The sequence below is a fragment of the Anaerocolumna sp. AGMB13020 genome (assembly GCF_033100115.1).
GTDB lineage: Bacteria > Bacillota > Clostridia > Lachnospirales > Lachnospiraceae > Anaerocolumna.
The window spans coordinates 2655343-2713013 of the sequence record NZ_CP136910.1; the positions used below are offsets into that span (position 1 = coordinate 2655343).

At 39.4% G+C, this 57671-nt stretch carries 54 protein-coding genes, 1 pseudogene and 1 riboswitch (2 of these 56 only partly in view); of the genes and pseudogenes, 6 read left to right on the forward strand and 49 right to left on the reverse strand.

Annotated elements, in window-relative coordinates; all coding sequences use genetic code 11:
* The 11 genes and pseudogenes from R2R35_RS10655 to dtd all read right to left on the reverse strand — a co-directional run.
* On the reverse strand, window positions 1-117 hold the start of the coding sequence (locus R2R35_RS10655) for a hypothetical protein (RefSeq protein ID WP_317734498.1). The gene continues 216 nt to the left of window position 1, outside the view; only the first 117 of its 333 coding nucleotides appear in the window; its start codon is at window positions 115-117; its stop codon lies beyond the left edge, outside the window.
* Between the two features lie 165 nt (window positions 118-282).
* On the reverse strand, window positions 283-801 hold the full coding sequence (locus R2R35_RS10660) for a DUF3990 domain-containing protein (RefSeq protein ID WP_317734499.1): 519 nt from the start codon (window positions 799-801) through the stop codon (window positions 283-285).
* Window positions 791-1012, reverse strand: a complete 222-nt coding sequence (locus R2R35_RS10665; RefSeq protein WP_317734500.1) for a DUF3791 domain-containing protein — start codon at window positions 1010-1012, stop codon at window positions 791-793. The genes R2R35_RS10660 and R2R35_RS10665 overlap by 11 nt, the downstream gene beginning before the upstream one ends.
* A gap of 35 nt (window positions 1013-1047) precedes the next feature.
* Window positions 1048-1173 (reverse strand): annotated as a pseudogene (locus R2R35_RS10670) (sporulation transcriptional regulator SpoIIID); the annotation flags it as partial.
* Window positions 1174-1322: 149 nt separating this feature from the next.
* A complete protein-coding gene (locus R2R35_RS10675; protein WP_317734501.1) occupies window positions 1323-1808 on the reverse strand; it encodes a ferritin-like domain-containing protein in 486 nt (161 codons plus the stop codon).
* Between the two features lie 28 nt (window positions 1809-1836).
* Entirely contained in the window at window positions 1837-2220 is a 384-nt protein-coding gene (locus R2R35_RS10680; protein WP_317734502.1) for a NusG domain II-containing protein, read from the reverse strand.
* A gap of 111 nt (window positions 2221-2331) precedes the next feature.
* Entirely contained in the window at window positions 2332-2598 is a 267-nt protein-coding gene (spoIIID, locus tag R2R35_RS10685; protein WP_317734503.1) for a sporulation transcriptional regulator SpoIIID, read from the reverse strand.
* A 70-nt stretch (window positions 2599-2668) separates the two neighbouring features.
* Window positions 2669-3142, reverse strand: coding sequence for an acyl-CoA thioesterase (locus tag R2R35_RS10690; RefSeq protein WP_317734504.1), 474 nt, complete (start codon window positions 3140-3142; stop codon window positions 2669-2671).
* Between the two features lie 171 nt (window positions 3143-3313).
* Window positions 3314-4246, reverse strand: a complete 933-nt coding sequence (gene cysK, locus R2R35_RS10695) for a cysteine synthase A (protein ID WP_317734505.1) — start codon at window positions 4244-4246, stop codon at window positions 3314-3316.
* A gap of 292 nt (window positions 4247-4538) precedes the next feature.
* A complete protein-coding gene (locus R2R35_RS10700; protein WP_317734507.1) occupies window positions 4539-5264 on the reverse strand; it encodes a hypothetical protein in 726 nt (241 codons plus the stop codon).
* A gap of 184 nt (window positions 5265-5448) precedes the next feature.
* The gene (dtd, locus tag R2R35_RS10705) at window positions 5449-5901 is read right to left on the reverse strand and encodes a D-aminoacyl-tRNA deacylase (protein WP_317734508.1); all 453 of its coding nucleotides are present in this window, start codon (window positions 5899-5901) and stop codon (window positions 5449-5451) included.
* 291 nt (window positions 5902-6192) lie between these two features.
* Between dtd and R2R35_RS10710 the strand changes: the two genes are divergently transcribed.
* Window positions 6193-6864 (forward strand): phosphatase PAP2 family protein, encoded by a 672-nt coding sequence (locus R2R35_RS10710; RefSeq protein WP_317734509.1) that lies wholly within the window; start codon window positions 6193-6195, stop codon window positions 6862-6864.
* A gap of 66 nt (window positions 6865-6930) precedes the next feature.
* Here R2R35_RS10710 and R2R35_RS10715 read toward each other — a convergent pair whose 3' ends face one another.
* From R2R35_RS10715 to R2R35_RS10730, 4 genes are all read right to left on the reverse strand, one after another.
* Window positions 6931-7947 carry a glycosyltransferase family 2 protein gene (locus tag R2R35_RS10715; protein ID WP_317734510.1) on the reverse strand — a complete coding sequence of 339 codons (1017 nt, stop codon included), beginning with the start codon at window positions 7945-7947 and terminating at the stop codon, window positions 6931-6933.
* A 141-nt stretch (window positions 7948-8088) separates the two neighbouring features.
* Window positions 8089-10617 carry a hypothetical protein gene (locus R2R35_RS10720; protein WP_317734511.1) on the reverse strand — a complete coding sequence of 843 codons (2529 nt, stop codon included), beginning with the start codon at window positions 10615-10617 and terminating at the stop codon, window positions 8089-8091.
* A complete protein-coding gene (locus tag R2R35_RS10725; RefSeq protein ID WP_317734512.1) occupies window positions 10611-11825 on the reverse strand; it encodes a class I SAM-dependent methyltransferase in 1215 nt (404 codons plus the stop codon). The genes R2R35_RS10720 and R2R35_RS10725 overlap by 7 nt, the downstream gene beginning before the upstream one ends.
* A gap of 703 nt (window positions 11826-12528) precedes the next feature.
* Complete coding sequence (locus tag R2R35_RS10730) at window positions 12529-13131, reverse strand: hypothetical protein (protein ID WP_317734513.1); 603 nt, start codon at window positions 13129-13131, stop codon at window positions 12529-12531.
* 19 nt (window positions 13132-13150) lie between these two features.
* Here R2R35_RS10730 and R2R35_RS10735 point away from each other — a divergent pair, with 19 nt between their 5' ends.
* Window positions 13151-13654: a hypothetical protein gene (locus R2R35_RS10735; protein WP_317734515.1), complete on the forward strand. Its 504-nt coding sequence runs from the start codon at window positions 13151-13153 to the stop codon at window positions 13652-13654.
* A gap of 68 nt (window positions 13655-13722) precedes the next feature.
* Here R2R35_RS10735 and R2R35_RS10740 read toward each other — a convergent pair whose 3' ends face one another.
* The 8 genes from R2R35_RS10740 to R2R35_RS10775 form a co-directional block, all read right to left on the reverse strand.
* On the reverse strand, window positions 13723-14532 hold the full coding sequence (locus R2R35_RS10740) for a YwmB family TATA-box binding protein (protein WP_317734517.1): 810 nt from the start codon (window positions 14530-14532) through the stop codon (window positions 13723-13725).
* Between the two features lie 91 nt (window positions 14533-14623).
* On the reverse strand, window positions 14624-15052 hold the full coding sequence (gene rpiB / locus R2R35_RS10745; protein WP_317734518.1) for a ribose 5-phosphate isomerase B: 429 nt from the start codon (window positions 15050-15052) through the stop codon (window positions 14624-14626).
* Complete coding sequence (locus R2R35_RS10750; RefSeq protein ID WP_033164447.1) at window positions 15049-15507, reverse strand: low molecular weight protein arginine phosphatase; 459 nt, start codon at window positions 15505-15507, stop codon at window positions 15049-15051. The genes rpiB and R2R35_RS10750 overlap by 4 nt, the downstream gene beginning before the upstream one ends.
* Window positions 15508-15554: 47 nt before the next feature.
* Window positions 15555-16610 carry an L-threonylcarbamoyladenylate synthase gene (locus tag R2R35_RS10755; RefSeq protein ID WP_317734519.1) on the reverse strand — a complete coding sequence of 352 codons (1056 nt, stop codon included), beginning with the start codon at window positions 16608-16610 and terminating at the stop codon, window positions 15555-15557.
* 224 nt (window positions 16611-16834) lie between these two features.
* Window positions 16835-17554 (reverse strand): N-acetylmuramoyl-L-alanine amidase, encoded by a 720-nt coding sequence (locus tag R2R35_RS10760; RefSeq protein ID WP_317734520.1) that lies wholly within the window; start codon window positions 17552-17554, stop codon window positions 16835-16837.
* A gap of 83 nt (window positions 17555-17637) precedes the next feature.
* Window positions 17638-19356, reverse strand: a complete 1719-nt coding sequence (locus R2R35_RS10765) for a glycosyl hydrolase family 18 protein (RefSeq protein ID WP_317734521.1) — start codon at window positions 19354-19356, stop codon at window positions 17638-17640.
* A 376-nt stretch (window positions 19357-19732) separates the two neighbouring features.
* Window positions 19733-20368 (reverse strand): hypothetical protein, encoded by a 636-nt coding sequence (locus R2R35_RS10770; protein ID WP_317734523.1) that lies wholly within the window; start codon window positions 20366-20368, stop codon window positions 19733-19735.
* Window positions 20369-20473: 105 nt separating this feature from the next.
* Window positions 20474-21823: a serine/threonine protein kinase gene (locus R2R35_RS10775; RefSeq protein WP_317734525.1), complete on the reverse strand. Its 1350-nt coding sequence runs from the start codon at window positions 21821-21823 to the stop codon at window positions 20474-20476.
* Between the two features lie 681 nt (window positions 21824-22504).
* Here R2R35_RS10775 and R2R35_RS10780 point away from each other — a divergent pair.
* The gene (locus R2R35_RS10780) at window positions 22505-23296 is read left to right on the forward strand and encodes an adaptor protein MecA (protein WP_033164442.1); all 792 of its coding nucleotides are present in this window, start codon (window positions 22505-22507) and stop codon (window positions 23294-23296) included.
* A gap of 88 nt (window positions 23297-23384) precedes the next feature.
* Here R2R35_RS10780 and R2R35_RS10785 read toward each other — a convergent pair whose 3' ends face one another.
* Entirely contained in the window at window positions 23385-23588 is a 204-nt protein-coding gene (locus tag R2R35_RS10785) for a DUF1858 domain-containing protein (protein ID WP_033164441.1), read from the reverse strand.
* Between the two features lie 364 nt (window positions 23589-23952).
* Here R2R35_RS10785 and R2R35_RS10790 point away from each other — a divergent pair, with 364 nt between their 5' ends.
* The gene (locus R2R35_RS10790) at window positions 23953-24120 is read left to right on the forward strand and encodes a DUF362 domain-containing protein (protein WP_317734526.1); all 168 of its coding nucleotides are present in this window, start codon (window positions 23953-23955) and stop codon (window positions 24118-24120) included.
* A gap of 181 nt (window positions 24121-24301) precedes the next feature.
* Here R2R35_RS10790 and R2R35_RS10795 read toward each other — a convergent pair whose 3' ends face one another.
* The 9 genes from R2R35_RS10795 to R2R35_RS10835 all read right to left on the reverse strand — a co-directional run bounded on the left by R2R35_RS10795 (window position 24302) and on the right by R2R35_RS10835 (window position 36452).
* A complete protein-coding gene (locus tag R2R35_RS10795) occupies window positions 24302-24976 on the reverse strand; it encodes a helix-turn-helix domain-containing protein (protein ID WP_317734527.1) in 675 nt (224 codons plus the stop codon).
* Window positions 24977-25207: 231 nt separating this feature from the next.
* Window positions 25208-26539: a replicative DNA helicase gene (gene dnaB / locus R2R35_RS10800; protein WP_033164438.1), complete on the reverse strand. Its 1332-nt coding sequence runs from the start codon at window positions 26537-26539 to the stop codon at window positions 25208-25210.
* 131 nt (window positions 26540-26670) lie between these two features.
* A complete protein-coding gene (rplI, locus tag R2R35_RS10805; protein ID WP_317734528.1) occupies window positions 26671-27117 on the reverse strand; it encodes a 50S ribosomal protein L9 in 447 nt (148 codons plus the stop codon).
* Window positions 27118-27153: 36 nt separating this feature from the next.
* Window positions 27154-29211, reverse strand: coding sequence for a DHH family phosphoesterase (locus R2R35_RS10810; RefSeq protein WP_317734529.1), 2058 nt, complete (start codon window positions 29209-29211; stop codon window positions 27154-27156).
* Window positions 29212-30565: 1354 nt separating this feature from the next.
* Window positions 30566-31510 carry an IS3 family transposase gene (locus R2R35_RS10815; protein WP_317734782.1) on the reverse strand — a complete coding sequence of 315 codons (945 nt, stop codon included), beginning with the start codon at window positions 31508-31510 and terminating at the stop codon, window positions 30566-30568.
* Complete coding sequence (locus R2R35_RS10820; protein WP_317734531.1) at window positions 31465-31785, reverse strand: helix-turn-helix domain-containing protein; 321 nt, start codon at window positions 31783-31785, stop codon at window positions 31465-31467. Before R2R35_RS10820 ends, R2R35_RS10815 begins: the two co-directional genes overlap by 46 nt.
* Window positions 31786-31922: 137 nt before the next feature.
* The gene (locus R2R35_RS10825) at window positions 31923-32144 is read right to left on the reverse strand and encodes a helix-turn-helix domain-containing protein (RefSeq protein WP_317734532.1); all 222 of its coding nucleotides are present in this window, start codon (window positions 32142-32144) and stop codon (window positions 31923-31925) included.
* Window positions 32145-32378: 234 nt separating this feature from the next.
* Entirely contained in the window at window positions 32379-34733 is a 2355-nt protein-coding gene (locus R2R35_RS10830; protein ID WP_317734533.1) for an alpha-L-arabinofuranosidase C-terminal domain-containing protein, read from the reverse strand.
* Window positions 34734-34967: 234 nt separating this feature from the next.
* The gene (locus tag R2R35_RS10835) at window positions 34968-36452 is read right to left on the reverse strand and encodes an alpha-N-arabinofuranosidase (protein ID WP_317734534.1); all 1485 of its coding nucleotides are present in this window, start codon (window positions 36450-36452) and stop codon (window positions 34968-34970) included.
* Window positions 36453-36820: 368 nt separating this feature from the next.
* Here R2R35_RS10835 and R2R35_RS10840 point away from each other — a divergent pair, with 368 nt between their 5' ends.
* Together R2R35_RS10840 and R2R35_RS10845 are read left to right on the forward strand one after the other, a co-directional pair.
* The gene (locus tag R2R35_RS10840) at window positions 36821-37246 is read left to right on the forward strand and encodes a MarR family winged helix-turn-helix transcriptional regulator (protein ID WP_317734535.1); all 426 of its coding nucleotides are present in this window, start codon (window positions 36821-36823) and stop codon (window positions 37244-37246) included.
* 12 nt (window positions 37247-37258) lie between these two features.
* On the forward strand, window positions 37259-38698 hold the full coding sequence (locus R2R35_RS10845; RefSeq protein ID WP_317734536.1) for an MFS transporter: 1440 nt from the start codon (window positions 37259-37261) through the stop codon (window positions 38696-38698).
* Between the two features lie 431 nt (window positions 38699-39129).
* Here the strand turns inward: R2R35_RS10845 and R2R35_RS10850 are convergent, their stop codons facing one another.
* The 16 genes from R2R35_RS10850 to R2R35_RS10925 all read right to left on the reverse strand — a co-directional run.
* Window positions 39130-39918: a YdcF family protein gene (locus tag R2R35_RS10850; protein WP_317734537.1), complete on the reverse strand. Its 789-nt coding sequence runs from the start codon at window positions 39916-39918 to the stop codon at window positions 39130-39132.
* 327 nt (window positions 39919-40245) lie between these two features.
* Window positions 40246-41772 (reverse strand): alkyl hydroperoxide reductase subunit F, encoded by a 1527-nt coding sequence (gene ahpF, locus R2R35_RS10855; protein ID WP_331670276.1) that lies wholly within the window; start codon window positions 41770-41772, stop codon window positions 40246-40248.
* Window positions 41773-41936: 164 nt separating this feature from the next.
* Window positions 41937-42500: an alkyl hydroperoxide reductase subunit C gene (ahpC, locus tag R2R35_RS10860; protein ID WP_317734538.1), complete on the reverse strand. Its 564-nt coding sequence runs from the start codon at window positions 42498-42500 to the stop codon at window positions 41937-41939.
* Between the two features lie 487 nt (window positions 42501-42987).
* On the reverse strand, window positions 42988-43371 hold the full coding sequence (locus R2R35_RS10865) for a hypothetical protein (RefSeq protein ID WP_317734539.1): 384 nt from the start codon (window positions 43369-43371) through the stop codon (window positions 42988-42990).
* 82 nt (window positions 43372-43453) lie between these two features.
* Complete coding sequence (locus R2R35_RS10870) at window positions 43454-44713, reverse strand: methyl-accepting chemotaxis protein (RefSeq protein ID WP_317734540.1); 1260 nt, start codon at window positions 44711-44713, stop codon at window positions 43454-43456.
* A gap of 87 nt (window positions 44714-44800) precedes the next feature.
* A riboswitch (cyclic di-GMP riboswitch) is annotated at window positions 44801-44883 on the reverse strand.
* A 178-nt stretch (window positions 44884-45061) separates the two neighbouring features.
* Window positions 45062-45799 carry an SDR family NAD(P)-dependent oxidoreductase gene (locus tag R2R35_RS10875; protein ID WP_033164430.1) on the reverse strand — a complete coding sequence of 246 codons (738 nt, stop codon included), beginning with the start codon at window positions 45797-45799 and terminating at the stop codon, window positions 45062-45064.
* A 35-nt stretch (window positions 45800-45834) separates the two neighbouring features.
* The gene (locus tag R2R35_RS10880; RefSeq protein WP_317734541.1) at window positions 45835-47463 is read right to left on the reverse strand and encodes a thiamine pyrophosphate-binding protein; all 1629 of its coding nucleotides are present in this window, start codon (window positions 47461-47463) and stop codon (window positions 45835-45837) included.
* A gap of 18 nt (window positions 47464-47481) precedes the next feature.
* Window positions 47482-47916: a GAF domain-containing protein gene (locus R2R35_RS10885; RefSeq protein ID WP_317734542.1), complete on the reverse strand. Its 435-nt coding sequence runs from the start codon at window positions 47914-47916 to the stop codon at window positions 47482-47484.
* Window positions 47917-48296: 380 nt separating this feature from the next.
* Entirely contained in the window at window positions 48297-48689 is a 393-nt protein-coding gene (locus R2R35_RS10890) for a VOC family protein (RefSeq protein ID WP_317734543.1), read from the reverse strand.
* Window positions 48690-49319: 630 nt separating this feature from the next.
* On the reverse strand, window positions 49320-49505 hold the full coding sequence (locus R2R35_RS10895) for a hypothetical protein (protein ID WP_317734544.1): 186 nt from the start codon (window positions 49503-49505) through the stop codon (window positions 49320-49322).
* A 165-nt stretch (window positions 49506-49670) separates the two neighbouring features.
* Window positions 49671-49952: a CD3324 family protein gene (locus tag R2R35_RS10900; protein ID WP_317734545.1), complete on the reverse strand. Its 282-nt coding sequence runs from the start codon at window positions 49950-49952 to the stop codon at window positions 49671-49673.
* Between the two features lie 463 nt (window positions 49953-50415).
* Entirely contained in the window at window positions 50416-52116 is a 1701-nt protein-coding gene (locus R2R35_RS10905; RefSeq protein ID WP_317734546.1) for a methyl-accepting chemotaxis protein, read from the reverse strand.
* Between the two features lie 359 nt (window positions 52117-52475).
* A complete protein-coding gene (locus tag R2R35_RS10910) occupies window positions 52476-52763 on the reverse strand; it encodes a hypothetical protein (RefSeq protein WP_317734547.1) in 288 nt (95 codons plus the stop codon).
* Between the two features lie 176 nt (window positions 52764-52939).
* The gene (locus tag R2R35_RS10915) at window positions 52940-54760 is read right to left on the reverse strand and encodes an ABC transporter ATP-binding protein (RefSeq protein WP_317734548.1); all 1821 of its coding nucleotides are present in this window, start codon (window positions 54758-54760) and stop codon (window positions 52940-52942) included.
* Window positions 54735-56564, reverse strand: coding sequence for an ABC transporter ATP-binding protein (locus tag R2R35_RS10920; protein ID WP_317734550.1), 1830 nt, complete (start codon window positions 56562-56564; stop codon window positions 54735-54737). Before R2R35_RS10920 ends, R2R35_RS10915 begins: the two co-directional genes overlap by 26 nt.
* Before the next feature lie 215 nt (window positions 56565-56779).
* A protein-coding gene (locus R2R35_RS10925; RefSeq protein WP_317734551.1) for a sensor histidine kinase crosses the window boundary here: on the reverse strand, window positions 56780-57671 show its 3' portion. The gene runs 137 nt beyond the window's last position; 892 of the gene's 1029 nt are visible here — the last part of the coding sequence; its start codon lies beyond the right edge, outside the window — the gene reads right to left on this strand; the stop codon is at window positions 56780-56782.

Sequence of the window (57671 nt, forward strand, 5' to 3'; positions counted from 1 at the left end):
ATAACGGTTCTGCATAATTATTCCACTGCATATCCCAGGGCAGCCTGGAATACTGCCACTTATAAAGCAGGTTGAAAAAAGCGTGGCATGACATCCTTTCGATATTTTTATTTTCAACCTGATACCCCCTTGCATACCGCATCTGCTTAAAGATGTGGCACTGCCACAAATCAAGGCGTAAATAATTATAAATATTCACACTGACACCGTTAGCTACCGCAGGCCCTTTTGAGTTACTGCCATAATAGGAAGTGTGAATATGCCTGCTAATGGTGCTGTCTTTTATACTGCTTCCAACTCCGAGATTCTTAAAGGCGGTAGTTCTTTCCTTCCTGTATATTTTAGATATTCAAGTGCTTTGGCGGTATGCAGTGAGACCTGGTCATGGGCTTTATAAGGTCTCAGTCTGTCAAGAGCTGTTTCCTCAGAATATATTCCAGCTACATAAAGAGCTATTATTCTCATTATATTATCATCAGCTACCGGTCCGATTACTATATCATATGTATGCTGAATTCCGCCGTACAATCTGTTGCTCTTAATCATCTCAAGCCATTCTCTGGTAAGCCCCGGATACAGCTTAACAGAAAGCTCCTCTGTCACAGCCAGTTGAAACTCCATGACATACTTGCCTTCTCCTCCATACCGGATATACATATTTTCAGCCCAGCCTTCTGCCTGTTCCTTAAACGTCGTAGTGTAGAATCCTCTTCCAAAGTCCCTCTTATCCTTAGAATAGCTTAAATCCACCTTATCAAACACTGCGTTGGTACCATGGTATAAAATAAAATCATTTTTCATTCTGCCTTCTCCTTAAAATGTCCTCCACAAAGTATATGCTTTCTTCCAGACTTTGTGTATGCAGAAGCTTGTACTGCGTACGCAAAAGCTCCAATATGCCATTGTGCCGGAAGAGCAGAAAGACTTCCCAGGGTTTCATATTGTGATTCCAGGCATATCCTTCTATCGCCTCAACCACCATAAGGTTCTTATCATTTTCCGAATCCTCCAATGAATTCCCTCCTTTCATGTTACTTCGTTCACTTTTGTAACGGCTTTATGTACAGTTGATTTTGAAATGCCAAACTGTTTCGCTGTCTGCCTCACGGTCGCATTGTTGTCGATTATGTAGTTGGCTATTTCTACTGCACGTTCTTCTATATAGCCTTTCAAAAGGATATCCCCCTATTGTACTTGTTTCTATATTGTATGCAGGGTAATTACAAATTATATCATTATCCTTCTATGCAAATAAGGCAAATAAAGAAAACCCCGGAACTCTTCACTGCAATAGCAAGCATAAGTCCCAGGGCTATCATTATTTAGTAATCTTCTCGTACTCCAAACTCAGCGGATTCTACCCACTCCTCCGGTCTTGTAGTAAGCTTAACAAGTTCCTCTAAGAGGATACAATGGATATCTTCCTGCTTTATCAGGTATTCGTAAGTAGTCTTTTCTTCTTTCGATTCCGCTTTATCCCTTAAGGAAGTATAGAACTTAAGGCTTTTATGCTCCATCTCCAGGGCCATACGATATGAATCCAATTGACTCGGTAATTCCGTAAAATCACTTTCAAAATCTTTCAGGTGGCGGAACAGCTTTTCTGCTTCCTTTAGAATATTGCTTTCACTGACGGGAAGGGTTAACAAATCCGCCTTACTCATTAATATCTCTGCATGTTTATCTTCTTCCATGGCAAGCATGTTAAATACAACCTGTAAACTGTTATTCGCATTCTTTTTTGCCTGCTCCCTGTAGTATTTTCCCAGATCTAATTCCAGGGATAAGGCAAGTTCTAAAGTATCCATATTCAGCACTCCTTTTCATCCTATGTTTTTAGTTTGTAGAACCATCTACCTCCGAAGCGGTATTTCCTTCTATCTTAACTACTACCTTATGGGGAAGGCAGATGATACTTTCGCCTGTTTTACTGATTTTTCTTGAATCCACACATATTTTATCCGGGCAGTCAGCATCCGTCATATCTGCAAAACCGTCTTTAATAACCAGATGGTTCGTACCGCCATTGATACCGGGTATATCTACTTCTATGTCTTTGTTCAGCGGGTATTCATGATAGATAACTCCGTCTATGGTGACTACAACGGTATCCCCATTTTTTTGCGTCAAATAGAAAACCAGAAAACCCGCAATTGCCACCACCAGTACAATGGCAATTAGGATAATATCTTTTTTCTTCAACTGTATGCTTTTCTCCAAAATGTAACTCCTTAAGCTTTAATCATTTGCAGCTTATATCCTTTGCTTATATGGCTGTCTGTTATTATTATACCCTCTAAGGGCTGATGATGCAAGAAAGGAAAATGTAGCTTATACTCCAACACTGCTTAAAGTCTTTCTATACTTCTTTCTTGTAGCCAGTCCACCTCTTATGTGCCGTTCTGCTTTGTTAAACATCAGAATTTCATTGACCGCATTATAAAGCTGTCCGTTAATTCCCGGCAGTCTGTCCTGCAGATCCTTATGTACAGTTGATTTGCTAATGCCGTAACGGTTGGCAGTCTCTCTTACAGTTGCTTTGTTTTCAATAGTATAATTGGCTAGCTCAATAATTCTCTCTTCCATATACGGATGCATATCAGGGCCCCCAAGCTTGTTTTTTCTAATATATGCCTGTTTGTCCCCTTATATGCCAGTATATAATCCGCTAAAAACCTTCTATCCTGCGTTGCTTGCGAAGCTCATTCCTTTTCAGCGCGCCTTCCCATTCAGCTTTTTGTGCCTCTGTCTCAACCTTAAGCTTTGGTACTTTAACCGGCCTTCCTTCGCTGTCTATGGCAACATAAACCAGATATGCTCTGTTAATTGGTTTTCTTAATCCGGATAGTTCCTCTACGTAGGTATCTACCCTAACTTCCATAGAGGTATTTCCTGCATAAGTTATTCTTCCCAAAAGTACGATTGTGTTATTTATATAAGCTCCCGCCTTAAATTGCAGATTATCGATAGCTGCCGTTGTAATATGGGATTCTGCATGTCTTTTGGCAGTAACGCCGCCAACAATATCAATCCACTCCAAAAGCTGTCCGCCAAAGAGCCTTCCACTGCCATTAATATGACCTGGCATCAACAGATGAACCTGCTCCGTAATTGATTCCGCCACTGTTTTTTCATCTTTCATGTATAATTCCTTCCTACTCACTGATCTTACTTATTCCTATTCTTATTTTGCGCTACACCCTTCCCTCTTGTCAAGGGGCGGCAACATTTGCCGCAGTCTAAGCTGCGGCAGGACAAAAAACCGGACCTTATGAAAAGGTCCGGCGGTTAGGGAAGATTATATAAAATGAAATTATTCAGCAAATAATGGAGTGGACAGATATCTTTCACCTGTATCAGGAAGCAATACCACGATAGTCTTGCCTTCATTCTCAGGACGTTTAGCAACCTGTGTTGCAGCCCAAGCTGCAGCGCCGGAAGAAATACCTACTAAGAGACCTTCTGTTTTAGCAATGAGCTTACCGGTAGCAAATGCTGCCTCGTTATCTACAGTGATGATCTCATCATAAATTTCAGTATTTAAGATTTTAGGTACGAAACCTGCTCCGATACCCTGAATCTTATGAGGTCCGGGGGTACCCTTTGATAAGACAGGAGATGCACTGGGCTCAACTGCAATGATCTTAACATCGGGATTCTTGCTCTTTAAATATTCACCAACGCCTGTAATCGTTCCGCCGGTACCGATACCTGCAACGAAAATATCAACCTTTCCATCTGTGTCTTCCCAGATCTCAGGTCCTGTAGTATTTCTGTGAACCTCAGGATTAGCACTGTTAACGAACTGTCCGGGGATAAAGGAATCAGGAGTCTCTTTGGCAAGCTCTTCTGCTTTGGCGATTGCTCCATTCATACCCTTAGCACCTTCTGTTAATACGAGTTCAGCACCATATGCTTTTAAAAGGTTTCTTCTTTCAACGGACATTGTTTCGGGCATTGTAAGAACAATCTTATAACCTCTGGCTGCCGCTACGGAAGCTAAACCAATTCCAGTATTACCACTGGTAGGCTCTATGATTGTTGCACCAGGCTTTAATAGTCCCTTCGCTTCTGCATCATCTATCATAGCTTTTGCGATTCTGTCCTTCACACTGCCGGCGGGATTAAAGTATTCGAGCTTTCCGATCAATTTCGCCTTAACTTCATTGGTCTCACTAAACTTAGTCAGTTCCAGAAGAGGAGTTTTTCCGATTAAATCTGTAAGGTTCTTTGCTATCTTTGCCATAACTTATTCTCCTTTTTATATTTATATATTAAATTATATTTTGCATTTGCTAACTATCTATAATCTACCACAGGTATTTCTATTTGTCAATAATTAATTTATAATTTCATATATGATTACTATGAATTATTTGTGACTGTTATTTTGAAAATAACACGAATTATTTAAGCCCATAAAAAAAACTGCTATCAGCAGCCCTTATTATCTGTTATTCATTTGTATATTACTTTACTTCCTAGGTTATTCCTATATTTTATCTACCCTCAAGTTAGTATATCAGGTTTCGTTATTTCTAGTCGGTGCATAGGTTAATACGGGTTATGAGTGTGAGTCTTAATTTTATGCAAGAGGTATCCTTATTCCTCTTTTCTCCCTTTAACACCAGGGGAATATCCATCTCATAGTTTGCTTTAAGTTCAAGGGTACTTATACCATTATCAGATTCCACCAATTTTCTTAATTCTTCCGGCAGGCTGCTTCTGTTAATTTGAGAGGAATAAAAGTCAGTGTCTCTCGCTGTATCATTTTTTAGACTCATTTGCACCTGCAAACTGTTATTCCATTGTCTGATCGTATAGAAGTCTGCCTTTATGCCCTGCAGAATAGTTGGAAGTAGCTCTCTCAGCTTTTCGGGCTGCGACAGTTCCGTGTTGCCTATGCCATAGACTTTTCCGCCTGTATCCAACCTCCAGTATACAGGGTCTCCAGAAAGTGTAAATTCCGCCTGATACCCTTTGATCGTTTGGGATTGTTTTTCATTACCAGTTTGCGTGTCCACTAACCTGAAATCTACCGTTAGAAATTGGCCGTCAAGTTCATTGAACTCTAATTCATCCGTTCCTTCAATGGTAAGAACGTTGCCTTCCTGCCGTACAAAGGCTGAAACCTGCCTGTCCACTGTTCGAATAACCGCTTCTTCCTGGTCCTGTGCAAAGGTATAAGACAATACATTAACTGTATTCGTCTTGCCTAAGGCTGAGCCACTTAAGGTAAAAGCGTTAAAAGACAGGATTAGCAAAGAAAGGAAGACAATCTTTCTGTTATGCTTTCTTAAAATAATTACCGCTCCTCCTTCTGTTTAATTGTTATGAATACCAGTATTTTCCATCATTTAACAATTAAATTATAGCGGAGAGGGAGAGGCATTACAAGTTAAATACAGAAAATCGTTCGACTGCTCTTCTTATATAAAACGAAAAGTGCTAATATCCCAACATTTCTTTCTCTAATACTACAGTAAACGGCCCATCCCCCAGCAATTCAACTTTCATATCTGCTCCAAAGATACCGGCTTCCACCTTTCCGTATTTCTCCTTGCAGGCTGTCAGAAAGTATTGGTACAGTTCCTCTGCTTCCTTTGGCGCCGCCGCCTGCAGAAAATTAGGCCGGTTTCCTTTCTTACAGTCAGCATACAAGGTAAATTGTGATATTGCAAGAATCTCTCCCTCTATATCACTTACGGAAAGATTTGTTTTACCTTGTTCATCTTCGAATATGCGCAGTTTTAATATTTTGTCCAGATATTTGTCTACTGTTTCCCTGGTATCTTCTCCGCCTATTCCTATAAGCAGAACCAGACCTTTCTGAATGCTACCTGTAATCCTGCCTTCTACAGTAACAGATGCCTGTTTTACTCTTTGAATTACAATTTTCATTTGTTTAAACTCCTCTAATGTACTCATACTATATAAGGTTAAATTTTAGTCTTATTATCTTCTGAGTTTATTTAGTAATAGATAGATTAATTTTGTATTGCAGGAAAGACTTTACTTTATTTTAGCTATCAAAGCAGCGATCCATGTCCCTGCTATCGGATAATTTATAAGTACAGCTTTCTTACGTTTTCCTTAACAAAACTAAATTATCCTTGAACATTGTTGTTATCTTGTCCTTGCTATGCTATAATTCCAATGAATAACAGAATGAATAAAACGGAGGCCTTGCTATTGAAAACATTAATTCATAAATACAGGCACGCATGGGTTCTATCCTATTTTGTCATATATATGGTGTGGTTTTATTATCTGGAAAAAACGGTTACAAAGAATTATTATTCTATTCATATTAAATTAGATGATTTGATTCCTTTTAATGAATGGTTTGTCATTCCTTATATGCTCTGGTTCCTGTATATCTTTTTAACAGTAGTATATTTTTTCTTTGCTTCAAGGGATGAGTTTTACAGAGTAACTGCTTTTCTATTCATCGGTATGACAATATGCCTGATAATTTACACTATATGGCCGAACGGTCAGGATTTAAGACCCAATCTGGATGCACTTGGAAGAGATAATATCTTTATCCGTATTGTAAGAAGACTTTACTCAACGGATACTTCCACCAATGTATGCCCCAGCATTCACGTTTTTAACTCTATTGGCGCTGCTATTGCCATTTGTAAGAGTGAATCCTTAAAGAAGAAACCATGGTTAACCTACGGTTCTATTATCTTAACCATACTTATCAGCCTTTCCACTGTATTTCTGAAACAGCACTCTGCTTTTGATGTGATAATGGGTGTACTCCTTGCTTTTGTAATGTATTTGGTGGTTTATGTATGGATGGCTGCCAGACAGACAGATAAAGCGAAAGAGAAGAAACTTTACGCTGAAATTTAATATTCTTATATAAGTTAGCGGATACCTTTACCGCTACTTGTATAAAACTTTTAAAAATCTATGGGTTTATGAAAACCCATAGATTTTTCTTGATATTCTGTATCCCAATTCTACAATTTTTCTCCCGGCTTTTCCTGGCAGGGTCATGGACCTGCCAAGTACCTTATTGTGAATTCTGTTATACAGTCTTTTATTATTCTTCTCTAAATAGTCCCATAGTTCTTTTTTCTTCTCAAGACTCTCCGGTGTATTCTCCTTAATCAGAAAGACTGAGGAAATCGCCATCATCATAGTCAGGTATTTAATCATATAATTCTTCAGCTTGCGATTCTTTATGGTCGTAATATCCTTATAATCAATCATTATTTTGGTAATACGAATCTGCTGATCGATACGTTTAATCATATTCTTTTCATTAACCGACTGGTCGTCCCGCCCTATAAAATAGCGGTAAAGATTCACATCCAGATAATACAAGGTCTTTACATAGGGGAGGGGCTGGTAAACAAATATATTATCCACATAAAAGGTATGACTTGGCAGCTTTAATCCACAATCCTTTAATAATTTGGTTCTATAGATTGCAGCATGCATGATAATTTGCTGACTCTGCTTAAAGAACATAATATCATTCCAGGTGAATACCCTGTCCTGAGGCAGGGCCGTTTTATAATCCATTACTTTATGCTTATTAATACTTGGTTTTTCATAAACATAATTGGCTATAAACAAATCTACCATCTTACCGTCGGATACCAAATTCCTTAAGGTGGTAAGAACTTTGGCAAATGCCGCTTCATTTACCCAGTCATCACTGTCTACGACTTTAAAATATAAACCGGTAGCTGTCAGAAGCCCTGTATTTACTGCTTCTCCATGACCTCCATTTTCCTGGCGGATGGCTTTCACAATATCCGGATAACGTTTTTCATATTTCGCGGCAATGGCAGAGGTATTATCCGTAGAACCGTCATCAACGATAATAATTTCCACCTCATCCTTCCCTGTTAAGAGTGTTTTAATGGCATGCTCCATATATGCTGCTGAATTGTAACAAGGAATTGCTACACTTAGTAACTTCATTCTAACCTCTTTTCTGTATATCCGCTTTCAAATCGGATAGCCTTTTTCCCTAGCTGAAATTTATACTTTAACCCAACCCCATCCATTACACATTCATTCAGAATGTCTGCCTTTTTTATAGATTGCTCTATAATTAGGAATTTAACCGATAGTTTCATCAAAATAGGTATAAAACATATTTCCTGCTTTTTCAAACATCTCGTCTGCATCTTTTAAGCCAATTTTCATGGTTCTGCCTAAAGAAGGATCGATAACTGTGATATTATACATATCAAACCCTACGATTAAAACTGCTTCTTTTTTGCTTTTCATGGCTATTACCGGCTGATTTTTATTAACATAATACAGTGCTTGTTCTAAGTTGGCTCCGGATATGTTAAGATAAGATTCTCCCAGCTTTTCCTTAAGCATGGAGACCAGGGAATCAGCTGACGGAGATGAATCGTCGTATCCCTTCTTAAAGCTGCTTAACATTTCAACACATGATCTCTTACTGTCCTGTCCGCTATAAATCGGTGTCACACCAGATATATTAACCATAGATCTCCTAATTATTCTTTCCCATATTATCTGCTGTTTGCTATTCATTACTGTACCGATAACATTAAATGCATTCTCGATTGCTTCTCCGGCACTTTCACCAGAGGCAACGGCTTCCCCCTTCGCATACACCGTATAGGCAGGTAATTCAAAGATGGAATCCTTCAGTCTTAAGGTTGTATCTTCCGTTATTATGGTGTTCTTCGTCTTAACGAGCAGCGGCAGTTTCTCCATTGAGAATCCACTGGGAAGCGATATATAGTACTCCGTAAGCATTTTTTCCGTTACGCGTTCTGTTATATGGAAGACTTTTTGGTTTTCTGTCACACTATTTAAGATAAAATCATCGTCAGCTTCTTCGTACTCCCCGTCCCCACCTTTAACCGCTCTCTTTAACGTAATAATATTTCCTTCAGCATATGCTCCGGTTATAAAATACCCATCCTTTTGATAACTCTTTAGTATTTTCTTATTTTTGTCCGTTATCTCGATTTCATACAGCAAAGTTAAAAGTGTACCATCAGGTGCCGTCATGTATGCATTGTTTTTTCCATATCCATAGATTATATTATCATCAATTTTACCAAGAAGATTAATGATCTCATTTTTTGAGGCTTTTAGGCTGTCCTTTACACCGGATTCCAGGTCAAGGAGATAGATTTCCGTTACCTTACTTTTATCTGTTGTATTCTCCCAGGCGATGTAATGATTGTCTGCATCAACAATATAGCTGTCTTTCTTTACGTCCTCTGCTAAAACAGACAGATTATCCGTTATCAGATTATAGGAATAAATCCGGCTGTTCAAGATAAAATAGAATACTTCATTGGAATTCACATAACTGAATCCATCCAGTTCTTCCTTCAATAACTGATAGGTTATATTCATCGGAATATAAAGCAGCTCTTCTATTCTGTTATCACCACTGTAATAACGGTAAAATACCATCCCCACATAACCTTCGTAGGCTCCTCTGTTCATATAACCATAGACCATAAAATCGATATTGCCGTCATCATCCATTTTCAGTATCTGAACATTATGCTCATTGTAGATATCCCTTATATAATCCGTTTCCTCCTGGCGGAAAGAAAATACTCTGGTCATCTTATTTTCTGAAAGATTGTAATACCAGAGTTCACCCTGTCTTACAAATGCCAGCTTTTTATTCTCACCGGCAGTAACAAAATCAACATCTGTATCCCCCGTTACGCCAAGCTTAAACTCACTCTTTGTAAGGCTGGTAAGGTTTAAGTCAAAGTAAGCCTCCATGGTCCTGTCATAATTCAACAGATACATTCTGGTACTGGTATAACGAACCCGGTAAAACTCTTTTACCCGGTAATATTCCTCACCGGACTCCGTTTCTGCTTTGACGGTATAGTTAAGGCTAACGGATGCCGTATCTGTATTTATCTCATTTATGGTAGGTATAATCTCTCCTGCTACCTGGGGCTTTAGCTTCCCAAAGGTAATCAAATCCAGGTTGGAATGTATATCCACATATGCCAAAGAGGTATTATCGGCACTGCTCTGAGGCTCCAGATAAGCAGTTATTCCATCCGTTTTCCTGGTAATAATGGAATTATGAAAATCCATGATAAAATCAAGTTTTTCTTTGCTATAAGAGTTTTCTATCTTTTTTACCCTGGTATAGTAATTCATTTTTCTGCTCTTACTGGTTACAAGGGTCAGTTTCACCGCATATTCCTTCTCCTGTGTAAGACCTGCCTTGAACTTAAGGTGGGCAATTTTTTTATCCCCTTCTTTTTCAAGAGCATTAATCGTATCTGTATCCAATAAGCTGTTATCCTTAATACTCCTTAGTTCGTAGATAACACGCTTTACATCATTTTCTTTTCCGTCTATAACGATATCAAGACTCTGGGTCGTATCAACAGGTGTTATGGATTCCCTTACAAGATTAGCTTCCAGATTATTGCTGTATCCATGGAGCAGATTTATTTCTACATCATTCTGCCGGATGGTAATTATGGGTAATGACACTTTCCCCATACTGATAGTTCCCTGCGCCTCATTTACTTCCTGTGAAATATCTCTGGAGAAATAATAGAAGGCACCGGCAAATATAAATAATAATATTATGACCCGATATACGTGCTTTAACATTCCTTCACTTCCTTACTGGCCTTAAGCGGCAGATAATCCTTAAGCAGTTCATACAATGCAGGTTGTACTTCCAGAAAAGATTTTAAACCCTCATATTCCTCGAATCTTTCTTTTATCTTATTGTCAGATTTCTTTCCGTTTCTTTTTACCCCTCTTATGAGGATATTCTTAGGTGTATGTTCCATATCAATAAACTCAAGCACCTGGGTTTTATATCCTGCTATTTCCAGCAATTCTGCACGGAGTCCGTCTGTTGCCAGAGCAGCCATTCTCTCCTTGAGCAAGCCATATTTTAATATGGGGTTCAGGATATCGTTTTTAAGCTGTTTATTCAATTCATGCTGGCAACAGGGCACAGATAATATAACCTCTGCTCCCCAGCGAACAGCTTTGGCGAGTGCATAGTCAGTTGCTGTATCACAGGCATGAAGGGTAACTACCATGTCAACCTGGCTGACTCCTTCATAGTCAGCTATGTCTCCTACCAGAAAGTTAAGCCTGTCATAGCCATACTTTCGGGCGAGCTCATTGCAATGTTCTATGACCTCTTTCTTAAGGTCCAAACCGATAATTTTTACGGCATATCCTTTGACTACCTTCAGGTAATAGTACATAGCAAAGGTAAGATAAGACTTGCCGCAGCCAAAATCCAGAACCGTCAGTTCCCTGTCCTGCTTTAAAGCCGGCAGAATATCTTCTATGAATTCCAAAAATCGATTTATTTGTTTGAATTTATCATACTTTCCCCTAACGACCTTACCCTCATTTGTTATGACCCCAAGGTCGTACAGAAAAGGCACAAAAGTTCCTTCGGGTATGATATAAGTCTTTTCTCTGTTATGAGAAATATTTTTAAGCAGAGGTTTATTTTCACTGGACTGTTGTAACTTCTTTATCTTCAGTGTTTCTTTCCCCTTGCTGCTTACCAGCATGGTTATCTCATTTTTAGCATTTCTTAGCAGTAACTGTTTCAGGACCTTCCCCATATAGAGGTCTATAAGATCTGGTAACTCCTGCAACTCGATATTTTTATGGAATACCTGATTATTTCTATATTCACAGACCTGATACAGCTCTTTGCCTTTAAGCCTTACAGGTCTTACGGTTATTTTACTAATTTCACTGCCTTTCACCGGATTACTGATTATAATATCTTTCAAATCTATATTTAAATTCTCCCTGATAAGAGATAAATGTTTCTCTTCCATTGTAATACTGACCTTTCTATTTTAGGATGTGCTTTTCAAATCTATACAATTATCATACACACTCCAGATAGTTACTGGATACATTTTATCATAACGTGCAAAATATTCCTACTACATTATTCAATTTTGGCATTGGTCACCTGTCCAAAAATGAAATATGTATTTTTTTAAAGGAATGGTGAACGGCACAGCTTTCGCTGCATATATTAGTTATAAAATGATATAGCAGATCGAAGGAGGATCGAATGAAATATTCTCGTTCAGAATATTCACCTTCTAACAATCCTTACGGAAAGTCCGGTATTCCCAATTACACCACTTCTCCGGTAGATAATACCGATAAAGGCAATCCCGGTTTCATTAATTCTGTATACTCGGACCTTTTAGGTACTAAGCAGAGCAACACTTTAAGTTATACGGGGATTTCCCCTGACTATGGAAAAAAAGTCAATTACATGCAGGATCCCCTTACCACTCCCACCGTACCCACGTCCCCTGCTGTTCCAGGTGCGCCTACCATGCCAATGGCTCCTACAATGCCGGGAAGACCTATGACTCCTCAGCCTGGGACTACCTCTCCGGTGCCTCCGGCCACCATTCCTATTATGCCTCAGCGACCACTTACCCCTGGTCCGGCACCCTCAGCCACAATGCCAGGTACCGGCAGTCCCATGACCCCCGGAACAAGACCTGGTCTTTTAACTCAGCCTGCCATTCCCATATCCCCCACCAGGCCCACAGCACCATTTATGCCAGGCGCAACAACCCCTTCTGCCACACCAACCGTACCAGGAACGACGACACCGCCGCCTTTTCCATCTGCTCCCGGTATTTCCACAATCCCTGGTATGAATGTTACACCTATAAGACCTACTCTTCCACTTCCAACTACCCCCCTCACAACACCTGGAATCAACACGTTACCGGTCATGCCTACAACACCAGCAATTCCTGGTGCTATTACAACCCCAGGTATGAGTACTTTACCACTTAGACCAGCTATGCCCTTTATGCCTACTGCTCCTGCCAGGCCAACTGCTCCTGCTGTTCCCGGAACACCAGGTTCCAATCCCGCAAGACCAACTATGCCGGCTGCTCCAAGTACCATTCCCTCTTCGCCAGCTATGCCAGGGTTTACTTCACCTATAATGCCTGGTGCTCCTTTTACTCCTACGACACCCCAGCCAGCTCTGCCCACGCTGCCTTCCTTACCTAATATACCTACCGCTCCCACACCTACCGCTCCGGGTAACCGGCTTCCAGCCCAGCCGCCAAATACTTTTCCCGGAACACTAATTCCTTCCACGCCAGAGGTTCCAGGTTATTTGCCAAGAATGCAGAATTATTCTGAATATGCCAGTAAACACAGTTCGGAATATGATTTTGACTATAACCAGGGATATGGAGCAAATAATATCTATATGACCGATGTATCTCCTTATCATGTACCTCTTGCAGTACCCATGATGCCTTTATACGGTTATGATAATTGTGAAGATGCTTCAAAAGACTTTGGTTACATGAAACATTTATATCCGGAGAAGGCAAAGAAAATGATGGTATTAATCGAAGAAGAGTGTGATAAGCTGGAATATGACGGCAGTTGTATGTTCGACGAATACCCTGACAGAGTATACCTTGGCAAACTCGTGGATAAGATTTATAACAATCTGAATTCCGTGAAGGAATCCAGTCTGGCTGATAACTCCTCCTATGACAATTCCTCCTCCGGTTATGATAATTGGATGCGGGATATGACAGAAGTATTGCTTTACAATGAAATGTTAGAACGCCGCAAACGTTATAGAGGAAGAAAACGCTGGTTTTAAACTATGATATAAAAAACGCTGTCTCACTTCTGTTCCGCCGTGAAGCGGAGCAAGAAGTGAACAGCGGTTTAATACCCACCGTTGATTACCGGTGTTCCCAGGTAGACAATGGTTGAATCTGTATCTTCATCATATTGAATTGCAATATGAATATTAATCTTGGTTCCCATTGAGGTTACATATTCCTTTAACAGCCCGCTGTAGGCGTATACTGTATAAAGACTTTCCTCTCGGTAGGCATAGGCTTCTTTACCGCCCAGACTTCTAATCATGGCATCGGTTATCTGATTTCTGCTGTCCATGCTTAACTGTCCCTTATATTTACTGGAAAGCTGCATGGTTGTCTGAACATTTTCTGCTCCCAGTTCTTTTAAGGTATTCTCAAGTATCTTACGGTAAGAGAGCAGACTTTCTGTATTATCATATAATTTCAGGCGGATTAGAATATAATTATGATAATTCCCGGTTCCATCCGCATCCTGCTGCTTCAGAGTTACGATTTTTACAGAAGTATCCGCATTTTTTCCGGTTTTTTCAACGACGACTTCTGATTCCTCACCGTTCATGGTAACAGAAGGTGTCTGTTCTATCGTAAGACCGATATTCTCCGCAATATAATAGATATAAGCATTTTTCTCTTCTTCCGTTAAAATGCCTTTTCCACAGCTTGCATACATCTCAAGTTCATAGGAAGATACATTGGTGTTAGTACCCACAAATGCCTCCAACAGACTTACCTTTGGAATCAGCAGATGATTAACACCTATCTGGACAATCACTGCAATCCACAAGATCCCAACTATATATATCCAGGTCTTCTGTTTTCCGGTAAATAAAACCTTTTTCAGTTGTCTGTAAATACTTCCTGATGTATTCATATTAAGCCTCCACACTGGGTAAACGTTCTAAATTATATAAAAGTTATATAATATTCTTACCCATAATATGGAGATTATACGGATTGCTTCATTAATCTTCAATCAGATTGATTCTTCTTATATGTCTCTCATCCTGAGAGAAAGGAGTCTCAAGGAAGGTATCGACCACCTTTAATGCATGTCCGGGACCAATAACCCTTGCACCCATAGCAAGAATATTGGCATCATTATGAGATCTGGTGGCTTCCGCGCTAAAGCAGTCATGGCAGAGTGCCGCACGTATGCCTTTCACCTTATTGGCAGCTATGGATATACCTATTCCAGTTCCGCAAATCAGTATTCCAAGTTCACATTCCTTGCTTAATACAGCATCTGTTACTTTTCTGGCATACACCGGATAATCGCAGGATTCCTCTGTATAAGTACCGCAATCCTTATAAGCAATATTTTTTCCTTCAAGATGCTTTATAATCTCCTGCTTTAATTCAAAACCGCCATGGTCACAACCTAACGCTATCATGTGTTTTCCTCCTCGTTGAGTTTATATACTGTCTTTTTCACAAGCCTTGCAAGCTCTACATAGCAATCTTCATAATCGATAAGGGTTCCGCCGTAAGGATCTGTAACATCTCCGCTTTCACCCACGAACTCTTTAATAGTATATACGTTTCCGGTATCCTTAAAATCTTCCGTCACTATTTGCTTTTGCTTTTCAGTCATTGTCAGTATCAAGGTATTTTCATCAATGTCTGAGTTTTTGAGCGGCTTGGAAAAATGCCCCTCCAGTTCAAGATTATGATTTTTTAGCACAGTATCTGCCTTTGGGTTAAAGGGCTCAGAAAATAAAACCACGATTCCCCTGGAGGTTACCGTTATATCACTGTTTGTTTCCATACTGCGATAAATTGTCTCTGCCATGGGGCTTCTACAGGTATTTCCCGTGCAGACAAAAATAATCTTTTCATATCTTATCATTATTAACTCCCATCTGTGGGCAAGCCACAAAATGCTTTTTAATCTGTTTAAACTTTCTCTATATGATAACCAGCAGCTTTTAACAGACGATTCATAATAGCCTGTCCTAAATGATTATCATAAAAACTTTCGGAGTAGATATAATCTGCCTGTTCTCCGTCAAAATCTCTTAGTATCTTAAACAATCCGGCCGCAATGGTCTTCTCATCTTTTCTGGTTCCTATGGTTTTAATCAGGCCTTTCTCATAGCTTAAAAGGGTTTCATCTGTCGCTATAATCCCAACCCTATAGCCTTCCTTCAGCTTTTTCTCAGCTGCCTGGTTTATTGCCCTGACTACTGCTTTACTTTCACCTTCATAGATCGTAAGCTGCCCTCTGGGTGCATAATGCTTGTATTTCATACCCGGTGCTTTGGGCTTAAAGTCCTCGGATTCCGGTTTTTGAAGCAGTCCCTTATCATATTCTGCCTCTCCGGTAATTCCTATAATATCCTCCAGAGTTATATAACCAGGTCTTAAGATAATCGGTATATCTGCCGATACATCTACTATAGTGGATTCCAGTCCGATATCTGCACTGCCTCCATCCAGTATCATATCTATCCGTCCATCCATATCCTCAATCACATGTTTAGCAGTGGTAGGACTTGGTCTTCCGGACGCATTGGCACTGGGTGCTGCTATATATAGTCCTGCCTGCCGTATCAGTTCAAAAGCAATAGGATGAGCAGGCATCCTGATTGCCACGGTGTCCAACCCTCCTGTGGTAGTTAAAGGCACCAGGTTGCTCTTTTTAAATATTAAGGTCAGCGGACCGGGCCAAAATGCTTCTGCAAGCTTTCTGCCTAAGGTACAGTCCCCTGCTGTTAAAGCATCCAATGCTTTCATGGAACTTATATGAAGAATTAGAGGATTATCAGAAGGCCTTCCCTTGGCGGCATAAATTTTGCCGGAAGCTTCTTCATTTAATCCATCCGCTCCCAGTCCATATACCGTCTCAGTGGGAAAAGCCACTAATCCTCCCTGTTTTAATATTTCCGCCGCTTCTATTATTTTCTTATTATCAATGTTGTTACAGTCTAATTGAATAAATTTCGTTTTCATGTTGGTTTACCAAACCCAGGTTCTTGGGTAGCTTCTGTTATTTATTATAGTAGTATCTTTATACCATAGTGACAGGCCCTATCCTTGACGAAAATGCCCCGTCCTTTCTTGAGCTTCCTGTCGGGTCACAAGTCAGCATTTTATTTGGTATGAAATAAATTTCATACCAATAACAGGTACATTATAACACCATCCCTGAAAGAATACCATGTTTTCTTTGTACCTTATTTATTCATAGAATTCAGATAACGAAAGATTCCTAAGTGTATTGCCCAAGCCATCTTTTCCTGGTAGTCTTCTGTTAAAAGAATCGTAGCTTCCCCGGTATTGGATAAATAGCCGCATTCCACTATTACAATAGGGCATTCCGTCTTTCTTAACATATAATAAGAATCGTTGGATTTTGCTTCCCTTTTGTTGCCGTCCATGAGCGTGGCTTTCAGCTGATTTTGCATTACACCGGCAAATTGCTTACCCTCAGGGGATTTGGTGTAATAGAATACCTGTGCACCTTTTATCTCTTCACTGGTATAGCTGTTCTGATGGATGCTGACTGCTAATACAGCTTTGCTGTTATTAATAATATCCACACGATTTCTCATGTCTACTGCTTTTTTGTTATTGTCACTGTCTTTGTACAAGCCATCATCCGTGTCCCTTGTCATGATGACCCGAATATCATTCTGCTCCAATAAACTTTTCAGTCTCATGGCTACCGCTAAATTGATATCCTTTTCCAGAGCTCCGTTTATCCCAACTTTTCCTGGGTCTCTGCCACCATGTCCGGGGTCCAATATAATTGTTAACTGCCCGTCAGTGTTCTCCGTTTTCGAGTCCCTCTGCATAACTAGTACAGAAGGGTCATTTAAGGTGTATACTGCCAGGCAGACAAAACACAGGAACAGGAGGTGGAAGTAATTTTTGTAAAGCCTTCTTTTATTCACAATAAAATATCCAATCAGGTTGTTTTATTATATTGTATGAGCTAAATTCGAGCCCTATGAATCACTTTACAGGTTCCACTCCTTTAATTTATATATTTGACGATTACATTCCAGATACTGTCCTTTTCAAGTCCAAGCTTCCAGCCGGCAACTCCGGCTACGTCAGCACCTGAAATTGCTTTTAATTTAGCCTCGAGAGATTCCTCTTCCTCCAGCCACATTCTATTCAAAATACCATCCTTTTCAAACTCACCGTAATACTGTCCGGTTCCGTTATCCCATTCTGCTTTAACATTATTATCTTTTAAGAAATTCTCAGCCGCTCTCATTCCATATGCTTCTGAGGTTACCTTAACAGTTCCATCCTCCTGCTTTTCTTCTTTCCACAGTCTGGTATAGAAAGGAATACCCATTACAACTCTTTCCTTGGGAACGTATTTCGTAATTTCCTTTACTGCCTTTTCAACAAAGCTGATGGAAGACACCGAGCCACTTACCTCTGATCCGCTGTGATGCTCGTCATATGCCATTATGATTACATAATCTGCAATAACTCCCTGCTCCTCCCAGTTGTAATGGGAATTGTAACTGGCGGGCACATAGTTGTCAATGGACAGTACGATGCCATTACTGCGGCATTTAACGGAAAGTTCCCGTATGAACTGTATATAATCTTCTCCCGCTTCACCGGGTATGTTCTCAAAATCTATATTGATGCCATCTATACCATATTTTATGGTCTCTGCAACAAGTTCATTTACAAGTTTCTTTCGCTTAGAGGTATGGGAGAATACTTCTTTTTTGTCAACCTCTGTGCTAAAATCATCCACCAGGGCCCAGACCTGCAGTCCTAAATTATGAGCTCGTTCCACATAGCTTTCACTGGCAAGGGAGGTGATACCCCCATTGTTATCAGCCAGTTTAAACCAGGTAGGAGAAACACAATTAACTCCTTTGGTATTAGCCAGCAGATCCGTAAGGCTCTTATTTGCATCTTGATTTGTAACCTGATGCCAGACAAGGTTTACCTTGCCTTGAAGGGATATGTGAGAATATTCAGGGGGAGTGTAGCTACTCTCTAATGTACTATAATATGGTTTTACCATTTGCTTCGCTTTTACATAACCGATAATACCATCCTTTGATATTACCTTGTAGAACTTTCCTGCTGAAGCTTGGTCGGTATCCAGTAACAGCAGCTCATCTTCAGGGGTTACATCCTTTAAGATATCACTTTTGATATTTCCTTTATAACGTAACTGTGCTTCCTTCTTTGCTTTGGTAACCAGTAAGTCACCCCATTTATAATCAACGACTACTCTGGAGGGTTCCTTATAATATTTATAACGTATATCAGAATACTGCTTCACGAAATCTATGGCAACGTAAACGGTCTGTTCCTCCAGGATTACCGGCTGGTAATCGGTATCGATGGAACCGTTATTTTCATTATAATATTTATTTCCGATTTCTGCTCTGATAATCTCATTGGGTGTGGTATAACTTAAGATATTCTCATTCTCATCCCAATAAAATCTGTCATTGAAAATATTCTTCACGGTTTCAATATCAAGATATACCTGACCATCTTGTAGGATTCCCTTCTTCTCATAGATGGTATCCTGCAGGATTATCTGTACTTCATTCCCTTTAACGGGGTAGTAGTCTGTCAGTTCCATGTGCTCATCACTGGGAGTAAACTTTTTTACAACAGCAGTTATGATTAAGATCAGTAATATCAGCAGTGCTACAGAAAACCCTGCCACTGTCATATTCCTTTGTTTCCTCATATTAATAACCATGCCTTTCTCACAGCCTGCAAACTTTGGGCCACAGGCATATATTTGTATCCTCTTTACAGTGCGTTTCAACTGATACTATTATAGCATTGATTCTATTTACCGTCATTATGAAATTCGACTTTTTTCCAAAATCCTATTGTTTTTCCTGGAAATAAAGAGGGGGTATAGTCATTATTTGGTATTTTATCCCTTTTAAGAGACAATTATACAGTATAATGCTATACCCCCAGTGCCTGCTGTATTGAGGATACGGTATGCAGGCCTGTTTATAGTTCATAATGAGAAAGCCTGGAACCAAGCAGAAGTTGAATGCCTTCAACCTTTTACTTGTTTTTGGATAAGTCGGTCATTTGTGATATGTTATACTTAACCTTTATCAGCTCTTTCTATATATAATGCTTTTTGTAATGTTCATGGCTTCCGCTGACAGATAAAAGGGATCTTCCAGATAAGGAATTACAGTAAATTTCTTCTGCAGCAGTTTCGCTCCCTTTTTCGCAGTCTTTGAATCTGTATGTGTAACTGCATAAATCCATTCTGCGCTGCCGGTGATATTCTCTGATTTACTTATAAACTCCTCCAGATAAAATCTCTTCCAGGGATTGAGGCTGCCAACAGTAATCTTCTTATCACAGCGAAGATACTCTTCCTTATATTCAGAATAGTCTATGCCAAAATCCAGAACAACACTATCATAGCTTCTTGCCAGAATAGGAGCAATCTTCTCACTGCTGACATAAGGATAAAAGGTTGCATTGGCTACTGTAAAGGCTTCCTGACTTTCCTTTTCATTCAGACTATGAAAGTAATTATACAAATATGCAATATCCTTACTGTTCTGACAGTGAAGATATGCCGTCCTCAGACCAAGACCCTCACTTATACAGGAAGTAAGCATAAGCCCAAGATGGGTTGCGCCGGCTCCCTTAAATACTGAAGTTATACCTATTGATAATCTGCCCAGATTTTTATTCCTATTCCTGTTAAGTCCGCTGCTTTTAAGGAATCTCACATTTTAACCTCTATTCTTGCGCACGCTCTTTGCGCATATCAAGTTTGTGGTGCACAAGCACAAACTTGCGGTTGAAGAATTTATTATTCAACCTACCTCTTTCAATTATAATTCTTCTATTAATTGCTCCAGAAAGTCCTTCATTTCATCCGTTAAGGATGCATTAAAGGGATCAGGCTCATAGGGGATGCGTATAAAATTACCATCACCAAAGTTTTCTATGAAGTCCCTGAATTGCTTTCCATTTAGATAATTAAGAAGCACTTTCACAGAAGGTCTCCCTGGCACCGAAAGAAATTCTTTGATGCTTTCATTCTCCCAAATCTTGCCTCCTGCCGTAACAAGCTTTAAGTCTTCCTCCCATAAATCAATATTTTCGGATTCTATTACCCCGTAATCACTGATAATCACTTTATACTTGTCAATTTCCGGAATTGCAGCAAGCCCGGCCCCTGTCAGATAGCTATTTCCCTTCAGCCTCCAGATACCGTCCGATTGCAATTTGGTCCCTTGTCTGTTTAGAAATTCAAGTAAATGCCCTGAGGTATTTCTTTCTATATAAATACTTCTAACTCCCAAACAGTTCAGGTAGCTGTTTAAAAGGAAGGCAAGATGGGTAGTCCCTGTTCTGTTCTGTACACCTCCTACTGCTACGGTAAAGGATTCCCTTGATATTACTTTGCCGCTCTTATATCTCCGATTTTGTTTTGTTAATTTCTTTTTTAGCATAGCAACCGTAGGATAACGTAATACAGACTGGTGTCCCAGAGATTTATGAAGGATACGAAGAAGCTCCCTGGAGTACAGTTTTTCTGCTATTTTATCTCCTTTGCTCTCTTTGTGATTATAACCATCGCCCATAATCATGGCTTTTAAGAGGGCACCAATGGCATACACATCACTTCTTTCATCCGGAGCAGCTTTTGATTTCAACTCCGGGGCAGCAAACCCTCGTGTACCCAAAGCAAACTTTCTGGCCTCCGTGTTGTTTTTATACACACAAGCTCCGAAATCAATTAGTTTAACCTCATTGTCTTTCAGTATAATATTGCCAGGATTTAAGTCCAGATAAAGTACGGGATTCTTAAGAGAGTAAAGATAGAGAAACAGATCACAGATAGAAATTCCAATAGCCAGAATAAAGGCTTCCTTTAGACGGCCTTCTTTCTTTAAATACTCTTTTAGAAGTATTCCCTCCATATACTGTTCAATAATGTAGGAATATTCTTCATCTTCTTCAAAATCATAAATTACAGGAATGCATGGATGTGATAGATTTTTTAAGATAACAGCTTCATGAAGGAGCTGTTCGTGAAGGGTATGCCCCTTTGCGATACGCTTAATTGCGCACAGAGAAGATAATTTTATATGTCTGGCCAGATAAACTTCCCCGCTGCCGCCTTTTCCAAGGACTTTTATTATCTGATATTTACCAAACCAAATCGGATCTTTCATTGTCTCCTTTCTTTTCGGTTTAGGCGGGAATATATCAAGGTTTCCACTCTTATTATAGCTTTTCCCGATTGTATTCTCAACCATTTTTTAGCAATATTTATTCACAAATATTACGTGTATTCTCCGTCACTTTTACCAAGATATAAATACCAGCCGGAAGGTTATAAAAAATGAGTTATATTACAGTATTAGGGTAAACTATTTGTTCCATAGATAAGTTCAGTCAAATCCTGCTGTTAAACTTATTGTTTCTACAAATCGACTTGGAAAACAATTATGCAAGTTTTCTGCTTCGAGAAATATTTTTGCTCCTATTTTTATAGGTTAGAATTTTACTTTCCCGGAAGACAACCTGATTCTTCCTGGTATAAAATAGTGTAATCTTTAGAACTTCAGGGCATATATTAAAGTTATAAGCAGGTTCTTTTATGAAGCAAATAATCTGCCGAATCACATCTGATAAATTTCCCCATATGTTTGAAAATCCAAGAAATTGGCGGAAAAAATCACTTGACTAAGTAAAACTTATAAATTATACTTTGAATACAACATCACTATAGATATCTTTCTACCTAGTACTATATCAATGTTGCAGCACTTATTGTCTGTTTCAGCAATAGAATGCCTGCGCGGCATGCTTAACTTCGATGCACGCCAGCACATAGAAAAGGATGTGATTCTATGAAGATAGAGAAAATTAGCGAACGTCAGATTCGCTGTACTTTGAGCAGAGATGATTTAGTGGATCGGGAGTTACGTATTAGTGAGCTAGCTTATGGCAGTGAGAAAGCAAAAGCCTTGTTCCGTGATATGATGCAGCAGGCGAATTACGAATTTGGATTTGAAGCTGAAGATATACCACTTATGATAGAAGCAATACCAGTTTCACCGGAATGCCTTATTCTGGTTATAACTAAGGTAGAAGATCCTGATGAACTTGATACCAGGTTCTCCAAATTTTCGCCAGACGATCACGACAGTGATAATATATATGAGGATGACAATGACGATTCCTATGCCGATGAAATCATTAGTTCCTTTGGACAGATTGATGATCTGCTTTCTGATAACACCTCAGAGGATTCAGAAGAATTTGTTCCCTTAGCGGAAGCTCTTTCTATTAACAAAGAAGAACCTTCTGAAAAACTAACGGAAGCAAAATCCGTATCCTATCAGACCAATCTTATGAAAGTATATTCTTTTAAGTCGTTAGATGAAGTCGAAAAACTTGCCAGCGTTATTTCACATTGCTACTTTGGAGTTAATACACTCTATAAGAATCCTTTAAATTCCGTTTATTATCTGGTAATTTCCAAATCAGAACATACTCCGGAAGAATTCAATAAAATCTGCAATATCGTTTCCGAATACGGCAGACTTGAGCCTACAACTTATGCTAGCACTTATTTTTACGATGAGCATTTTGAGCAGATTATAAAGGGTAAGGCAATACAGGTATTATCTGAACTGTAATCCATACTTCCGATACAGAAAATCAAAATAAAAAGATTCTGTAATGCACCTTATACGGTGTCACAGAATCTTTTTTTGCATTGTATCATTATTTTGTTTCTAAATACTCGTTGATTGTGCTTAGTAATTCATCAGCGTCCATTCCGTGTACCATAGCTGCTTCTTCTAAGGACTCTCCCTGAGATGAAGGGCATCCGATACAATGCATTCCGGAAGCTAAAAGAATAGGTACTACACCCTGGTCAACCATGATAATTTCACCGATTGTCATATCTTTTGAAACCTGTGCCATGTGAATTCCTCCTTGTTTATCTAAAAATATACTTATTTTTCTCTGTTAACTCTTACATTATAGTCTAAGTAAGGAAGTACGTCAAGGGTTACTGTTCAGAGCCACTAACGCGACGTGTTTTTTGTGCGTGTAGCGAAACAAAAGTCAACGAAAACCGGAGAATTGCAGCGTCAAAACACTGATTTTACGTTTTGTGTACATCGCAAAGCGTGTTATTGGTCACGCAACTGCTGTATTTTACAGTCGAGTAGACAGTAATCGTCAAGGTATCTTTCCCCAGAAAGATATTGTATATTTTACTTGTATTATAGGCTTGTTTATATTAAAATAATAGATGAAAAAAATATAAAGGAGGTACATAATTATGGCATATAAAATAAGTGATGAATGTATTAGCTGCGGCGCTTGCGCTAGCGAATGTCCCGTTTCTGCAATTTCTGAAGGTGCTAGTCATTATGAAATTGATGCTGATGCCTGTCTTGATTGCGGAGCTTGTGCAGCTACATGTCCTACAGGTGCTATTGAAGCTTAATATATTCAATAAAAAGACTGTTGCCTTGATAAATTAGAAAGCAGCGGTCTTTTTTTATTGTCTTTTTCGTCGACCTGTTACAACCCCTCTAAATTCAGGCATACCAGGTCACCAGTACTGCCTTGTGTAAATTGACGCCATATCAGTACCTCTTATATGGAACGAGGCAAGGGGAAGGAACTTACCTTGATTTTCCTCTGCCAAAGGTGGTCTTTTTCTTTTTTTTCAAAAACCCTGCAGCGGCTTCTGCCCGCCCAAGCTGAATTTCCCGCAAGGTACGATCAAATTGTTTAAATCTCTCCTCTTCTCTTTCCTCTTTTACACGCAGCAGATAATCCATTTGCTTGATAACCCGATCTGTTACATTTTCGCTGACGGTCTCTGCCATTAATTCATTATTATCCTTTAAGGCGTCTATAAATAGGCTCTGCATTATTACCTTAAACTGTCCCAGCTTTTGCTCAGGCTTTCCAAGAATGCTTTCATTGTTCTTGTCAGGACTCCTTGCAGGCAGATTCTTTTCTGTTAAAGGCATGGAATGAGTGTCCTCTTCTGACAGCTCGTCCACATATTTTCTGTCCCATTCTTCCTTGATCCTGCCAACCTCTTCCTCATCCAGATTCTTTAGTTTCTTTAGCTCCGGTAATAGCATCTTTATTGCTCTCAGCTGATACCCCTTCTCTTTAAATATTTTGACAGCTTTAAACATTTCAATATCTTCTTCTTTATAATATCTGTGACCCATCTCATTCCGATGAATATGTATATCGAGTTCTTCTTCCCAATAGCGTAAGGTATGCTGCTCTACCTCTACTTTTTTTGAGGCCTCCGATATCATATATCGCATTTCCTGCATTCCTCATCCTCCTCTGATTTGTCATATATTTACATTAATTCTATTATAACATAGAGGTTGTCCAATGCAATAAAAAGCAGGTATTTTCTTGAGTTTCTCATCGACACCAGACCCAAAAAGACCTTAATCCCAAACAAAAAAAGACTTCTAAAAGATAATTTTTCTTTTAAAAAGTCTTCTTTTTACAGCATATTTCATTTTCCTTCAGCTTAACACATCATACACTGCCGATTAACCTCTTTCCAGATTGGCAAACTTGGTAAACTGTGACTGCCAGGCAAGCTTTACTGTTCCAACAGGACCATTTCTTTGTTTACCGATAATAATCTCAGAGATACCAGCTTCTTCCGAATCATGGTTATAATAATCATCACGATATATAAACATTACAATATCCGCATCCTGCTCAATGGCTCCAGATTCACGAAGATCGGAGAGCATGGGGCGTTTATCCGGACGCTGTTCTACGGCACGGCTAAGCTGTGACAGTGCGACTACCGGTACATTTAATTCTCTGGCAAGACCTTTCAGAGATCTTGAAATTTCTGAAATTTCCTGTTGTCTGGACTCATTCTTCTTACTGCCTGTCATAAGCTGGAGATAATCGATGATTACTAGCCCCAGATTGAATTCCAGCTTATATTTTCTGCACTTTGACCGAAGCTCACCGATAGAAATACTGGAGGTATCATCTATTATAAGATTGGAATTACCAATCTCCTTGGCACTTTCCACCAGCTTGATCCAGTCATCATCGGATAATTCACCAGTTCTGATTGACTGGGAATTAACCTTGGAATGCATGGACATAATACGTTTTACCAGCTGGTCTTTTGACATTTCCAAGCTGAATATGGCAGTTGTTACATTTCCCCTTAAAACCGCATACTCAGCGATATTAAGAACGAAAGCGGTTTTACCCATAGAGGGTCTGGCCGCTATCAGGATAAGATCTGAGGGTTGAAGCCCGGCAGTTTTGTAATCCAAATCATAAAAACCTGTAGAAACACCCGTTACACTGCCTTTATTTCTGGCTGCAGCTTCTATACTCTCAAGAGATTTAAACACAATGTCCCGGATGCTTACAAAATCTCCGGTATTCCTCTTCTGAAGGATATCGAACATTTTCTTTTCCGAATCCTCCATAATGGTTTCTAACTTCTCTTTGTCCATATAGCAATCATTGGTAATAGATTCCGTAACCTTGATCATTTGCCTTAAGGTGGATTTTTCTTTTACAATGTTCGCATAATATCTGACGTTGGCCGAGGTAGGCACGGATGCTATAATATCCCTGAAAAACTCCAGGCTGTTTAGCTCTTCCGGCGCTTCCTTTTCCTTTAATTTATTCTGAAGGGTAATCAGGTCAACCGGCTTACCCTCATTGTACAATTCCAAAATAGCTTCAAACAGAACGCCAAAACGCTGCTGATAAAAATCATCTCCTGTAAGTAGCTCGGCAGCCCCTGCTATGGCATCCTTATCCATTATCATAGAGCCAATTACCGACTGCTCTGCTTCCCCGTTATGAGGAAGTACTTTTTTTATAAATGCCTCATCCACCGTATTTCCTCCCTAAATTCCTGGCGATTCTTCTATCCCGGCGGTTTTATATACCGGATAATAATTATCCTATATAAGATGAATTTTAGCTTTTACTTTATCCATGTAAAAATATCTTCACAGCTTATATATTATAGTTCACTTACCTTAACCTTTAATTCGGCTGTTACCTGAGGATGCAGCTTAACAGGTACTGTATGTGTCCCGATTGTCTTAATTGGATCGTTAATCTGTAGTTTCTTCTTATCAATATCCAGACTGTACTGTGTCTTTAACTCCTGGGCAATTTCTTTTGAGGAGATGGAGCCGAAGGTTCTTCCGCCTTCTCCTGTCTTTATCTTAAGTTCCAGGGTCTTGCTTTCCAGATCTCTGGCAAGAACCTTTGCTTCTTCCAGGATTTCTTTCTGCTTCTTCTCTTCTGCCGCTTTCTGAAGCTTTAAGTCATTCAGATTCTTGGCATTGGCCTCAAGACCCACCTTTTTGGGAAGTATGAAATTTCTGGCATAGCCATCACTGACATTAACCAGCTCCCCTTTCTTACCTAATGCTTTTACATCCTGTAATAATATAATCTGCATAATTAAGCCTCCTTCAAACATTCTCATTGTGTTACTTTATAATTCGCCTTCCTTTTTCATACCAGAAAGTGTTGTCTTTAAATTATATACTGCCTCTGATAAAGTACAACCTGTAAATTGGGCTCCGGCAACACTCATATGTCCGCCTCCGCCAAGCCTTTCCATAATCAGCTGTACGTTCACTTCATCGATTGATCTGGCACTTAAATATATCTTATCATTAAATTCTGTAAAAACAAAGGAAGCACGGATATTCGTTATATTTAACAGTTCATTGGCAACCTGGGCTGCCAGAACCGTGGGACTGCTTAGCCCGGCACCGTTACATACCGTCAAGGCATAATGCTCCATATAGACTTCTGTTGCGCTGATGGCCTCTGCCTTTGCTTTATATTCATCCATATCACTGCGGAAAGCTTTTCTGATACGGGTCACATCTGCACCGCTTCTTCTTAAAAACGCAGCGGCTTCAAAAGTCCTTACACCTGTTTTGGTCAGAAAATTGTTGGTATCTATCATTACACCGGCATACATGGCATCTGCCTCCACCTGTTTCAGCCTTAACCCGTCACCGATATACTGAAGAATTTCAGCAACCATTTCACAGGAAGAAGAGGCATAGGGCTCAATATAAGAAAGTACGGCATTTTCTATGGCTTCACCAGTCTGCCTATGATGATCCAGAATTACAATTGTTCTGGTTAATCCCAGTAATTCCTTACATTCCGTATAGCTTGGCCGGTTGACATCCACAACTACCAGAAGGGTATTGTTATCTACAATGCCAATGGCCTGCTCACTTTTTAAGAACATATCATCTTCATAATCCGGGTTGTTGATGAATCTGGTCATCAGTGGTCTTACTGAGGTAGTAACCTCATTGATTACAATATGGGCTTTCTTGTTTAAGGTCTTTGCAATACGATAGATACCGATGGCAGCACCAAAGGAGTCCACATCACCAATTGCATGACCCATTATCACAACCTTGTCCTTTGCTTCCACAAACTCCTTCAAAGCATGGGCTTTTACTCTGGCCTTTACCCTGGTGCTCTTCTCAAGCTGGATGCTCTTACCGCCGTAATAAGATATCTTGTCACCATCCTTGACAACCGCCTGGTCACCTCCGCGTCCAAGTGCCAGATCAATAGCCGCTCTGGCATATTCATAACCTGCCTGGTAGGATTCTGTATTGACACCCAGTCCGATACTGATGGTTACAGACATTTCATTTCCTATGTTAATGGTTCTTACTTCCTCTAACAGATTAAACTTATTATTCTGGAGCTGTGCCAGATACTTAAATTTAAATACAAAAATATATTTGTCCTTTTCCATCTTCTTTACGATGGCATCAATACTCTGCATATACTTATTAATCTTACGGTCTACTAATGCTACCAGCAGTGATCTTCTTACTTCATCGATACTTTCAAGTGCTTCCTCATAATTGTCAATATACAAAAGTCCCGTTATCATCTTTTGATCCTGGTTTAAGCGGGCCAGGGATTTAATCTCTGTCTCATCATATATATACATACCTATGAGGCTGTTGGAATCGTCTCCATTGCCCTCTTCCGCAATATCCCAGCCCTGGTCATCAAAAAAGCTGTTAGCAGTTATCTTACGCAGAAGTATTCGATAGGCAAAATTACCTTTCGTCAGATGAATAACCTGATCCTGGACATCCACCGGCAATACCGCATCCGTTATCTCCGGAAAAATCTTGGAAATGTTCTTTTTCGCCAGCTTTTCATCGCCTACCACTTCAAGAAATTCATTGTTTCCCCACAAAAGCCTTCCCTGACAGTCCAGTACTCCGTATGGCAGTGCCATATCCTTTAGCAGTTGTTTCTGTACCTGTCCGTAGTCAGCGGCAAAACGCACAATATCACCAAGGATACCGGGTCTTTTAAAAAAGTATAATGCCATGGCTATAATGATATACACAACAACAAAGCCGTTCATCATCATGCCGGCTTTTTTATCTGCTAGGTTTATTCCGATATCCATGATTATTAAAAGCAAAGACAGAAAAAGCGGCCATCTTAGATAGGACTGCAGCGCACCTTTTACTTTAACTTTCTTTTTCATTTTCCTTCATCCTTTTTATTGATGCACAATGGCACAAGCGTATCCTAGTTTATTTAGTATTGTACATTATACCATTTCTATTATAATAATAAAAGAGTTTTTTGAATTTAGGTAGTGGATGACAGACGGAAGGGTGGTTGTGGTGACGAATGGGAGGCTGTGGCTGTGGACGATGATTTGTGCTTCTGTTTATGCGTTTTGCTGTTCGAGAACCCATATTCCACTAAAGTGCCAGTAACTGTTCCTGGCAGGTAAGTCAGTGCCAAACTCGCTGGAAAGCTTTGGCCGCGGCAGGTTGTGCTGCTCAAACAGTGGCACTGGCTTACCTAGTCGCAGTTTCTGCCACTTAAGTGTCCTATGGGACCTCTCAATGCAAAACTCCTAAACAGAAGCACAAATCATCTGGTTACAGAATACTGTTTGCCTGACAGATTTCGTTTTAATACTTTTTTACTTTATTTGGTAACGCACATAAATTTTAATAGCAGCCATTAGGTTCCTTTCAAAACATATGGCACCTATTAATGCTTCATATTCTATATTTTTTTCTATTTTTAATAAGGCCCGTAATCAGGCTTGTTTCTGCAAAGAGTAAATTGATGATGAATTATCATAAGATTTTTCTCCATAAGCTATAACATAAAATAATAAATCCTGGCTGATTTATACTCCACATCTAATCTGTTACATACTCTTTTATTCCTTCTCAGTATAATGTGCTGAGTGTTTATGCTTAATTTGCTATTATTTACCTATATATTCTTTGCCTTCTGTATCTTGGTTGCAATATATACTTACCTTCCCATTTTGTATGCTAAACTATTCATATTCATTTTCAAAACGCCTATGTATTTTCTAGTTTGCATACATAGCATTAAATAATTCAATCATAAAAACTCCTTTAACGCCTATATTTTTTGTGTTTTGTAAACCCCTAAATAAGATAACGTAGGAGTTTTTTAAGCTAAAGCTAACCGGTAATTTATTTTATGGTGATGCAATTAATACCGGTTAGCTTTTATGATTTCATAAAAGTAACCGGTATTCGGTATTAATAAAAATAATGATGGTATCTTAAAATAGAAAATATGAAAGTAGGTTTCTTTTGTTTTAGGGTAAGATACCCCCATAACAGGAACATTCAAAAAGCTCTTTCCATTCAAAAACAGGCTATTTGCAGAAAATAGAAAGGACGAATACGCCTATGGAAAGGTATTAGAAGTCCTTTTCTCTGGAAATTTTGTGCTATATTTTAAAACAGATTGTTTGAGCGCAGTGAACTGCTTCCCGTCAAGTAGACAATTAAAAAAATATAAATCTTTCTGCCAGTAAAGGATAACTTACTGGCAGTTTTTTATGCTGCCTGTAGATATAACTCATGTTTCTCCATCGGAGTTAATACACCTAGATTTCTTTGTAAGCGTTTATTGTTATAGTATTTCATATATTTCTCGATCATTTCAACAACTGCTTTCTTACTCGTAAAACGTTTTCCATAATAACGCTCTCTTTTAATAATTCCCCAAAACCCTTCCATTGGCCCATTGTCAATGCACTTTGCCACTCTTGACATACTCTGAGTCATTCCTGCTGATTCAACTTTTGAACGGAAAATCCTGTTTGTATATTGAAATCCTCTGTCACTATGAAATAGTGGGCAAACACCTGGGTTGGTCTCAATCGCAGCATCAAATGTATCAAAGACTAACGAATTATTGTTGTTGTCACGAATGATGTACGATACAATCCGACGGTCATACAAATCAAATATGGCGCTAAGATAGACCTTATGCTTTTCGATGCCAATGTAATAGTGAAATTCAGTTACATCGGTAAGCCATTTCCTGTTGGGTGCATCCGCTTTAAACTCGCGGTTGAGTAAATTTTCTGCTATGTAGTATGGGTTTACTGCTTGTCTTGTACATCCATTACTAGAGTACTTGATTGTTGATTTTATATTCCGATTCCGGCAGATTCTCAATACGCGTTTATCATTTACTTTTATATCATGATACCGTTCCAGGTCATCCCGGATTCTTCGATACCCTTTATCTGGGGATTCCTCATGGATCCGTTCAATGATATCTGCTATGCGCCTGTTTTCGGTTTCGCATGCGGGGATATTCCTGTTTATCCACTTATAGTATGCAGAGCGGGAAATACCACCAAGCTTACATAAAGCATGTATAGGATAGCCGTATTTTTCGTTTTCCTCTTTGATTGCCTGGTAAATACTTTCATGGCGAATCAGGCTTAATACCGCCTCCTTTCTATCTCCTCGAGTTTTTTTAAGAAGGATACCTCCATTTCGGCTCGTTCTTTTTCTGCTCTCAAAATCTTGTTTTCAGCCCGGAGTTTCTCTAACTCGTTCATTTGTTCTTTCGATTTCCTTTTTCCACGACTATCATTTAAAGCTTCAACTCCATCTGATTCATATTTAATGGTGTAATTGCGTGCCTGCTGATAGGATATCTGGTGTTTTTCTGCTGTTTCTCTATAATTGTGATTATGTGCAATACAATACTGTACTATTTCCACTCGCTCATCAAATGTGGTGTTTCTACCTTTGGTCATGATACGGCCTCCTGTTCCGGAAGCTTTCAGCTTCTCATGACCATTATACTTCAAAATCCAGTTTCGTAGTTGGGATGATGAACGAATTCCATATTTTCTGCAGAGTTCAGAATAGGAACCCTTACCATTTAGATAATCTAGTACAGCATTTTTTTTGTATCCGAAGAATAAGCGGTATTCTGGGAAGTAGTAATAAGACCTTCTTCTCCCAAAGATTGATATAAAGAAATCCACTCCAAAATGCGTGTCCCGCTGATACCTAATAACTGCGCTTCATGATTAGCAGAGGTCTTACCTGATAAATATCTTTGAACAATATTTATCTTTATTTCGAAAGAAAACTTAGCTTTTCTTCCCATAAAAATATGCTTCCTCCTAAGTAACAAGTTTTTTATTATTTCACTTGTCTACTTAGAGGGAAGCATATCACAGCGAGTTATCTGTTTTAAAATATGTCCAGTACAAAATATTCAGAGGAATTAGGACTTCTTATACCTTGGAATTGAAGTATGAGCCTTTCTGTTTTCTGCAAATTGCCGTCCCCTTTTCATAACCCAGCCTTTTGCACCAGTCCTTCCATTACCTACCATAAACTACCTATCGTCTTTTGACAAACGCAGCACTACAATTGAATGCCCGGGAAGAGTAATCTCTCCTGTTCCATTTGACAGTACTACCGCTTCCTGTACAGGACTTATCTTTTTAGGTTCTTCAAAGCTGTTCATGTCATCCAATCCATAACCGGACATCATATAGCGGCTGCCTCTTAAATCAGTTTTTTCCTGGCCCTCAAGAGTTAGTGTGAAGGTGATGGGATTTTCCTTTACATTGACCATTTTGACGATATAATCACCGTTGTTATCTACGCTGGCGGTATAATAGAGTTCCTTAAGGATTGGCAGCTTATCTTCTGTTTCGTTCATTAAGACACCGTCTATATAGGTTTTTATCTTTCTGCCCTTTACTTCTAATTCCAGCTGATATTCTCTGTTATTCTCAACTACGAAGAAGGATTGTGTCAGACAGGAGCCTCTCCCCTTTACCATTGAGCTGACCAGACAATCCTGATTCTGCCAGCCTCCCAGTTCCCAGATGGCCCGGTTTTCTCTGTTTTCATAGCCGAAGCTGATCTCAAAGCCTCTGGTTCCGCTCTTTTTCTCTCCAATGAATTTTAAACGGTAGTGGCTTAATTTTGTATCAAATAACTCCAGCTGTTCTCCTTCTTTTAAAGCAGCTCCTTGGGCTTTTTTAATTTCTCCAGTGGTCATATCCTCGAAGATGATTTCACGGCAGTTTACCTCTGTATTTACTGCGGCGGAAATTATTAGCTTTCCGCTGAGAGGTCTATTTTCTTCTGCTGTTACGGACTCGGCAAAATTCTCTCCTGTGGTTTTTAACAGATAATCTCCCTGATTTGTCATGAAGAGTTTCTGTACATAGTAGTTAGCGGTTCCAAATACTTCATGGTTATTAAACCAGATCATATCCGGACGCCAGTTCACGTAGTCCGTATTGCAAAGCAGAGGTGCATAACAGGCTAGCCCCACTGCATGGGCATTCTTCTCAAGACCTGTCATAAAGGCTGCTTCTGCCAGAGCATTGTAGTAGGTGTTCCCCCAGCTTGCATATTCCCCCAGAAATACTTTGGGATCTTCTGCTTTAAAGGTATCATATCTGTGATAATTGGCCAGAAACCATTCCGGAGACTGATAGTAATGCTCATCTACAAGGTCTGAACCATTTTCTCTGGCTGAGGTCCAACCCCTTTCATATTCTTTTCCTGCTGCAAAAGGCCCTGAGGAATTTATTAATTTGATGTCGGGGTATTTCTCTCTTATGGCTTTATGGAAGTAGGTATAACGCTCAAAGAAGGGTTCTCCGATTTCCTCGTTTCCTATTCCTAGATACTCTAAATGAAAGGGTTCTTCATGTCCAAGTTCAGCTCTTATCTTACCCCACTCGGTCTCCTTATCACCATTGGCAAATTCAATCAAGTCCAAAGCTTCCTGTATCCAGGGTCCAAGTTCCTCTATTGGTACCATTCTCTGGTGATGAGGATCATAGCCACCGGGCAGTACAGGTAAGGGTTTGGCACCGATGTCTTCACAGAACTGGAAGTATTCAAAGTATCCCAGCCCTAAAGTCTGATTATATCCCCAATTATTTCTTCTGGACGGTCTTTCTTCCACTGGTCCAAGAGTATTCTTCCACCGGTAAAGGGAATCTCTGTCTTCACTGTCTAAGGAGCCGTCATGAACCAGGCAGCCGCCGGGAAATCTCATGAACTTTGGTTTGCAGTCTGCCAGGAGCTCTGCAATATCTGCTCTTAGACCATTCTTTCTGCCTTTATAGACATCTGCCGGGAACAGGGATATCATATCAAAATAGTATTTTCCGGTTTCTTGCATTTCTATCACAAGTCGTCCGGAATAATCTGTAGCTGTAGCAGTCAGGGTGCATTCATACTTCCTCCAGCCGTTGTTTTCGGGCTGCAGACTTCCTTCGGCAAGGACTTGTCCTTCTGCTCCTGTGAGTTTAATGACAACCGGCTTTTCTACCGCCGTTTCTGTCTTACTATAACAGGAAAATTGGTAGATCTTTGCTTTTTCAAGGGGTATACCGGTATTAAAGCCTAGGTTCATAAAACCGGCACCATCACCGATTGCCTTGGCAGTAACAGTAAGATAATGAGGATTACGACTGTTTATGGGTGCTTTATCTTCAACCTCAAGTGTAACCTTTGCACCCTTCTTCTCAAGCTTTTCCCAGGCGGTCAACCCATGATATGCTTTGTTATCTATAGGGTCAAACTCAAAGGAACGGTTCTGAACCAGCTCTGCATACAAACCGCCATCAGCAGCGTGGTTTAAATCTTCAAAGAAAATACCATACAAATCTCCCAGTGGAGTAACTTTCTGACTGGTATCTATTTTTAGATGTTTCTGCATCTTAACCTCTATTCTTGCGCACGCTCTTTGTACATACCAAGTTTGTGGTGCGCAAGCACAAACTTGCGGTTGAAAAATTCATTCTCAACCTATCTTCCATCCCAGTGCTTTCACACATTTACATTTATTTTTTCCCATCCAAACCCAATATCTGTATAGGATATTTGTTTTTGGATGGGAACTATTTTAAATCCGTCTATTAAGTTCTTGTTATCGCAATTATACAGTTATTTACTACTCAACTTCAGCTTCCAGATGAAGTACACTGCACGCGGGTATCTTAAATGAAATTCCTTTATCTGTAATTTTATAATCCTTAAATTCCACCGGTTCTACCGCATCCGGTTTCTCAAAGGTATTATAGGAATTGAAGCCTGCAGATAACAGCGTGGCTTTTACAGTTCTCACTTTTGTCTCTGCCAGTATGCTCTCTACCTCATAAGCCTCGCTTACAGACAGGTTATTGATCGTGATGTGCAGCTTATTGTCTTCTCCCATTGATACGGATTCATGAAGATTAGGAACCTTATTATTATCCTCCAGGCCGATCAGCTCAGCTTCCAGACTGCTGTCAACCAACTGTGCCTCCTGATGGTGCTTATACATATTAAATACATGATAGGTAGGAGTAAGTATCAGCTTGTCACCTTCTGTTAAGATTGCAGCTTGAAGAACATTTACCAGCTGTGCAATATTTGCCATCTTAACGCGGTCACAGTGCTTGTTAAAAATGTTTAAGTTAATTCCTGCCACAAGTGCATCTCTCATGGTGCTCTGCTGATATAAAAAGCCTGGGTTGGTTCCGGGCTCCACATCAAACCAGGTTCCCCATTCGTCTACCAGAAGTCCTACTCTTTTTTCAGGATCATATTTGCTCATAACCGTATCGTGATTTGTTATGAGTGTTTCCATATAGAGTGTCTTCTTCAGTGTCTGATACCATACCTGCTCATCAAATTCTGTGGAACTGCCTTTCTTGGACCAGTCTCCTGTTGGCAGTGTATAATAATGTACGGAGAGTCCATCCATATGTCTTCCCGCAATTTTCATTACTACATCGGTCCAGTTGTAATCATCCGCATTGGCACCACAAGCTATTTTATATAGTTTGTTGTCTCCATAATTTCTGCAATAGGTCTGATATCTGCGGTATTCATTGGCATAGTGCTCCGGTGTCATATTTCCGCCGCAGCCCCAGCTTTCATTTCCCACTCCAAGATATTTTACCTTCCAGGGTTCCTTCCTTCCGTTCTCTGCTCTTAAGCCTGCCATAGGGGAGATTCCGTCAAAAGTCATATACTCTACCCATTCAGACATTTCCTGTACGGTTCCGCTTCCTAAGTTGGCATTGATATAGGGTTCACAGCCTATCTGCTCACAGAGTTCCATGAACTCGTGTGTACCAAAACTGTTATCTTCTACTAAGCCGCCCCAGTGAGTATTAACCATTTTCTTTCTGTTTTCCTTCGGTCCGATACCATCCTTCCAATGGTATTCATCTGCAAAGCAGCCACCGGGCCAGCGAAGTACGGGTATATTAAGCTCCTTAAGAGCTGCAACAACATCCTTACGCATTCCGTTTACATTTGGTATCTCAGAATTCTCCCCTACATAAATTCCCTCATAGATACATCTTCCTAGATGCTCAGAAAAATGTCCGTAAATCTCCTTGTTAATCTTACCTTTTTTTACCTTTGGATTAATGTAAAGCTTAGCCATTATTATTCTCCTTTTCTGTAAATTATTTTAATCATAGGGCATTTAGCCAAGGATAACCTTGCATATTACACGGTATTTTTACCAGTTATGCAGATACTTTTCCTATGTTTTTAAGACCAAATCTAAATTATTTTACATATTTATAAATATATCATATTTCACCAAAAAACTCAAATATATTTATAGTTTTTTTGCTGTTTTTTTTACAGCCTCTTCATACCATTACAGAAAAGCCGCAGCGGCTGTTATACCGCTTTTTATAAAAGTACGTAATTATGTCTATTTTTTCACAATAAAGTTGACAAATCAATTTTCCCAGAGTTATAATTACTCAAATTACTAAATAATTTATAGAATAAGGGTAAACTATGAATGTAAATAATTCTTTGAGTAAACGTGTAAGTCATATATCAAAATGTACCCAGCAGCATATGGATAGCAGGTTAAAGCCTCTGGAATTAAGCAGCGGCTCTTACCCCTTTCTCATGCTGTTAAGTGAAGAAGAGGGGATTAACCTGGAGAAGCTTAGCAGGCTGGCACATGTGGACAAGGCTATGACTACCAGGACGGTTCAAAAATTGATAGGCCTTGGTTTTATTGAGAGAATACAGGATAACAAGGATCAGAGAGCCTGTAAGTTATACCTGACAGCCAAAGCAAAAGCAGTTATACCAATTATTAAAGAAGCTTTAAACAGCTGGATCACTCAGATTACTTTTGATATTCCCGCGGATAAGCTTGAAGAATTATACAGCATGTTAGACATTATCCTGGAAAAAGCGGAAGAAAAATAGGTGATGCAGATTATGGAAAATCAGACCGTTATGCCCCCAAAAGTAAGGTGGGGCATTTTATTTGTTATTGTAATGTCAATTTTTATGTCCACTCTGGACGGAAGTATTGTAAATGTAGCTTTACCCACCTTGTCAAAGAGCCTTAAGGTCACCTCCGGTGCGGTTGCCTGGGTAGTCAGTATTTATCTTATAGCAGTTTCTGCTACCATGCTGCTCTTTGGGAGACTTGGGGATATCTATGGCAAGACACGTGTATTTCAGGCAGGTCTGGCTGTATTCACACTGGGTTCGCTTCTATGCGGAATCTCAGGCACCCTACTTATGTTATTGATATCAAGAGTAATTCAGGCAATCGGTGCTGCCGGTTTAATGTCCAACAGTCAGGGTATCATTACTCAGGTCTTTCCTGCCAATGAACGTGGCAGGGCACTTGGCATCAATGGTACCTTTGTTGCTTTAGGTTCTCTTGTCGGTCCATCTTTGGGTGGATTTATTGTTGATTACACCAAATGGGAATATATCTTCTGGATTAATATCCCTGTCGGAATCCTGGTTATTATTCTATCCTTAAAGCTTCTGCCAAAGGCTGGTAAGGTTGTAAAAGAAAAAATAGATTTTCCGGGTTCCGTTCTGTTTATGGCCTTTATCGTATTGTTGTTTGGTGCTCTTGGACAAGTTCAGGAACTGGGTTTTGGTTCACCGGTTATTATTATATGTCTGGCGGCTTCCCTCCCCCTATTCCTCCTGTTCCTGCGCAGAGAGAAACGGTTGGAAATGCCTTTGCTGGAATTATCTTTATTTAAGAGCAAGTGGTTTACAATCAGCTTGATCTGCAGCTTTATAAGCTTTATCGCCATCTTCTGCTCAAATATCATAATGCCGTTTTACCTGCAGGATGCTTTACAGATGTCTCCTGGAAGAGCCGGTGCTTTCCTGTCCATTTATCCCCTTGTGCTTGCACTTACAGCGCCCATTAGCGGACATCTTTCTGATAAGATCGGTTCGGAAATCCTGACACTGGTCGGATTAAGCCTTACCAGTACGGGGCTTCTGCTCCTGTCAACCCTGGATGCTGCACCCAATTATGTGGTAATGGGAGTTTATATTGCAATTATGTCCTTTGGTAATGCACTGTTCCAGTCACCTAATACCTCTCTTGTTATGTCCACGCTTCCAAGGAACAAACTTGGTATCGGAGGCAGCATCAGTGCTCTAGTCCGAAACCTGGGAATGATTGTTGGTATTACCCTTGCTACTACTCTGTTATATCAGTCCATGAGCGGAAAGTTAGGCTATCATGTCAGTGATATTGCTGCTGCAGGAACTCCTGCCTTTATCTTTGCCATGAGAATCGTGTATCTTACAGCTTTCATAATATGCCTTGCCGGTGTATCCATTACTGCTTTCAGACTGATATCAAGAAAGAAGGAAAAGAGCAGATCAGAAGCTTAATTCCTGACTGCAGAAACAGAGTGAATAAAGGATAAATAAAGATGTTCTGTGCCAGGTTATACATCTTAGAAATTGTTGTCACCAGCCATAGAACTTCTTTTATTTGCATTACAACGTTTACAGTTATTTCCATCCTCTAAAACCAGTGCCTGAAATACCTGCTGAGAAAAGAAAAAGGATTGAGAGACAGCAGTTCCAACTTCTGACTTGTTTCCGTTTACCGGCGCACAATCAAATTATTCTACCTCAATACTTGTTTTATTTATAGGTACAGGTCTTGCTTTTAAGGCGGGGCTTTTGTGCTGCTATTCTAGGCGGACAGGTTTTATCGAGGTAAGGGTAATATTTCATCATTAGTGCAATACATACAAACAAGCTGTAATATTTCTGCAAATTACAGGTATCGCAGATTTCAAAGCTTGCCAGTCTTCTTAATTTAATCTCATATTTCCAAAGAACGTATCTTTGACCACACCAAAGTATTCTCTTACATAATAATGAACGGTCAGCACATCATCATTTGGTGCACCGAATCCGCTGACTTGCTCAAACCCCTGCTGTTTTGCCAGTCTTACAGCACGATAAACATGAAATTGGTTGGTAACTACAACGATTTTTATCCTATTCTCTAGGGTATGACCTGTCTCTCTGCCCACAATAATATTCTTACTGTTGCGTAGATTCTCATAAGTATTCACCGAAGTATCCTCAAGTAATATCTTGCTACTATCTGCCCCAGAAGCAACAAGATATTCCTTCATTGCCAAAGCTTCTGTAATGTCTTCTCCTTTTCCTTGTCCTCCTGCTACGATTACAAAGGATTCGGGATTATCCTTCAGATAGGCAAGAGCCGTATCCAGCCGATTCTTTAATGCACGGGATACTGTGGTACCCTTTACCTGTGCTCCTAATACGATTACATAATCCGCTCCGGAAGAAGCCTCCTTCTTTCCTTCCATCCATATACTCCCTTCTGCAAAGGTAAAACTTCCGACCACTGTAATAAATAGCAGAAGAAAGCCATATCGGAAGAGCTTCGGAACAGGAAAATGATTAAGATGCAGGAAAAGCAAAGATATGCTAAGCAAAAGGCAGAATCCGCCCAGTGCAGGCCAGAACCATAAGAAAGCTGTACCGAGACCTGAATAAAATACAATTACAAAGAAATAAATTCCGCAGAGTAAAAAAATCAATAGAAAAAACAAGGCAAATGCAAGCATGGCATGGCCTCCTTTCACACCGGACTGCCGGTTCTTTTCAATTAATACATTTCAGTAAATTTCTAAAACTTATCTATTACTTTATCACGAATGAGTATAGATAGGCCATTCATTTTGTATTAATAATCATTAAGATTTTCTTGTGAAAATATTCCATCCCTGACGAAAGAGCACGTTATTCCTACCAAAGAAAATTATATCACAATCGCTCCAATTCCTTCTTCTCAAAATATAGATTAATCAAAGTATCTTTTATCAAATCTGGTATTAAAAAAGACACTACTTCAAATAAAAGTAGTGTCTTTTTTATCCACTAATCCGCTTGTTCTAATTGCGGATAATATAGTCAAAAGCACTCAGTGCTGCATTGGCTCCGGAACCCATTGCAATTACAATCTGTTTATATGGACTATTCGTACAGTCACCAGCTGCAAATACACCGGGGATATTCGTATTATTATGAATGTCCACTTCAATCTCACCGGAACGGGAGCGGGTCACTGTGTCACCAAGCCAGTCAGTGTTTGGTACAAGTCCTATCTGTACAAACACTCCCTGTAATTCTATGTGCTGCTCCTCACCTGTGGTTCTGTCGGCAAAAGTTATTCCGTTTACTTTATCTGTACCCGTTATTTCTTTTGTCTGTACATTCTTATATACGTTTACATTTCTTAAGCTATTCAACTTTTCCTGCAGTACTGCATCTGCCTTTAATTCCGACATAAATTCCAGTACAACAACCTTCTCTGCTATGCCCGCAAGGTCGATGGCTGCTTCGATACCAGAGTTACCGCCTCCGATGACTGCTACTGCTTTGCCCTTGAATAAAGGTCCGTCACAATGGGGGCAATAAGCAACTCCTTTGTTCTTAAATTCTGCCTCTCCGGGAACTCCTACATTTCTCCATCTGGCACCTGTACTTAAGATGACTGCCTTGCTTTTCAGCACAGCGCCGTTTTCCAGCTCAACTTCAATGAGATCCTTTTTCTTCAGACCTTTTGCACGAAGGGATTTTATTATATCAACCTCGTAATTTTTTACATGCTCTTCGAGGCTCTGTGCCAGCTTAGGCCCTTCTGTATATTGAATACCAATGAGATTCTCTATTCCCATGGTCTCCAGAACCTGACCGCCGAAGCGCTCTGCTACGATGCCAGTCCTTATGCCTTTCCTTGCCGCATAGATTGCAGCACTGGCACCTGCAGGGCCACCGCCAACTATAAGCACATCAAAAGGTTCTTTCTCCTCCAGCTCCGAAGCTTCCGGGAGGCTGCCAAGCTTTGCAAGAATATCTTCTACCGTCATTCTTCCGCCTGCCAGAAATTCACCATTCAGATAAAGAGCCGGTACAGCCAGAATATTCTTATCCTCAACCTCCTTCTTAAATACTCCTCCATCAATCATGGTATGCGTTATGTTAGGATTCAGCACACTCATAATACCGGCGGCCTGCACCACCTCCGGACAATTATGGCAACTTAAGCTGATGTAAGTTTCAAAGTGATACTCACCCTTTAAGTGCTTGATCTGCTCCTTTACTTTTTCTTCTATTTTAGGTGGTCTGCCGCTGACCTGAAGAAGTGCCAGTACAAAGGAGTTAAATTCATGCCCCAAGGGAATTCCTGCAAAGGTAAGGCCTTTTTCTTCTCCTTTACGGCAAATTTGAAAGCTGGGAGTTCTTGCAAGGCTTACCGGTTCTATATCTATTCTTTCTGAAAGAGAAGCCACTTCTTTTACGAAGTCCTCCAGCTCTTTTGAGGTATTATCAGAACCGGCACTTAACTTAATTAGCAGGTCGCTTTCCAGGAGCTTTAAATATTCACTTAGCTGATTTCGTATATCAGTATCCAGCATAATTTATACCCACTGCATATCGCAAGCCTTCCTGCGATGCTGCCACAAATAGAAAGAGTGAAAGAATCTCTACGTGGCATCCTTTCAATTTATCATTTTCTTTCACTCTTATTCCTCCTTAAAATGACTTTCCATATTACATGCCAATCAGCAATGTAAAACGCTTAAATCTTTCCTACCAGATCGAGGCTGGGCTTTAAGGTTGAGCCTCCCTCTTTCCACTTGGCAGGGCATACTTCACCGGGGTTGTTTCTTACATACTGAGCCGCTTTAATCTTATCCACCAGCACATCCGCATTACGGCCAATGCTGCCTGCATTAATCTCAACTGCTACAATAATTCCGTCCGGGTCAACTAAGAAGGTTCCTCTGTCTGCCAGTCCGTCAGCTTCGATTAATACATCAAAATTTCTGGAAATGGTATGAGAAGGATCACCGATCATGGTATAGGTAATCTTCTTGATAGCTTCAGAGGTATCATGCCAAGCTTTGTGTGTAAAATGAGTGTCAGTTGATACAGAGTACACTTCAGCTCCCAGTTTCTTAAAGGTATCATAATTGCTCTGTAAATCTTCCAGTTCTGTAGGGCACACGAAGGTGAAATCCGCAGGATAAAAGCAAATAATGCTCCAGTTTCCCTTGAAATCCTGTTCTGAAACCTCTACAAATTTACCGTTACGAAATGCCTGTGCTACAAATGGTTTTACTTCTGTTCCGATTAATGACATATTTATTTCCTCCTAAGATTTCAAATTTATTGATAAATTATTATTAATAACTAATACTAGTAATCATTACTGTTATTATAATATAACAAACTTAGATTTGTGTCAAGTACAAAATTACTAAATTTTGTGATTTTTCCTATTCCATTATTTTAATTGAATTGTCACAGAAATTCTTATTCGTGTACTATAACACGAATTTAAACAGACCTCCGCTTTTTCTCGTTCCAAATAACTTTAGCTCCATACAGCAAAAGTTACTAGGAGCAGCTCATAAAGCAAAAGCCATACGTGCTGCAGATAGGAATAACACACAAACTTTTCTTGTTATTATATTACACGAGGATAGATTCTCCTTTTATAAGCAATGGTATTCAATGTATTTATATTATGGTAATAAAAAACCGGTGAAATTTCTGTTTAAGAAATTTCACCGGTATGTATGGGAAGTCAGGGATTAAAAATCAATACGCAATCGGGAAAGTTATAATTAAAGCTTTGCCATTAACCAAGTCATAGCTTCTTCTTCATTTAAGAAAGCCTGCTGAGGGAACTTAGATGAAATAGCTCTATTGATCTGCATTTTTACAATTGCACTGTCTACGATGGAGGCAGTAGCAACAAGATTATTCTCTGCAAGCCAGTCAGCATGTTTAGCCATAACTTCTCCAAGATCGGACATTTTGTATTTTCTTAAGTCAGCAGCACTTACCCAAGGCTTATTACCCATTGCAGGTCCGATAACCTTTTCATACTGACTATGATATTCAATATAGTCTTCCTTTGTCCAAGAACCTACGGGTGTTTCAAATACTAGTCTTTTTTCAACATCGTAATTAATAGTATACAGCCCCTTTGGGTGTGTAATCATCATAATAATTTTCCTCCTGAGTAAAATATTATATTTTTGAAACAGAGTAAATCTCTGTGACAAGCGATGAAAAAATTACAGATTGTTATTGATCAAATTCTACCAACTGCTGCTTTAATGTCTCAGCAATATTATACATCTCTTTCGAGCATTCTGCTACTAACTGTATCAGATTATTCTGCTCTTCAACGGAGGAAGAAACCTCTTCTGTTCCGGCGGCAGTTTCTTCGGAGATACTCGCAACCGTTGCAATCATATCTTCAGCTTCTTTTGCATCTTCTGTTAAAGTGGCAGTCGCATTATATGCAGCTTTAACTTTTACACCGATAGAATATACCTTATCGGATATATCAGATATGGAAGACACGGTCTTCTCAAATGCCTTTTCCTGTTCCTGTGAAAGGTCATTGGCTTTGGTAATTTGCGTTACTGTATTTTCTATTCCCTGTTGTACATCGTTTATAATTTCTGTAATCTGCTTTCCGGATTCTGCTGACTGTTCTGCAAGCTTACGAATTTCTTCGGATACAACGGCAAACCCTCTTCCGTGCTCGCCTGCTCTTGCAGCTTCTATTGCAGCATTTAAGGCTAACAGATTTGTCTGTTGTGCTACGCCTTTTATTACCTCTAATATTTTTCCGATTTCTTTGGACTTGTCCATTAAGTCCGTGATTGCTCCTCGCATATTCTCAGTAAGAACCTTGTTCTCAGCCATCTTTTCTTCCTGGAATTTGATGGATCCCTTCACTTCCTCCATGGCATTAATTGCTCCGTCAGCAACTTTATCTGACTGTGCCATATCTTCACCGATACAAAGAATCATCTCGGTAATATTATTGATGCGCACACTTCCTTTTTCGGTTGATTCAGCCTGCTGAGTTGCGCCTTCTGCCAACTGTGTTATAGATAGTGTAACTCTGCTTGAAATATCACTCATTTCAGCTGAAGATTGTTTTAACTCACTGGTCGAATAGGTTATGATATCGACAGATTCCTTTACACTGCCAATAAATTCTTTTATGCCTGCAGGAAGATGACCTTGTGTTCTTGTGGATTCAGCGGCTGCCGCAACTTCCTGGTATGCCGTCTCTGTCACATTACCCAAATCAATTTCTCGCAATTTCTGGTTCAGTAAAAATGCAAGGCAAAGGGTAGCCACTACCCCTATCACTACTGCAAAAATAACCATAAAAAGCAGAAGGCTTAAAGTGCTGCCTCCTTTGTTTAACAATGACTGGGCTTTAAAAAATCCGCCTGCGGTTACAAGAACAATGCTGCCTGATAAAACGGCTAAACTAGTGATAAAAACATTTTTTTTCAAGCCTTTTTCTCTGAAAATTTCCACTTTCAAGTCCTCCTGCAATTATAAGCTGTTTCTATAGCATTAAAAAAGCCATTTGTAGTTGATACCCCACAAATGGCTAATATTAACTACGGCAACCCGACTATCATAGTTTTCACCTTAGACTCGTGGCTTTGCGTCCCCATCTTTAGAAGAGTTTGCTATTTTCAATTAATCTGGATATAGAAATAAATTGCATAATTTGTAATTCTACACTATATTTCTAAATATCTTGCTATATTATGTCATATCATGTCTATTCGCATAATAAGATTATACACCAATTTGCTCAAAAGTCAAATTATTAATACACAATTTTACAGAATAGTTAAATTTTATTTAACCGCAGTCTTATAAAGACAGACCGCCGTCAATTACAATTGTCTGACCTACGATATACCTGGAGATATCCTGACACAAGAAGTATGCAAGCTCTGCAACCTCCTCCGCTTCACAGAATCTCTTTGCAGGTACCTGCTGTTTGTAGGCTTCTGCTGCATCTCCTAAGGTATCCAGCATATCTGTTATAATAATTCCAGGTGCTATTGCATTGACACTGATGTTATTTGCAATAAGCTCTGTACCAAGTACCTTGGTAAAGGCTGCAACTCCTGCTTTAGAGGCAGTATAGCTATAGGAGGCTGGAAGCATCTTAACGGCTGCAAGTGAACTGATATTAACGATTTTACCGGAGTTCTGTTTGATCATATGGGGTGCTACCAGCTGGCACAGATTGAACATACCGGTCAGGTTGGTATTTATTACATCACTCCATTCGCTGTCTGTCATTCCGGTTATGGTATTATAACGTACAATGCCTGCATTATTAACCAAAATATCGATTTTTCCAAGCTTTTCGATTGTAAAGTCTACCAGAGCCTCAAGTTCTTCTCTTTTTGCCACATCACAACGGAAAATATATGCCTTTCTTCCAAAACTCTTAATTTCTTCCTGTACTTTAAGGGCGGATTCTTCATTGCTTACGTAATTGATAACTACATCTGCACCTTCTTTTGCGAGCTTTACTGCTATCGCTCTGCCAATACCTCTGGATGCTCCTGTTACTAATGCTACCTTTCCTTCTAACATATCATGTCCTCCTTAAGCATATTGTTTTATTTATATTAATTGTGTTTCTGTAATGCTTTCAGTCTGTCTCCGTTTGGTGCAGGTTCACTGCCGTCTGTAATTAGCTCTACGACCACAGGGCCCTCCGCTTCCCGCAAGAATTCCGGAAGCTCCTTTATCTGACTATTCTCGCTAATAACCATTGTCTTTAGGCCACAGGCAGCCATCATATCAGCTATGCTGATTCTCTTCTGGCAAAAACCATTAACTACTCTTTCAAACAGGAACTTATGTCCATGTTCTACAAATCCTAACATAGCATTATTAATAATAAAGTAAACAATGGGTAATTCATATTCTGCTGCAGTCAGTACTTCCATTCCATTCATAAAGAAGTCTCCGTCACCGGCAAATACAGCAACGCTTCGCCCCGGATAGGCTGCTTGCACACCGACTGCACCACCAATTGCAGAACCCATGGCAGCATAATTTAAATTGGTCTCAAAGTCTCCGCCTTCCGGTATAGAAAGATATTTAAAGGCATAATTCATAAATTCGCCCATATCTGCCATATAATAAGTATCCTTAGGCATATATTCCGGTAGCTGTTCCATAAACTCCTTAAGGCTTACACCCGTATTTACTTTCTCTACCGGATTATTGATTGCTGTTCTCTCAAAGCCTGTCTGCCCTGCTGCTTTGGTATTCTGTATAATATAAGGTAAAGCTACCTCTAAATCAGCACAAAGCTTAACATCCGTCTTATAGACTTTTCCAAGCTCTTTTATATCCCAGTCAATGTGAATAACCTTCTTCCCCTCTGTTAAGGCTTTACTGAAGTTATTGGTTGCATTCTCTCCCAAACTGGTTCCAAGGATGAGCAGGCAGTCAACAGAAGGGTCATTTACGTAAGCAGAGGCGGCATCTGTGCTTGCAAAACCATAGTTCCCAAGATTCAGCGGGAAATCATTTGATACCACACCTTTACCTTCTGGTGTTGTGATAACCGGCCATTGCAGGTGCTTACTTATTTCTTTTACAAGTTCTGATTTTCCTCTTGCGCCTTTACCTGCCAGGATGAGTCCTTTCCCTGATTCCTCTATTACCTTGCAGGCTTCTTCTAAACTCTTATTGTCATCTGATGCTGAAACATATGCTGTTGCTGTAAAATCCGGAACTTCCCCGGGCAGGCTGGCAAGCTGAATATCGATGGGAACAGATAAAAATACAGGACCCATGGGAACTGTTAAAGCTGTCTTTACAGCCAGTTCCAGTTCTTTCATTACATCCTCTTCTTTTAATACCGTCTTACTGTATTTTGTAATTGGTCTGAGAATCTCTTCCGTATTAAGTTCCTGGATGGCCCCTTTCCCTATCTGCCATCTGTGAACATAACCAGTAAGGAACAGAACAGGCGCTTTGGCCCTGAATGCATCTCCCACACCGTTCATCATATTGTTTGCTCCGACACCGCCGGCACCCATACAAACCGCAAGCTTTCCGCTGACGCTGGCATATCTGGCGGCCATATAAGCTGCACCGCCTTCGTTCTTGGCAACAATAGGTTTAATTGAAACGTCGTTTAATGCATCAAAAAGCGGACTGATTGTACCTGCTGGTATGCCGAATATATAGTCCACTCCTGCTTTTTTCAAGAATTCCAAAATCCCGTTAGCTATCCTCATTTGTAACTCCCCTTATAATTAATATTGATTTTTTAAGTAGTCATCTGCCAATTTACTGCAAGTCTCCATTTCCTCTTTGGTAAACTGGTGGTATTTTCCGATAGAAGCTATGCAGATTATGGCCTTCACCTCATCCTCTCTTACAACCGGAATTATCATAATACTATCAATTCCAAAAAGAAAAAAAGCATCCGCTGATCTGGTGTCATTTTTGGTGTCATAGATTTCAATCGGCTGCTTTTTGGTCGTAATCTCCCTTAATATGAAGGTATCCTTAACATATACGGGATTCTGTCCATGTACTGTTTTCCATTTTTCAATTCCAAGTATATCCGTCTGTGTTTTGTAAAAGGGCTTCAGGCGGCCTTCTTCTATCCTGTGATAGCCGATATCCTCTACCGTTGTTACTTCTGAAATTTTTTGAAATAATTCCTCCAGAATTGTTACTTCCATCCTTATCTTCCTTTCTGAATCTTTTGTAGTGTTTAAGTATTACTAAAGCTAATTTATAAAACTGTATTTATAATCTGTCTTAATAGTAAAATAAATACAGATTTTACCTTTTTTGTTAATTTTTATTATCAATTAATACTATTTTATTCCATTATAACACATTGTACTAACTTTTCAAATAGTTCTTCCAAACTAATTTATAAAATTCTGGTACAGCATATTATCCATTTATCCGATTTACTCCTAAGCGCTGTATTTCTGCTAGAACCCTTCATTCTCTCTGCCTTGTTTTTAGCTTCTCCACTACTGAGAAAAGCATGCATCCTTTCAAAAAAGGACTGCTGTAATCTTTCACAGCAGTCCTTTTTTTCTTACATTTTTTATTTTATATTTATTACATTGTTGTTGTCATCTGTTACATACGTTCCTTTCGACATATCCAATATGATGTATTCATTCTCCCATCTGTCTTTTATGACCGCACATTTCCCAATGGGAATATCAAAAGGACCATCTTTGACCATACCTCCTGCTTTAAGAATTTGTTCAATTGCCTCTGATACAGAATCTACGCAAAAATCGACATCCCTCCTTTTTCTTTCTGTCTGAAGGACAAATTCTGTAATACCTTCCTCCATTCCTAATCCAACCATTTTCTCCGTCCGCCATAACAATTTTAGACCCATGCCGTCACAGTAATACTTCATGCCCTCATCCAGATCAGAAACATATAGCTCTATGCAATCCACATTCTTTAATAATGCTGACTTCATCTTCTTCTCCTCATTTACAGCTGTACCTGTATCTTTCCCAACTGCCTGTTTTTTATGCATTATAGCAGAGAGAAGGCGACATCTGTATGTCTTATTCGAAAATTTAAAAAGCTCGTTCTATATCCAATCCAGCTTTATACTTGATAACAAATTTTTATTGCATTAAAGTTAAGTTTACAAAAAGGGACAAAGGCGAGGAATAAATTTACTATTTAAAGTAGGATTTAGTCAGAAGATAAAGAAATGGAATAGTTGAAGAATCTGAGCAACGACCATTGATTATATTGAGTGAAATTTAGATGGTAAGATTTACTACGAAGAAGCCGCTAAAATTGCAAGTTATGAATGTATTGCGTGATTTGATTTTACAAGGCGATATTGTTTTTTGTGATGTCAACTTGTTATTCTTCTGCTTACAGGTATGTGCGGCATCCGTTTTTTATGGGCTTTTCACAGATTGAAAAAGGAAACTGCTTGTGCCGGACTGGAGGTTCCACCCTATGGAGTCAAGGTGCAATTATGGGGTCGTAGCGGTTCTACTTTCCATAATTGTAACGCAGAATATCACAAAGTGGGGTATCCAGAACGGTACAATGAGTTTTTAAACACACCCTAAGCTTATAAATACATTTATAAGCTGTTAACAGTTGCTACTTTTTTATTTCTGCATCTCTTGCATACTGTTGTTTTGCTTCCGTCTCCGGCAATAACCGGATATAAAACCTTGATCCTTGTAGTCTTACACAAGGGACAGGTTCCTCTTCCTCTGGAAGGGAGATTTCTTAATGTTTTACCTCTGTGGGGTTTTAATGCCATGTAGGTGTTCCTTTCTTTTTAACCGTTTAATATCCAGTGCAGGCTAAAATAGATAACTGGTTTCTTAGACCCGCGAATAATGTCAATTATGTTAGCCTTACTGGTTTCTATCTTCCGATTATAAAGATTTTCACATGGGATTGCTATTACCAGAACTGTTCTGTATCAAACTTGAGCACGCCTCTTCTCTTCGCATAAGATTCGCCGGATGCTTTGTTCGGAAAGAAAGAATTCCTCTGATAATTCTTCCACTGACCGTCCTGTCAGGTACTTTTGATATATTTCTCTGTTTCTCGTCTTAAGCATTTTTTTAGAACCGCTCTTTTCACCCCAGGATTTTTTATCTCCTTCTTTACAGGGTATATATAGATAGTCTCCACTGACATATTGTTGTATTATTTCAATGATTTCCTCAGGCAGCACTTCCTGGGCTTTAATATATTTCATAAACTTTGCTCCTCTAATCATGTTTTTAAGTTAGATGAAGCAAAGACCATAAAAAAAGCAGCAGGCTAACCTGCTGCAATAAGATTTCAAAGAAATCCTTACCTGAAATTGAAAGAAATCGATGAAAAGGTACACCAAGAAAACCACCGCCTGCTGCCTGTGATTTATCCTGCTATAGCTTAACATCGACTACTTAAAATTTCAGATCTCCGAGCAAAGCATCGCCGATTCACTAATTTGTGGTCTCTGCGCGGAGATACGTTTGCGATCTACTGCCTTTAAAGATTTCATAAGGATTCCCTTCTAAGGTAATTCATACCGTAAGTTTCATAATAATAGTTACATCTATTATAGCAAATAAATACCAAATGGCAATATCAAAAACAATTCGGTATTGTTTATGATAAATAACCCATACACAGTAGCCGTATAAAGGAATTATTTATAAATACAGATAAGTTTATTAAACCTTAAAACGGCCAACAGCATTCTTCAGTTTTTCAGCACTATTACTGCTTCGCAGCATCTGCCCCTTTACTTCATCTGTCTGGGCTGCTATATTTATAATCTTCTGAGAAATATCCTCTGTTCCTGTAGCTCCCTCATTAACAGTCTTAGCTACATCCCCCATAGCTTTTACAATACCGTCTACAGTAGCCGACAGTTCTTCGGCGGTAGCACTGAAATCTGTGACAAGTTCATCCATTTCAGACGCATCACTCTGGTATTGTTCACTGATATCATTAAAGGACTGATAATCGTGCATTACTCTGGTATCTATGTACTCCATGATATTCCTTGAATTATCCGATAAACCATTAACAGAAGCGACCACTTCTGCAGTTACCTTTTGTATTTCTGTTACTGTTTTTTGGGAATCCTCTGCCAGCTTTCGGATTTCATCCGCTACCACAGCAAAGCCTTTTCCGGATTCACCCGCTCTGGCAGCTTCAATTGCTGCATTGAGAGCAAGTAGATTTGTTTGAGAGGATATCTGTAAGATTGCGTTTGATAAAATTCCAATCTGGTCTACAGCCTTGGATTGCTGCAACGCGATTTCCAGCTTCTCTTTTGAACCGGCATATATTTCTTTTGCAAGATTTTGTGATTTTAATAAGTCATTTTTTATCTCAACAGCCTTTTTGCTGTTTCTATTAGCCATTTCGGCACCATTTTGCGCTTTAGCTGCCATGGATTCAATCGCAGATTCCATATCAGAAGAGAAAGCGTTTACTTCTTCTGCCGTAGCAGCAGTTTCCTCCATTCCTGCCGATACCTCTTCTGTAGCTGCAGAAATTTCTTCTGTACTGCTACTTAATTCCAATACACTTTTATTTACAGAAATCACTGCATTTTCCACATTCTTAGATTCAGATACGACTTCAAGAAAAGAATTCTTGATACTGCTTAGAAATTTGTTAAGGGCGATGGACATAAAAGCAACTTCATCCTTCCCTTTCACAGGGAATACGTAGGTCAGATCATTATTTTCCTCGGCAGCAATCAATCCTTTTTTTAGCAAGTTAATAGAGCCCAGTATGCTGATACACAAATAAATAATTATTATTATGCCTAAAACAAAGGTTACACTAAATAAAATCACTACATAAGTAAGGGTTCTGTTAACCGCTTGATATGTTTGATTGCTTGAATTATCTGCATAATCAGAATTATAATTGATCAGGGCAAGGGTCGAATTATTCGCTGCAGTCCAGTTTGAATAAACATCCTGGAATTCCCCCCAGGCTTTTTCATTTTCATTGGACAAGCCAAGCTGGACGATTTCAGGTTCGTACTCCATAAAAGTGCTCCAGTTATCCTTAAATTCCTGCAGTATCTGTCGATCTTCCTCATTGCTTACGAGAGAGGTTTCATATAGCTCGGTATGTTCATCTATCTGTACAAGCAGTTGATCTAATTCTGTTTTAATATCTTTTAATCTGCTTTCATCTGTTTCAAGTATTATCTGTTCAATCAATCTTGGCACATCGGATATGGCACCATTCATCCATCCCATATTCTTCATGCTGGGTACCGACATGGTGCGGACATCATTAGAATTCTTGTAGATGGTGCCCAGCCCTAAATATGTAACAATACCTGAGAGTGCAAACAAAAATAAAATCAAAGAAAATCCACCAATTAGCTTCGCCTTAATGCTCATAAAGTTACCTCCGACCTATTCAATTATATTAATTCTTCGTTAACCCTCCAAAGTAACCTCTCTCATTTGTAGTGGATTGTCTTTTGTCCAGATTAAGAGCAAAAAAATTACCTCATAACCCAAAAAAGGCTCATGTTAAAAAGTGGGTAACAGCATAAATGAATAATTTTAATCCAGAGAGCTTTTTCACATTTTAAACAGAACCATAAAAGCAGAATAACTACTACATATGAAGTTGTAATTTGTGATAATAAGTATTTATTTGGCGTATCACGTCGAATTAGACAATATTTTATCATTAAGTTTTTCGAAAGTCAATTCACGTTTTTGATAAAATCAGTAAGGTTTTTTCGATAAAACTAACAAGATTTTTTTGGAAAAACCAGCATGATTTCTTTGATAAAAACCAACATGATTTCTTTGATAAAAACCAGCATGATTTCTTTGATAAAAACCAGCATTTCTTTGATAAAAACCAGCATGATTTCTTTGATAAAAACCAGCATGATTTCTTTGATAAAAACCAACATGATTTCTTTGATAAAAACCAGCATGATTTCTTTGATAAAAACCAGCATTTCTTTGATAAAAACCAGCATGATTTCTTTGATAAAAACCAGCATGATTTCTTTGATAAAAACCAGCATGATTTTTTTTGGTAAGACCCGTAAGAATTATTTCGCAAATGGAGCCTTTCTTCAGATAAGGAGACAGCGAGATTAAGATATGAAAAATAACCAAAACAGTCTCTATGAACAGTAATAAAACACTGTCGCATAGAGACCGAAGCAGGTGCTTTTTAAGCAGAAAGCAGTTACTGAAATCAGGCGTAGTACTGCGCCTGTGCATTGTAAAGAGAAGCATAGATACCTTCCAACTTTAACAATTTTTCATGGTTTCCTCTTTCGGCGACCTTCCCGCCGTCAAGAACAATGATATCATTGCAGAACTTACAGCTGCTCATTCTATGAGAGATATAGATTGCTGTCTTTCCGTTTATCATATTGTTGAAATTTTCATAAATCTCAGCCTCTGACAATGGATCAAGGGCTGCTGTAGGTTCATCCAGTATTACAAACGGTCCATCCTTATAAAGTGCTCTTGCGATTGCCAGCTTCTGTGCCTCTCCGCCTGATATTTCAACTCCCACACCATTGCTCTTATACAATCTGGTATTTAGTCTGTCCGGCATAAGTTCCACTCTTTTCTTCATACCTGACTTCTCTAATACCTGCCACATTCTCTCTTCCTCTATTTCACTTCCGGAGGAGAGGTTCTCTCCTAAAGGTAAGGCCAGCAGTTTAAAATCCTGAAAGACAACGGAAAATATCTTTGTGTACTCTGCATAATCATAGTATTTTATATCAATCCCATTTAAGAGTATTCTTCCCTCTGTCGGATCATAGAGTCTGCACAGCAATTTGATCAAGGTTGTCTTCCCTGCTCCATTTCTTCCGACAATAGCAAATTTTTCTCCTACATTAAATTTAAGATTTATATTATCCAATATCTTATCTGCTGTACCAGGGTACTGAAAGCTGACATTTTCAAGGCTGAATTCATAATCTCCGTCAGAACGCTTTTCAACCGGTAAGGTTCCCGTATAATTGACATTGGGCCTGTTGATAAATTCCGTATAGCTGTTTAAATACTCAGCCCTGTATTTGAAATTATTAAATTCAATTATTTCGGTGCTGATAGAACTGGTAAGCTCAAGTATGGCTCCTGCATACATAAAGACTGCACCAATACTGATTATTCCATAGATTGCTTTTCCTCCCACTACGATATACACCATAGCCGAGGTCAGCTGGGTAAGAAACACGATAACTCCCGTATACTTTCCATCGGTAATACCCCATCTCAGGTAAAAGCCGTTTACGCTGGTCATGATCTTTCCGAAATAGTGTCCCACCAGCTCCTGCATGCTGTAGATACGAATATCCTTTCCATACTGATAATTGTTCATGATTGCAACCATATAGTTTGCCAGAGAATTGAAATGTTCATTTTTCTTTCCCATCTCATAATACTTTTTATAGGATTTACCGGATAATTTGAGGGATATGAACATTACAATACCAAATATAACTACCAGCAGTACAGAGGACCAGGGAGAGTTAAAGAAGTTCCTGCTGCTTGAATCCACCTGGGCAAACAAGGATATTACAAATGCAAAGGATAAAAGGATAGCAAATCCTTTCTCAATCAGATTGTACATACTTTGAATCTGTTCGTCGATACCGCCGGTACTGCTCTCTCCAGTCTGAACCCGTCTGATAGCATCCATGGTCTCTGTTCGTTCAAAGACTTCATATTCCATGGTATAGGCCTTATCCGCAGTCTTTAGGAAAATGGTATCTGCACAGGTTTCCTTCAATACCGTAACAGACTGTCTGCAGGCTTTGTTGATAAGATTTAATACTAAAGTTGAAATCAACAAGATTGCAATATCCGTAATACTCTCTTTATATTTCCCTTCAAATACTTTGTTCAGAACTCTTCCATAGAAAACCAGATGTACAAAAGGCTGAACTGCTCCGGTTAAAGCTCCGAGTATCATTATCCAGAGGATATTTGGGTGATCGGTCTGAATCAGCTTTAAAAAGCTGTAAAAATCATGACAGATTTTCTTCAGTTTCATATTCTTCCTCCTTATAGTACTGGCTCTGTACATTAAACATTTCCGCGTACTTTCCTTTTTGCTCCATTAGGATATCATGGTTGCCTTCTTCTGCAATACGTCCGTTCTCCAGAAATAAAATATGATTGCAGAACCTGGTGGATGCCAGCCTGTGGGAGATAAACAGAGAGGTCTTTCCTTTCAGCAGTGCCTGATATTTCTCATAGAGTTCACTCTCTGCAATTGCATCCAGTGCAGCCGTCGGCTCGTCCAGCAGGAGAAGCCTGGCTTCTTTGTATAAAGCCTTTGCAAGCATCAGCTTCTGTAATTCACCACCGGACAGCTGTATACCGCTGTCATCCATATCTTTATTCAGATAGGTATCCGTACCTTTCTCCAGCTTGTCTATTTTGGGCTTTAAGCCTGATAACTCCAGTGCTTTATTAAGCTTTTCCTTATTAATATACTTCGTTTCTTCTCCGCTGATATTTTCCCCTATGGTAAAGGACAATGGGTTAGAGTCCTGGAACACAACTGCTATCTTTCTGAAATAGCCCTCGATATTCAGCTCATTCATATCGACTCCATTGATGAGTATCCTTCCTTCCGTCGGCTGGTAGAAGCCGCACATCAACTTAACAAGAGTAGTCTTACCAGCACCATTGATACCAACCAGTGCAAAGGTATCTCCTTTTTTCATATGAAAACTTACATCTTTCAGAACATAATCAGAAGCACCTTTATAACGGTAGGATACGTGGTCAAAAACAATATCAAAAGCGGTATCTTCCTCCGTAATTTCTTTTCCGCCTTTGTGCCGGAACTCATCTTTTATGTCAATAAATTCCCTGAAATCTGATATCATCAGTAAATCTCTGCTTATCTTTGATACCTCCTCGGTAATCTTCATGACCCAGGTAGCAAGGCCTCCTACAATTCCGATGTATAACACAAAATAGGATACTTTCAGCCCGTTCATCAACAGATATATCAGGTATCCGTAACAGACAGCATCTCTGACAAACTTAAGGATTACTTCTACTACATCATTGGCATAATAAGCTCCCTGTATCTTCGTTTTGATATTTCTCAGACTGCGGTTTGTCTTGTCATATACCCTGTCTATAAGCCGGTTTAACTGATACAGACGGATATCCTTCCCTGCCTTTAGGTCAAAGGCCTGTTCCTGCAGATATTTCTGTGTAACATTTAATTTCGACAATTCATCTTTTTTACTGTGCTCATAGATTTTGGCTCTGTTATATACCAACATCTGAACCAGTGATATTACCACCAGAAGGAGCAGTATTACCGGATTGATTACTCCAATGATTGCAGCATAAGCTATCATACCCAAAAGGTTCGTAAGAAGTTTCACATTATGATGCATAATGCCCTCGATGCCCTGTTGATTTGTATAAGTACCCCTGAGAGCCTTTTCCTTTTCTTCTCTGACACTTTCGTTTTCATACAGCTGATAATCCATACCCATACATTTATTGAACAGCCTGTGTGAAAATAACATCATTCTGATGTCAATGTATTGATTTCTGTTTCTGGAAGTCAAAAACGCCTGTATGGCTGCAACAACTCCATAGAGGATAAATAATATTATTATGTTTCTTATAAATACATCAATACCTGCCTTGTCTTCCAGTAGTCCGATTACTACAGAAGGAACGACTACAGCTCCCAGGGGCATCAATACCCCAAATATGACTTCTGCAATACCATAGCCAATTAAGGACTTATCATAATTCCACATACCAGATAACATAAAACGGTAGTTACTAAACAGGGAATAAGACGATTTACTTTTGTTCATATATACTCACTCCATTCAGGCCTGACGGCTAATTCTTAATAACAACTGCTTGTTTAGAAGAGAAGCCCGGAATCAATGTAATCCGCATTCATACCGGACTTCCTTCCCAGGAAGAAATTCTTACCTCGCACTTACACTGTTATATTAGCAGATTCCCCCGGCAGGTATGAAAAAAGTGCACGAATGGTAAATTTTCGTGCACCACTGGTATAATACTAAAGCGGAAGCATTATTTCGGTTACAAAGACCCCGGGTTCATTTTTTCGATTTATATATCCTTCGTACTTTTCTACAATATTGTTAATGCGCTTTAAACCATGTCCATGATTTCCCCTTTTGGTGGTGATATAGTCTTCATCAAGTTTTCGTATAACCTCACTTGTTGAATTCGTTACGGAGATATATAACTGCTTTTTAAGAACTCCGATATAGAATCGTATAAACCTGCCTTCTTTCTTGTCCTCCATTTTCTCACAGGACTCTACAGCGTTATCGATAAGGTTTCCAATCAGCACGCAGAGGTCGATATCCGATACGGTTAATACAGCGGGCACCTCGGCCTTATAATTAATCTCGATATCATCTTTTAAAGCAAGGGATAGCTTGGAGTTAAGAATGGCATCCACATGTACATTGCCGGACTCTATCAGGTGATTGATACTGTCAAGGTCTGACTCCAGTCTATTAAGATAACTATTAGCCTCCTCTGTCTGCCCTAATTTTAGAAGTGCCTTCAGGGTTTGCAAATGGTTATGATAGTCATGTCTCCAGCCACGCATTGTCATGTAGATATTCTGAACTTCAACCACTTGCTTTGCTAACAGCTGGTTCTGATAAAGCGTAGCACTTTCCTCATAGCTCTTCTTTAAATAGCGGCTGTTGCTTTCCGTCAGCAGATACAACAGCAATAATATATATTCATTTATAACCACACTTTGTTTATAATATACAGCACCTCCCGCTACAACCGCTATGGCAAAGTAAAATAATATATGATAAACAACAGACATCTTACGGGATCTTGCATGGGATAATTCAAAGGAAAACAACAGGAGGAGCAACATTACGATAAGACTTGTAAATCCTGTATGAAGCAACTGATCCAGT

Excerpts from the sequence above, each read along its gene's own strand:
- R2R35_RS10660 (WP_317734499.1), bottom strand. The coding sequence starts at position 801 with ATGAAAAATGATTTTATTTTATACCATGGTACCAACGCAGTGTTTGAT.
- R2R35_RS10675 (WP_317734501.1), bottom strand. The coding sequence starts at position 1,808 with ATGGATACTTTAGAACTTGCCTTATCCCTGGAATTAGATCTGGGAAAA.
- spoIIID (WP_317734503.1), bottom strand. The coding sequence starts at position 2,598 with ATGCATCCGTATATGGAAGAGAGAATTATTGAGCTAGCCAATTATACT.
- R2R35_RS10690 (WP_317734504.1), bottom strand. The coding sequence starts at position 3,142 with ATGAAAGATGAAAAAACAGTGGCGGAATCAATTACGGAGCAGGTTCAT.
- cysK (WP_317734505.1), bottom strand. The coding sequence starts at position 4,246 with ATGGCAAAGATAGCAAAGAACCTTACAGATTTAATCGGAAAAACTCCT.
- dtd (WP_317734508.1), bottom strand. The coding sequence starts at position 5,901 with ATGAAAATTGTAATTCAAAGAGTAAAACAGGCATCTGTTACTGTAGAA.
- R2R35_RS10715 (WP_317734510.1), bottom strand. The coding sequence starts at position 7,947 with ATGAAGTTACTAAGTGTAGCAATTCCTTGTTACAATTCAGCAGCATAT.
- R2R35_RS10720 (WP_317734511.1), bottom strand. The coding sequence starts at position 10,617 with ATGTTAAAGCACGTATATCGGGTCATAATATTATTATTTATATTTGCC.
- R2R35_RS10725 (WP_317734512.1), bottom strand. The coding sequence starts at position 11,825 with ATGGAAGAGAAACATTTATCTCTTATCAGGGAGAATTTAAATATAGAT.
- R2R35_RS10740 (WP_317734517.1), bottom strand. The coding sequence starts at position 14,532 with ATGAATACATCAGGAAGTATTTACAGACAACTGAAAAAGGTTTTATTT.
- rpiB (WP_317734518.1), bottom strand. The coding sequence starts at position 15,052 with ATGATAGCGTTAGGTTGTGACCATGGCGGTTTTGAATTAAAGCAGGAG.
- R2R35_RS10750 (WP_033164447.1), bottom strand. The coding sequence starts at position 15,507 with ATGATAAGATATGAAAAGATTATTTTTGTCTGCACGGGAAATACCTGT.
- R2R35_RS10755 (WP_317734519.1), bottom strand. The coding sequence starts at position 16,610 with ATGAAAACGAAATTTATTCAATTAGACTGTAACAACATTGATAATAAG.
- R2R35_RS10765 (WP_317734521.1), bottom strand. The coding sequence starts at position 19,356 with ATGGTTATTAATATGAGGAAACAAAGGAATATGACAGTGGCAGGGTTT.
- R2R35_RS10775 (WP_317734525.1), bottom strand. The coding sequence starts at position 21,823 with ATGAAAGATCCGATTTGGTTTGGTAAATATCAGATAATAAAAGTCCTT.
- R2R35_RS10780 (WP_033164442.1), top strand. The coding sequence starts at position 22,505 with ATGAAGATAGAGAAAATTAGCGAACGTCAGATTCGCTGTACTTTGAGC.
- R2R35_RS10785 (WP_033164441.1), bottom strand. The coding sequence starts at position 23,588 with ATGGCACAGGTTTCAAAAGATATGACAATCGGTGAAATTATCATGGTT.
- R2R35_RS10790 (WP_317734526.1), top strand. The coding sequence starts at position 23,953 with ATGGCATATAAAATAAGTGATGAATGTATTAGCTGCGGCGCTTGCGCT.
- R2R35_RS10795 (WP_317734527.1), bottom strand. The coding sequence starts at position 24,976 with ATGCAGGAAATGCGATATATGATATCGGAGGCCTCAAAAAAAGTAGAG.
- rplI (WP_317734528.1), bottom strand. The coding sequence starts at position 27,117 with ATGCAGATTATATTATTACAGGATGTAAAAGCATTAGGTAAGAAAGGG.
- R2R35_RS10810 (WP_317734529.1), bottom strand. The coding sequence starts at position 29,211 with ATGAAAAAGAAAGTTAAAGTAAAAGGTGCGCTGCAGTCCTATCTAAGA.
- R2R35_RS10820 (WP_317734531.1), bottom strand. The coding sequence starts at position 31,785 with ATGACCAAAGGTAGAAACACCACATTTGATGAGCGAGTGGAAATAGTA.
- R2R35_RS10825 (WP_317734532.1), bottom strand. The coding sequence starts at position 32,144 with ATGGGAAGAAAAGCTAAGTTTTCTTTCGAAATAAAGATAAATATTGTT.
- R2R35_RS10830 (WP_317734533.1), bottom strand. The coding sequence starts at position 34,733 with ATGCAGAAACATCTAAAAATAGATACCAGTCAGAAAGTTACTCCACTG.
- R2R35_RS10835 (WP_317734534.1), bottom strand. The coding sequence starts at position 36,452 with ATGGCTAAGCTTTACATTAATCCAAAGGTAAAAAAAGGTAAGATTAAC.
- R2R35_RS10840 (WP_317734535.1), top strand. The coding sequence starts at position 36,821 with ATGAATGTAAATAATTCTTTGAGTAAACGTGTAAGTCATATATCAAAA.
- R2R35_RS10845 (WP_317734536.1), top strand. The coding sequence starts at position 37,259 with ATGGAAAATCAGACCGTTATGCCCCCAAAAGTAAGGTGGGGCATTTTA.
- R2R35_RS10850 (WP_317734537.1), bottom strand. The coding sequence starts at position 39,918 with ATGCTTGCATTTGCCTTGTTTTTTCTATTGATTTTTTTACTCTGCGGA.
- ahpF (WP_331670276.1), bottom strand. The coding sequence starts at position 41,772 with ATGCTGGATACTGATATACGAAATCAGCTAAGTGAATATTTAAAGCTC.
- ahpC (WP_317734538.1), bottom strand. The coding sequence starts at position 42,500 with ATGTCATTAATCGGAACAGAAGTAAAACCATTTGTAGCACAGGCATTT.
- R2R35_RS10865 (WP_317734539.1), bottom strand. The coding sequence starts at position 43,371 with ATGATGATTACACACCCAAAGGGGCTGTATACTATTAATTACGATGTT.
- R2R35_RS10875 (WP_033164430.1), bottom strand. The coding sequence starts at position 45,799 with ATGTTAGAAGGAAAGGTAGCATTAGTAACAGGAGCATCCAGAGGTATT.
- R2R35_RS10880 (WP_317734541.1), bottom strand. The coding sequence starts at position 47,463 with ATGAGGATAGCTAACGGGATTTTGGAATTCTTGAAAAAAGCAGGAGTG.
- R2R35_RS10885 (WP_317734542.1), bottom strand. The coding sequence starts at position 47,916 with ATGGAAGTAACAATTCTGGAGGAATTATTTCAAAAAATTTCAGAAGTA.
- R2R35_RS10890 (WP_317734543.1), bottom strand. The coding sequence starts at position 48,689 with ATGAAGTCAGCATTATTAAAGAATGTGGATTGCATAGAGCTATATGTT.
- R2R35_RS10895 (WP_317734544.1), bottom strand. The coding sequence starts at position 49,505 with ATGGCATTAAAACCCCACAGAGGTAAAACATTAAGAAATCTCCCTTCC.
- R2R35_RS10900 (WP_317734545.1), bottom strand. The coding sequence starts at position 49,952 with ATGAAATATATTAAAGCCCAGGAAGTGCTGCCTGAGGAAATCATTGAA.
- R2R35_RS10905 (WP_317734546.1), bottom strand. The coding sequence starts at position 52,116 with ATGAGCATTAAGGCGAAGCTAATTGGTGGATTTTCTTTGATTTTATTT.
- R2R35_RS10910 (WP_317734547.1), bottom strand. The coding sequence starts at position 52,763 with ATGCTGGTTTTTATCAAAGAAATCATGCTGGTTTTTATCAAAGAAATC.
- R2R35_RS10915 (WP_317734548.1), bottom strand. The coding sequence starts at position 54,760 with ATGAAACTGAAGAAAATCTGTCATGATTTTTACAGCTTTTTAAAGCTG.
- R2R35_RS10920 (WP_317734550.1), bottom strand. The coding sequence starts at position 56,564 with ATGAACAAAAGTAAATCGTCTTATTCCCTGTTTAGTAACTACCGTTTT.